This window comes from Sporolactobacillus shoreicorticis, assembly GCF_024125445.1.
Lineage (GTDB): Bacteria > Bacillota > Bacilli > Bacillales > Sporolactobacillaceae > Sporolactobacillus > Sporolactobacillus shoreicorticis.
In genome coordinates, this window is record NZ_JAMXWM010000030.1 from 1 (window position 1) to 57671 (window position 57671).

At 45.6% G+C, this 57671-nt stretch carries 57 protein-coding genes and 1 pseudogene; 56 read left to right on the forward strand and 2 right to left on the reverse strand.

Features of this window, described 5'->3' with window-relative positions; genetic code table 11:
* Positions 1-115 precede the first annotated feature (115 nt).
* Positions 116-647 (reverse strand): annotated as a pseudogene (locus tag NIE88_RS23005) (transposase); the annotation flags it as partial.
* A gap of 355 nt (positions 648-1002) precedes the next feature.
* Between NIE88_RS23005 and NIE88_RS18290 the strand changes: the two are divergent.
* The 3 genes from NIE88_RS18290 (at position 1003) to murG (ending at position 5799) form a co-directional block, all read left to right on the forward strand.
* Positions 1003-2736 (forward strand): ABC transporter ATP-binding protein, encoded by a 1734-nt coding sequence (locus NIE88_RS18290; RefSeq protein WP_253064393.1) that lies wholly within the window; start codon positions 1003-1005, stop codon positions 2734-2736.
* Complete coding sequence (locus tag NIE88_RS18295; RefSeq protein ID WP_253064400.1) at positions 2733-4598, forward strand: ABC transporter ATP-binding protein; 1866 nt, start codon at positions 2733-2735, stop codon at positions 4596-4598. The genes NIE88_RS18290 and NIE88_RS18295 overlap by 4 nt, the downstream gene beginning before the upstream one ends.
* A 139-nt stretch (positions 4599-4737) precedes the next feature.
* Entirely contained in the window at positions 4738-5799 is a 1062-nt protein-coding gene (gene murG / locus NIE88_RS18300) for an undecaprenyldiphospho-muramoylpentapeptide beta-N-acetylglucosaminyltransferase (RefSeq protein WP_253064401.1), read from the forward strand.
* 64 nt (positions 5800-5863) lie between these two features.
* Here the strand turns inward: murG and NIE88_RS18305 are convergent, their stop codons facing one another.
* Positions 5864-6259, reverse strand: a complete 396-nt coding sequence (locus NIE88_RS18305) for an SDR family NAD(P)-dependent oxidoreductase (RefSeq protein WP_253064402.1) — start codon at positions 6257-6259, stop codon at positions 5864-5866.
* Positions 6260-6396: 137 nt separating this feature from the next.
* Here NIE88_RS18305 and NIE88_RS18310 point away from each other — a divergent pair, with 137 nt between their 5' ends.
* The 53 genes from NIE88_RS18310 (at position 6397) to dusB (ending at position 57619) form a co-directional block, all read left to right on the forward strand.
* A complete protein-coding gene (locus NIE88_RS18310; RefSeq protein ID WP_253064403.1) occupies positions 6397-6651 on the forward strand; it encodes a sigma factor G inhibitor Gin in 255 nt (84 codons plus the stop codon).
* A 280-nt stretch (positions 6652-6931) separates the two neighbouring features.
* Positions 6932-8998, forward strand: a complete 2067-nt coding sequence (locus NIE88_RS18315) for a sensor histidine kinase (protein ID WP_253064404.1) — start codon at positions 6932-6934, stop codon at positions 8996-8998.
* A gap of 15 nt (positions 8999-9013) precedes the next feature.
* A complete protein-coding gene (locus NIE88_RS18320; RefSeq protein ID WP_253064405.1) occupies positions 9014-11335 on the forward strand; it encodes an ATP-binding protein in 2322 nt (773 codons plus the stop codon).
* Positions 11336-11349: 14 nt separating this feature from the next.
* The gene (locus NIE88_RS18325) at positions 11350-12039 is read left to right on the forward strand and encodes a response regulator transcription factor (RefSeq protein ID WP_253064406.1); all 690 of its coding nucleotides are present in this window, start codon (positions 11350-11352) and stop codon (positions 12037-12039) included.
* Positions 12040-12188: 149 nt separating this feature from the next.
* Positions 12189-12764: a VanZ family protein gene (locus tag NIE88_RS18330; protein ID WP_253064408.1), complete on the forward strand. Its 576-nt coding sequence runs from the start codon at positions 12189-12191 to the stop codon at positions 12762-12764.
* 110 nt (positions 12765-12874) lie between these two features.
* A complete protein-coding gene (locus NIE88_RS18335; RefSeq protein WP_253064410.1) occupies positions 12875-13042 on the forward strand; it encodes a hypothetical protein in 168 nt (55 codons plus the stop codon).
* Positions 13043-13164: 122 nt separating this feature from the next.
* Positions 13165-14622, forward strand: a complete 1458-nt coding sequence (locus NIE88_RS18340) for an aminotransferase class I/II-fold pyridoxal phosphate-dependent enzyme (RefSeq protein WP_253064412.1) — start codon at positions 13165-13167, stop codon at positions 14620-14622.
* Positions 14612-15283 carry a dTMP kinase gene (tmk, locus tag NIE88_RS18345; protein ID WP_253064413.1) on the forward strand — a complete coding sequence of 224 codons (672 nt, stop codon included), beginning with the start codon at positions 14612-14614 and terminating at the stop codon, positions 15281-15283. Before NIE88_RS18340 ends, tmk begins: the two co-directional genes overlap by 11 nt.
* Positions 15284-15323: 40 nt before the next feature.
* The gene (darA, locus tag NIE88_RS18350; RefSeq protein ID WP_253064415.1) at positions 15324-15653 is read left to right on the forward strand and encodes a cyclic di-AMP receptor DarA; all 330 of its coding nucleotides are present in this window, start codon (positions 15324-15326) and stop codon (positions 15651-15653) included.
* Positions 15654-15683: 30 nt separating this feature from the next.
* Positions 15684-16121 carry a YaaR family protein gene (locus NIE88_RS18355; protein ID WP_253064417.1) on the forward strand — a complete coding sequence of 146 codons (438 nt, stop codon included), beginning with the start codon at positions 15684-15686 and terminating at the stop codon, positions 16119-16121.
* A 30-nt stretch (positions 16122-16151) separates the two neighbouring features.
* A complete protein-coding gene (gene holB / locus NIE88_RS18360) occupies positions 16152-17156 on the forward strand; it encodes a DNA polymerase III subunit delta' (protein WP_253064419.1) in 1005 nt (334 codons plus the stop codon).
* The gene (locus NIE88_RS18365; RefSeq protein WP_253064420.1) at positions 17146-17976 is read left to right on the forward strand and encodes a PSP1 domain-containing protein; all 831 of its coding nucleotides are present in this window, start codon (positions 17146-17148) and stop codon (positions 17974-17976) included. Before holB ends, NIE88_RS18365 begins: the two co-directional genes overlap by 11 nt.
* A gap of 13 nt (positions 17977-17989) precedes the next feature.
* The gene (yabA, locus tag NIE88_RS18370; RefSeq protein ID WP_253064422.1) at positions 17990-18349 is read left to right on the forward strand and encodes a DNA replication initiation control protein YabA; all 360 of its coding nucleotides are present in this window, start codon (positions 17990-17992) and stop codon (positions 18347-18349) included.
* Between the two features lie 48 nt (positions 18350-18397).
* Positions 18398-19135, forward strand: a complete 738-nt coding sequence (locus NIE88_RS18375) for a tRNA1(Val) (adenine(37)-N6)-methyltransferase (RefSeq protein WP_253064424.1) — start codon at positions 18398-18400, stop codon at positions 19133-19135.
* Positions 19132-19419, forward strand: a complete 288-nt coding sequence (locus NIE88_RS18380; RefSeq protein WP_253064426.1) for a GIY-YIG nuclease family protein — start codon at positions 19132-19134, stop codon at positions 19417-19419. The genes NIE88_RS18375 and NIE88_RS18380 overlap by 4 nt, the downstream gene beginning before the upstream one ends.
* On the forward strand, positions 19385-20272 hold the full coding sequence (gene rsmI, locus NIE88_RS18385) for a 16S rRNA (cytidine(1402)-2'-O)-methyltransferase (protein ID WP_253064428.1): 888 nt from the start codon (positions 19385-19387) through the stop codon (positions 20270-20272). The genes NIE88_RS18380 and rsmI overlap by 35 nt, the downstream gene beginning before the upstream one ends.
* 523 nt (positions 20273-20795) lie before the next feature.
* Complete coding sequence (locus NIE88_RS18390; RefSeq protein ID WP_253064429.1) at positions 20796-21050, forward strand: hypothetical protein; 255 nt, start codon at positions 20796-20798, stop codon at positions 21048-21050.
* A 177-nt stretch (positions 21051-21227) separates the two neighbouring features.
* The gene (metG, locus tag NIE88_RS18395) at positions 21228-23273 is read left to right on the forward strand and encodes a methionine--tRNA ligase (RefSeq protein WP_309247056.1); all 2046 of its coding nucleotides are present in this window, start codon (positions 21228-21230) and stop codon (positions 23271-23273) included.
* 100 nt (positions 23274-23373) lie between these two features.
* A complete protein-coding gene (locus NIE88_RS18400; RefSeq protein WP_253064432.1) occupies positions 23374-24150 on the forward strand; it encodes a TatD family hydrolase in 777 nt (258 codons plus the stop codon).
* Positions 24151-24165: 15 nt separating this feature from the next.
* Positions 24166-24717, forward strand: a complete 552-nt coding sequence (gene rnmV / locus NIE88_RS18405) for a ribonuclease M5 (protein WP_253064434.1) — start codon at positions 24166-24168, stop codon at positions 24715-24717.
* Between the two features lie 5 nt (positions 24718-24722).
* Positions 24723-25592, forward strand: coding sequence for a 16S rRNA (adenine(1518)-N(6)/adenine(1519)-N(6))-dimethyltransferase RsmA (rsmA, locus tag NIE88_RS18410; RefSeq protein WP_253064436.1), 870 nt, complete (start codon positions 24723-24725; stop codon positions 25590-25592).
* 417 nt (positions 25593-26009) lie between these two features.
* Entirely contained in the window at positions 26010-26873 is an 864-nt protein-coding gene (yabG, locus tag NIE88_RS18415; RefSeq protein ID WP_253064438.1) for a sporulation peptidase YabG, read from the forward strand.
* A gap of 164 nt (positions 26874-27037) precedes the next feature.
* On the forward strand, positions 27038-27292 hold the full coding sequence (locus NIE88_RS18420) for a Veg family protein (protein WP_253064440.1): 255 nt from the start codon (positions 27038-27040) through the stop codon (positions 27290-27292).
* Between the two features lie 219 nt (positions 27293-27511).
* Positions 27512-27703, forward strand: coding sequence for a small, acid-soluble spore protein, alpha/beta type (locus NIE88_RS18425; RefSeq protein WP_253064441.1), 192 nt, complete (start codon positions 27512-27514; stop codon positions 27701-27703).
* Positions 27704-27948: 245 nt separating this feature from the next.
* Entirely contained in the window at positions 27949-28827 is an 879-nt protein-coding gene (ispE, locus tag NIE88_RS18430) for a 4-(cytidine 5'-diphospho)-2-C-methyl-D-erythritol kinase (protein ID WP_253064504.1), read from the forward strand.
* 43 nt (positions 28828-28870) lie between these two features.
* A complete protein-coding gene (gene purR, locus NIE88_RS18435) occupies positions 28871-29767 on the forward strand; it encodes a pur operon repressor (protein ID WP_253064443.1) in 897 nt (298 codons plus the stop codon).
* A gap of 111 nt (positions 29768-29878) precedes the next feature.
* A complete protein-coding gene (spoVG, locus tag NIE88_RS18440; RefSeq protein WP_253064450.1) occupies positions 29879-30169 on the forward strand; it encodes a septation regulator SpoVG in 291 nt (96 codons plus the stop codon).
* A gap of 447 nt (positions 30170-30616) precedes the next feature.
* Complete coding sequence (gene glmU / locus NIE88_RS18445; RefSeq protein WP_253064451.1) at positions 30617-31708, forward strand: bifunctional UDP-N-acetylglucosamine diphosphorylase/glucosamine-1-phosphate N-acetyltransferase GlmU; 1092 nt, start codon at positions 30617-30619, stop codon at positions 31706-31708.
* Between the two features lie 87 nt (positions 31709-31795).
* Complete coding sequence (locus NIE88_RS18450; protein ID WP_253064452.1) at positions 31796-32746, forward strand: ribose-phosphate diphosphokinase; 951 nt, start codon at positions 31796-31798, stop codon at positions 32744-32746.
* A gap of 94 nt (positions 32747-32840) precedes the next feature.
* Complete coding sequence (locus NIE88_RS18455) at positions 32841-33464, forward strand: 50S ribosomal protein L25/general stress protein Ctc (RefSeq protein WP_253064453.1); 624 nt, start codon at positions 32841-32843, stop codon at positions 33462-33464.
* Between the two features lie 155 nt (positions 33465-33619).
* On the forward strand, positions 33620-34189 hold the full coding sequence (gene pth / locus NIE88_RS18460) for an aminoacyl-tRNA hydrolase (RefSeq protein WP_253064454.1): 570 nt from the start codon (positions 33620-33622) through the stop codon (positions 34187-34189).
* 119 nt (positions 34190-34308) lie between these two features.
* Complete coding sequence (mfd, locus tag NIE88_RS18465; RefSeq protein WP_253064457.1) at positions 34309-37860, forward strand: transcription-repair coupling factor; 3552 nt, start codon at positions 34309-34311, stop codon at positions 37858-37860.
* Between the two features lie 94 nt (positions 37861-37954).
* Positions 37955-38491 carry a stage V sporulation protein T gene (gene spoVT, locus NIE88_RS18470; protein WP_253064459.1) on the forward strand — a complete coding sequence of 179 codons (537 nt, stop codon included), beginning with the start codon at positions 37955-37957 and terminating at the stop codon, positions 38489-38491.
* Between the two features lie 127 nt (positions 38492-38618).
* Complete coding sequence (locus NIE88_RS18475) at positions 38619-40226, forward strand: putative polysaccharide biosynthesis protein (RefSeq protein WP_253064461.1); 1608 nt, start codon at positions 38619-38621, stop codon at positions 40224-40226.
* Positions 40227-40322: 96 nt separating this feature from the next.
* Positions 40323-40598, forward strand: a complete 276-nt coding sequence (gene hbs / locus NIE88_RS18480) for a non-specific DNA-binding protein Hbs (RefSeq protein ID WP_253064463.1) — start codon at positions 40323-40325, stop codon at positions 40596-40598.
* Entirely contained in the window at positions 40595-40855 is a 261-nt protein-coding gene (locus tag NIE88_RS18485) for an RNA-binding S4 domain-containing protein (RefSeq protein WP_253064465.1), read from the forward strand. The genes hbs and NIE88_RS18485 overlap by 4 nt, the downstream gene beginning before the upstream one ends.
* A 92-nt stretch (positions 40856-40947) precedes the next feature.
* On the forward strand, positions 40948-41256 hold the full coding sequence (yabP, locus tag NIE88_RS18490; RefSeq protein WP_253064467.1) for a sporulation protein YabP: 309 nt from the start codon (positions 40948-40950) through the stop codon (positions 41254-41256).
* Positions 41253-41831 carry a spore cortex biosynthesis protein YabQ gene (gene yabQ, locus NIE88_RS18495; RefSeq protein WP_253064469.1) on the forward strand — a complete coding sequence of 193 codons (579 nt, stop codon included), beginning with the start codon at positions 41253-41255 and terminating at the stop codon, positions 41829-41831. Before yabP ends, yabQ begins: the two co-directional genes overlap by 4 nt.
* A 14-nt stretch (positions 41832-41845) precedes the next feature.
* A complete protein-coding gene (locus NIE88_RS18500; RefSeq protein WP_253064471.1) occupies positions 41846-42226 on the forward strand; it encodes an FtsB family cell division protein in 381 nt (126 codons plus the stop codon).
* A 67-nt stretch (positions 42227-42293) separates the two neighbouring features.
* Positions 42294-42719 (forward strand): S1 domain-containing RNA-binding protein, encoded by a 426-nt coding sequence (locus NIE88_RS18505; protein ID WP_253064473.1) that lies wholly within the window; start codon positions 42294-42296, stop codon positions 42717-42719.
* Between the two features lie 358 nt (positions 42720-43077).
* Entirely contained in the window at positions 43078-45552 is a 2475-nt protein-coding gene (gene spoIIE, locus NIE88_RS18510) for a stage II sporulation protein E (RefSeq protein ID WP_253064475.1), read from the forward strand.
* Between the two features lie 164 nt (positions 45553-45716).
* Positions 45717-46454: a vWA domain-containing protein gene (locus NIE88_RS18515; protein ID WP_253064477.1), complete on the forward strand. Its 738-nt coding sequence runs from the start codon at positions 45717-45719 to the stop codon at positions 46452-46454.
* On the forward strand, positions 46438-47382 hold the full coding sequence (prkT, locus tag NIE88_RS18520; RefSeq protein WP_253064479.1) for a serine/threonine protein kinase PrkT: 945 nt from the start codon (positions 46438-46440) through the stop codon (positions 47380-47382). The genes NIE88_RS18515 and prkT overlap by 17 nt, the downstream gene beginning before the upstream one ends.
* A 59-nt stretch (positions 47383-47441) precedes the next feature.
* Entirely contained in the window at positions 47442-48878 is a 1437-nt protein-coding gene (gene tilS / locus NIE88_RS18525; RefSeq protein WP_253064481.1) for a tRNA lysidine(34) synthetase TilS, read from the forward strand.
* On the forward strand, positions 48875-49414 hold the full coding sequence (hpt, locus tag NIE88_RS18530; RefSeq protein WP_253064483.1) for a hypoxanthine phosphoribosyltransferase: 540 nt from the start codon (positions 48875-48877) through the stop codon (positions 49412-49414). The genes tilS and hpt overlap by 4 nt, the downstream gene beginning before the upstream one ends.
* A 130-nt stretch (positions 49415-49544) precedes the next feature.
* Positions 49545-51566, forward strand: coding sequence for an ATP-dependent zinc metalloprotease FtsH (gene ftsH / locus NIE88_RS18535; RefSeq protein ID WP_253064484.1), 2022 nt, complete (start codon positions 49545-49547; stop codon positions 51564-51566).
* 121 nt (positions 51567-51687) lie between these two features.
* The gene (locus NIE88_RS18540; RefSeq protein WP_253064485.1) at positions 51688-52452 is read left to right on the forward strand and encodes a type III pantothenate kinase; all 765 of its coding nucleotides are present in this window, start codon (positions 51688-51690) and stop codon (positions 52450-52452) included.
* A gap of 19 nt (positions 52453-52471) precedes the next feature.
* Entirely contained in the window at positions 52472-53347 is an 876-nt protein-coding gene (gene hslO, locus NIE88_RS18545) for an Hsp33 family molecular chaperone HslO (protein ID WP_290446592.1), read from the forward strand.
* A 293-nt stretch (positions 53348-53640) separates the two neighbouring features.
* Entirely contained in the window at positions 53641-54564 is a 924-nt protein-coding gene (gene cysK / locus NIE88_RS18550) for a cysteine synthase A (RefSeq protein WP_253064486.1), read from the forward strand.
* Positions 54565-54800: 236 nt separating this feature from the next.
* Complete coding sequence (gene folP / locus NIE88_RS18555) at positions 54801-55577, forward strand: dihydropteroate synthase (RefSeq protein ID WP_253064518.1); 777 nt, start codon at positions 54801-54803, stop codon at positions 55575-55577.
* The gene (gene folK / locus NIE88_RS18560; RefSeq protein ID WP_253064487.1) at positions 55570-56451 is read left to right on the forward strand and encodes a 2-amino-4-hydroxy-6-hydroxymethyldihydropteridine diphosphokinase; all 882 of its coding nucleotides are present in this window, start codon (positions 55570-55572) and stop codon (positions 56449-56451) included. Before folP ends, folK begins: the two co-directional genes overlap by 8 nt.
* Entirely contained in the window at positions 56403-56606 is a 204-nt protein-coding gene (locus tag NIE88_RS18565) for a helix-turn-helix transcriptional regulator (RefSeq protein ID WP_253064488.1), read from the forward strand. Before folK ends, NIE88_RS18565 begins: the two co-directional genes overlap by 49 nt.
* A 20-nt stretch (positions 56607-56626) precedes the next feature.
* Positions 56627-57619: a tRNA dihydrouridine synthase DusB gene (gene dusB, locus NIE88_RS18570; protein ID WP_253064489.1), complete on the forward strand. Its 993-nt coding sequence runs from the start codon at positions 56627-56629 to the stop codon at positions 57617-57619.
* Positions 57620-57671: the final 52 nt, after the last annotated feature.

Genomic DNA, 57671 nt, shown 5'->3' on the forward strand with positions numbered 1-57671 from the left:
ACGTCCAAAAATAAAACAAACGAAACCTGATTCAGAATAACATCCCGTAACGTATTGACAACAAATCTTTAGAATCTCTCAAAAGCGGTATCACTTGGTTTGTTCCTGCCGCCTAAGCGGCGTACGGATACGTGTAGTAGAAGTGTGTCGCTTGATTCTTCGGCTGTTCGTCAAGCCTGAAAATTCACTGCCATTGTCCGCAAAAGTACATCGTTTCCACCGGATTTTTTACCGATCACGGTATCGATTTCCCAGTGCCCAAACTGCTCTCGCTTCTGGACCTCCGCAGGCCGGAGTTTTTGGAATGGTGGCGGTATAACGTCCGTGTGCAGATCCTGACCTTGTTTTTGCCACTTCGGATCCCAGACTTCATCAGGAAACCATTTGTCTGGGAACAGGATTTTATTCTCGGCATAGGCGATGAAATCTGAAGTGGCTGCCAGTTTGCACCTGCGCCCACAATGACTGCGATTGCGTTCATAGAGGGCTTGTCCGGTCTTCAATACCGTCTGATAGGAACAGCCGATCTTACAGCGATCTCACATGAAGAGCGCTGCTCCTGATGAAGGATCTGAATTTGTCCACCCTGGTTAGGCATTCAAGTGTGTAAAGATTCGATATTTTGTGCTAGGCTTGGAGTAAGCCATTATAAAATCCGCTTCTTTCATTATGGTTTCGTCGCTTTAATGATAACATCGGATTTTATGATGGTGTTTTACTACTCCAATCTATCTGGCTAATTTGATTTTACAACTTGCCAAATAAGTTATTTTTAAAATCAATTGATCTTTAAAGCCGATTAATAAGATGTTTCAAAAAGTAGAACCGCCTTTGTATCCCCAGACTTTTATGGTATAAGGCGAAAGATTCAAAGGAATTAAAAGAGATTTTGCGCATGGATTCATAATTGGTTCACAGAGACTAGCTACACTGAGAAAGTCATCATAGTATGATTCAATGAAGTATTAGAAATTATGTTTTATGAAGAATGGAGATGAGTATATGATTCGTTTGGCTAGATATATGCGGCCCTATCTGTGGCCGACATTTTTTTCCGTACTCTTTGTATTCCTGCAATCATTAGCGAATTTGTATTTACCGACGCTGATGGCGGACATTGTTGATACGGGAATTGTTAAAGGTGATCTGCCTTATATCTATAAGATGGGCACATATATGCTGTTTGTAACGCTTGCTGCCGGAGTCCTGACGGTTCTCGCCAACTATTTGGCGTCCAAGGTGGCTGCTGGATTCGGACGTGATGTGCGAAATAAAATGTTCGCGCATGTTGAGACCTTTTCGTTAAATGAGTTTGATCAAGTAGGGACGAGTTCATTGATCACGCGAACAACAAATGATATTACGCAGATTGAGCAGGTGTATATGATGATCCTCAAGATGATGACAATGGCGCCGCTGATGTGCGTCGGGGGAATCATCATGGCCGTGTACCAGGACGCAAAGCTTTCACTTGTGTTAGTGGTGGCGCTGCCACTCTTGATTGTATCGATTCTTGTACTTGCGCAGAAAGGCCTGCCTTATTTTAAGAAAATCCAGAAGAAAATGGATCGGCTTAATCTAATTTTGCGTGAAGAATTGACTGGTATTCGTGTCATTCGATCGTTTAATCGAGAAAAACATGAAATTGATCGTTTTGATGATGCAAATAAGGATATAACTCATACATCGATTCGTATCAATCAAATTATGGCAGCTGCGATGCCGCTGATGATGCTGATCATGAATTTATCGATGGTGGCTATTGTCTGGTTTGGCGGACTGCGAATTAATAGCGGATCAATGCAGGTCGGGGATTTAATGGCGTTTATTCAGTATGCCATGCAGATTATGTTCTCTGTTCTCATGGGTGCGATGATGTTCATCATGATCCCTCGCGCTCAGATTTCCGCGACTCGTGTGAATGAAGTGCTCGATATTCAACCGGATATTCAGGATACTAAATCTGTGGGCTCCTCGGTCAATGCTGAGAGCGGACTGGGTGTAGCGTTTAAAAGTGTAACATTCAGTTATCCGGGGGCAGAAAAGCCGGCATTAAACGATATCTCATTTACGGCTCGCTCGGGAGAAACGACCGCTATTATCGGCGGAACCGGTGCCGGAAAATCAACGTTGCTGAATCTTATTCCGAGATATTTTGATGCATTGAGCGGAAGCGTGCAGGTGAATGGGGTTGATGTTAAGGCCATTTCCGTTGATAAACTTCGTCGAATGATCGGCTATGTACCGCAAAAATCAGTGCTCTTTACCGGAACCGTGGCAGAAAACATTCGTTACGGAAACGAACGGGCAACAGATGAAGAAATTAAGGAAGCAGCACGTATTGCTCAGGCGAACGAATTTATTCAAGAGATGAGTGAAGGCTACGATTCGATCATTGCTCAAGGGGGGAAAAATGTCTCGGGAGGTCAGAAGCAGCGGCTGGCAATCGCTCGGGCGTTAGCGCGCCAAGCAGATATCTACCTTTTGGATGACAGCTTCTCCGCACTCGATTATCGTACCGACGCGCGGCTCAGAGCGGAGCTTGGACGAATTACGCAGACGGCAGCGTTAATTATCGTCGCGCAGCGGGTAAGTACCGTATTCCATGCAGACAAAATTATTGTACTTGATGACGGCAAAATTGTGGGTCAAGGCACGCACGCCGAACTGATGGAAACTTGTACTGTATATCGGGAAATTGTTGCATCACAGCTGGAGAAGGAGGAACTGGCATGAGTGATAAAAGAAATAAAAGGCGTGCCGGCGGATTCGGTCCTGGACATATGCGGATGCCTGTGCAGAAGCCGAAAAACTTTCGGAAAACATTTCGCCGTCTGATGGGTTATTTGAGACCGCATTATGCGGTATTGGTTGCGGTGTTGATCACTGCAGTACTCAGCACAATTTTTACCATTATTGCTCCTAAATTAATGGGGAATGCGACGACAAAGCTTTTTGAAGGCATGATGATGAAAATGAAAGGTGTACCGGGCGCCCATATTGATTTTAATTATATATGGGGAATTGTGATCGCGCTTGTTCTACTCTATGTACTCAGTTCATTATTTACATTCATCATGCAATATTTGATGAGCGGCGTTTCGCAAAAAATGGTTTATAAGCTGCGCAAGCAGGTCAATGAGAAGCTTGCCCGGCTGCCGGTTAAATATTATGATGCGCATCCATACGGAGATGTGCTCAGCCGTGCGGTTAACGATTCGGAAAACATCAGCAATACCTTGCAGCAAAGCCTGACGGCGTCGATCACGTCGATCATTACGCTGATCGGCGTTGTCGTTATGATGCTGACAATCAGCCCGCTTTTGACCTTGGTGCTGCTTGTGACGATTCCACTCAGCTTTATTGGGATCGCGCAAATCACGAAGCATTCGCAAGGTTATTTCAAGCAGCAGCAGGAGCAGATTGGAATGCTTAACGGCCACGTTGAAGAAATGTTCACCGGTCATCAAGTGATTAAGGCATTTGGAAAAGAACGTGAATCGGTAGGTAAATTTGAATCGATTAACGGTAAGCTCTATAATTCTGCATGGAAGGCGCAATTTTTGTCCGGAATTATGATGCCGATGATGATGTTTGTCGGCAACATTGGTTATGTTCTGATATCAGTTGTCGGTGGTATTTTAGTAATCCATCGATCCATACAGATTGGCGATATTCAGGCATTTATTCAATACGCCCGTCAATTTGGTCAGCCGCTCAACCAGATTGCCAATATATCGAACATTATTCAATCGACCATTGCATCCGCTGAACGCATCTTTGAAATTCTGGATGAGGAAGAAGTTGCGGCGGATGCTGAGGCATCGGAACCGTTGCAGTTACCGAAGGGGCGTGTCACCTTTGATCATGTAGGTTTCCGCTACAAGGAAGATCAGCCACTGATTGAGGACATGACGATTGATGTGAAGGCGGGCCAATCGGTAGCCATTGTCGGGCCGACCGGAGCGGGCAAGACAACGCTTGTCAATTTGCTGATGCGCTTCTATGAGGTGCGCGAAGGAAAAATTACCGTTGACGGCACAGATATCCGATCAATCAAACGTGAACGGCTGCATCAGCTTTTTGGTATGGTGCTGCAGGATACATGGCTGTTTAAGGGAACGATTCGCGAGAATATCGCTTATGGACGTATCGGGGCGACGGATGAAGAAATCGTGTGTGCTGCCGAGGCGGCTCATGCCGACCATTTCATCCGAACCCTTCCGGAAGGCTACGACACCATTTTGAATGAAGAAGGAAGCAATATTTCTCAAGGTCAAAAGCAGCTTCTAACGATTGCGCGGGCGATTCTTGCCGATCCGGTGATTCTTATTCTTGATGAGGCAACCAGCAGTGTCGATACGCGCACCGAAGTTCATATTCAGAAAGCCATGAACGCGCTCATGAAGAATCGCACTAGCTTTGTCATTGCCCATCGTTTGTCGACCATTCGAGAAGCTGATCTGATTCTCGTGATGAATCACGGCCGTGTGATCGAACAAGGAACGCATCACGAACTGCTTGAGAAAAAAGGATTTTATGCTGATCTGTACAATAGTCAATTCGACGATGAAGAGAAGCATCTGGAAATCGGATAATTTAAAACATAGGGCATTCGGACAATTTTCCGGGTGCTTTTTTACTTGGCAATAAATCTTTTTTTGATTTTTTGTTTTACTTTGCGGGCAAGTATATTAAACTCTTTACAGTGGAGTAAAGAAGAAGCGAGGCAGAGTAATGACGAAAAAAATTGTGTTTACCGGCGGCGGTTCGGCGGGACATGTAACTCCGAATTTGGCGCTTATTGATGAACTGAAGGACTGTAAAGTTACGTATATCGGCTCAAAAACCGGGATTGAGAAAAATTTGGTGCAGGCGCATGGAATTGACTATCGCGCCATTTCCAGCGGCAAGCTTCGCCGATATTTTGATCTGAAAAATTTCAAGGATCCGTTCAAGGTGCTTGCGGGTGTCATGCAGGCTTATCTGATTTTGAAAAAGATCAAGCCTGATGTCATCTTTTCTAAGGGTGGCTTCGTATCGGTGCCGGTCGTTATCGGCGGCTGGATGAACCGGATTCCTGTCTATATTCATGAATCGGATATTACGCCGGGTCTGGCCAATCGAATCGCGATTAAGTTCGCAACCAAGCTTTTTGTGACGTTTGAGGAAGCCGGGGCGCATCTGCCAAAGGGAAAAGTTGTCTATACCGGTGCGCCGATCCGCGATGTGCTGCGCACGGGGGACAGAAGCAAAGGTTTGAAGTTTCTTGGCTTTCAAGGAGAAAAACCGGTACTGCTTATCATGGGCGGCAGTCTCGGGGCAAAAAAAATCAATGATGTGGTCCGTGAGCTGCTGCCTGAATTGCTAAAAACGTATCAGATTGTGCATCTGTGTGGTAAAGGGTATATCATTCCCGAACTTGAATCAACGGCCGGGTACAGGCAGTTTGAATTTATCGATAAAGAACTGCCGGATGTCATGGCGGCGGCCTCAATTATTTTATCAAGATCCGGTTCCAATGCGATCTTCGAGTTTCTAGCATTGAAAAAACCGATGATCTTAATACCGCTGCCGTTGCGTGTCAGCCGCGGCGATCAGGTGCTTAATGCAAAGTCCTTTAAAGAAAAAGGATTCTGTGAAGTGCTCGACAATGATTCGCTGACGCCCGATGAATTGAAACAGGCTCTTGCCAAGGTTTATAAAAATCGATATGACTACATTGATCGGATGGCAAAGGCACAAAACGCAACACATGGGATTAAAAGTATATTAAGTGAGTTGAATAAGATAAACTAAAAATGGCCGAGCTTATACTTGGCCATTTTTAGTTTTTGATAAAGATTGTGTAATACTTCTTTAGTTATATTTTATATTTTGATACTCTCATGGCAATTACTTTTTTCAGTACGGCTCTTGGTATTTTTGATATCAGTTTCATACTTCCTGGAAAAATAGTTGTTTTTTTATTATAGAGACCGTCAACAGCGGCTTTAGCAACACGTTCTGCCGACATCAATGATTTCTTTTTATTCGTATTTCCGGCATTATAAAAGAAATTTGTATTGGTATCTCCCGGGCACAGACAGCTTACGCTAATCGCTGAATGCCTTAGTTCATAGTTCAGTGCCTCTGAAAATGATAAGACGAATGCTTTTGAGGCACCATAGACACTATAGTAGGGCAATGGGTACAGGGCAGCTAAGCTTGCTACATTTACAATGTGAATGAACGATTGTGGGTTTTTTAATTGATACACAGGTCAAGCCCGGAAATCATACATTAGAAAAAGCAGATGACGCACATCATTTTTTAATAGGGTGAAAACTAGTTTGCTAACTGGTTGATGAATAGTTTCTATCTGAATGGAGAAACTGAGCATGGAGGTGACGAAAGATGGCGATGCACAAATTGAATCAAGCGAAGGAAGCATGCTTGATTTGCGGACAGGAAAATGTTGAAGGCATCCATATCTGTAATCAATTAATCTGTGATTCTTGTCAGAAAAGAATTGTGGAAACTGATGTGACGGATTGGAAATACAAATTTTATATGAATAAATTAGCAAAGCTTCGGATCGGCCAAAAGGGGCGAGTGATGGAGACAGCGGTTATTCACGCAGGATCGGGAGGAGAAGCAGGCAAATCATGATGCTTCTTTTTTGTACAGAACGGAATATATCGGTATGAGAAAAGCTAAGGCTTCGTCAGCGTCAGGGACTTGGCCTTGCCAAGCTTTTTATTTATCTTGAAAATGAACAGTCGCATTTTCTGAGACCGATTTCCTCGATAAGGTTGTTTTAGTGACTTCTTTTCTTTTTCCTGCATGATTGCTATTTTATGAACGGCTCGTTTTTGCTACACTAAATGCAAAGCAAGTTCCCTTCTACATGGCAAAGGGTTCTTGGGTTAGTGATGCGGAGGTGCGGGCAGTGGTTGTCAACTTAAAAATAAGGAAACAAATGATGCCTCTGGCAAGTCTGGCTGTCGCCCTGCTCGCTGCGATGACTTTATTAACGATCAGGAATTCAGCCAGCAATCCGATCCTAGACAGCGTCCTGCCTTTCTTCTTTTTTCTTTTTTGTTTTAGTCTGGGACTCTATTTATGGGTTATGAATAAACGAGCGAAAGGAGAACGTACGCTGATCTTTTGCTTGGCAGATATCAGTCTGTTATGGCTTGCCTGGGGTGCCGGCCGTACGGAACACGAACGATTCCTTTGTCTTGTTCTCTATCTATTTGTCTTTTATTCTGCACTTATCTTGTTAATGCAGGTGCTGCAGAACTATTTTTCATACTGGGGCCTTACATGGATGTCTGGGAAAACCAAAATCACTTTGATCGGCAGTACCGCATCAATGTTTGTGGTTTTTTTATTAGCCAGCGTTACAAACCGTGCAGGCGTACGTTCAGTATCTATGCTGTATGTGGCGGTCGTGATGATTTCTGCAATGGTCATGGCCGTCCGTGCTTCCAGACGCTATAGCGATCCCGCGTACAGGCCGATGTTGCAGACACTGACACTGGGGCTGATCCTTTCCTTTCTTCCCGATCTTGTTCTGTCGCTCATTCCTTCAATCATTCAAGACACATTTATCTTTCGTCCGCTCGCAGGTATTTTTTTATTCATTCTGCCTGCTTTCCTGTTTTATTTGGTTGTCTCAGAGCGCTTTTTGGACCCCGATTTTGTAACCATCAGCTTTGTCTACTGTGCAATGATTGCGGCGCCGTCATCTGCAGTACTTGGGGCAGCCTTTTATGCACTGAACCGATGGAATTTGATCGCCTATGATGGTGTTACTGATTATCGCTTTCTCGTTGTTTCTTTTTTAGCTATTTTTACAATTCTTTACATAAAGCAATACTTGGATTATTCACTCAGAAAAAGGCTTTATCCCAAACAACAGGACGCACAAACAAGTATAAACAGATTTCTGCAATGGATGAAAAAAGATTATGGTTTGGGGGACGTCGGCCGGATTATCAAGCGGGAGATGGAGGCAACTCTGCCTGTTGAAGATGTCCGGATGTCTCGGACCGACCCCAAAGAATCAATCGCGGAGACATCCGATTCAGAAAGCGAATCGAAAATTAATCAGGAAAAGGAAGGGCTGGGCAAACTCTTTGCAACTCAGAATGGGTTCCGCATTTTGCTCTACGAGAATGTGCGAAGGAAAATTATACTTACGGGTAAATGGAGCTTGCCGAGAAGGCGGCTGAATCCCGATGAGCGCGTCTGGTTGGAGACGTTGATCAATTATATACAGATCGTCATTGAAAATTTAGCAAATACAAAGGATATGCTGAAAAATTTAGAAGGATCATCCGACCTGAGTACATCCGTGCCGCTTACAGTAAAAAAAATGATGCTGCGCATTTCAGAACGCGAGCGCTGGAAGCTGTCGCGCAGTCTTCATGATCAGAACATGCAGGACCAGCTTGATATTGCTCGTCAGCTTGACGCATGGGGGGCAGACGCCGATAATCCGGAGTCGAAGGCGCTGATGGTGAAGTTTCGTGAACAGATTCTGGACAGCGTCTATGTACTCCGCCAGGTGATCAATGATCTTCATCCAGAGTTTATCTATCGAACGGGTCTTAGAACAGCACTTGTTGAACTCTTTAATAAAGTAAATCTGAGCGCTAATTTCACATTGCATTGGGCGGTTGACGAACACTTGGACGGATTTCAGCGTGAATGGGAAATGGCTGTTTACCGGGTGGTTCAGGAGCTTTTGAATAATGCACAGAAGCATTCGCGTGCCCATCTTGTGATGCTGAAACTGCGAAAAGAAAACGACCTTTTTACACTTAATTATTCGGACGACGGCATTGGGCTTGATGTCTCAAAAATCGGCAATTCATTTGGGACAATGGGGTTTCCGGGTATGATCGGCAGAGTCGAAGGTCTCGGCGGACGCATCACTATTCGATCGGAAAAAGGAAAGGGTTTAGCGATTACCATGCAATGGACAAGCAAAGAGATCTATACTGGATGATTGGAGGTGGAACGGATGATTAAAAACATTTGGCAGCAATGGAGACGCTCAATTCTGTTTCTAGCTGCGCTAACTTATTCCTTGGTCCTTGCCGGTCATTTTATGGCGGTTATTCTTGATCGACCGTATGTCGGCATTTATACCGTGCAGGAAAATAATCAGATCAAGGTAAGATCCGTTGCTCCGTTCAGCTGGGCCGAGTCCGCAGATATACGGGCGGGTGATCGCATCGTCAGTGTTGATGGTCGGCGCGCGGGGGATAACAGAAACATTTCAAACTTCGGTATGGTGGGGCAGGCGAAGCAGATCACTGTCGCAAGAGAAAACTCTGTGTATTCTCTTCAAATTGACAACGGCACTTCGGAGTGGGCACTGCTTTTCTATTTAATTATTCCGCTCGCCTTTTTTACCGCCTGTTTTGTGGCAGTTTTGTTCCTTTATTTGCGCAAAGAAAGCAGCCCTGTAGTGCGGATTCTGATTGCGCTGCTGATTACGGTCAGTCCGGTACTCTTTGAGATGTCGGCCAATGCCAGGCATGATAGCTGGAGCCTGCGGCTGACTAGTGTGGCAATCGTGTTCACGTTGATTTTTCTCGTACATTTTCTTCGTAATTATTTTTCAGTGTGCGGATGTCTTCTCGTGTCCAACTGGCTGCTTGTCTGTCTCTATCTGTGCGGTTCCTTGATTGTCATAAACAGCTGTTTCTTTACATCAAGAGAAGTCAGCGCCTATTATCAGCAAGAATTAGTCTTTTCTGTTTTCGTGTTTGGACTGCTGTGTATTCAGCTGACACGGCTCTATTACCAGATCCGGGCGTCTGAGTACGGCCGCATCATCCATTTGCTCATGGCCGGATTTTTTCTTGCATTATTTCCTTTTATTGCGCTTTACGCACTCCCAAATATGTTTGTTGGAACATCGCTAGTCCCTGTGGAGTGGACGACACCGTGGATGATTATGCTGCCGGTGACCCTATGCTATATCGTGTTGTCCTCAGCACTGATTGATATGTCTTTTTATATTGGACAATTTGGCTATTACTGCGCACTGAGCTTCGCCATTACCTTGCTGATTCTGATCAGCTTTCTCGGGCTGGTTCAGCGCCATATAACAGAAAGCCCTGCCGATGTAGCCAGACTCGGAGCCTTGTGTTTTATCCTCGGACTGATCATTTTCTATATCAAGGAGTACACCGATTATTATTTCAGCAAATATCTTCATCCAAAGAAAAAGGAGCGACAGGCAACGTTAAACCAGTTTCTGCAAAAATCCAAAACCGAATACACGCTGCGCCATGTCGATTTGATGCTGCGGCGTGCTGTTCTGTCACAGCTTCCGGTCGAAGAAGCCGTTTTGTTTCTTGTAAGTCCGAAGGGCAGGCTGCGTCAAGTGAACAAAAATGCGCCGTTGTTGATGCGCCACATGTCGGTTATCGCAGAAAACGACTTTGATTTAAAGAAAAGCAATAGTGGATTCACTGCTCTGCTTAAGGATGATAGAAGCAATAAAGTTGTGCTTGTCGGTAAGTGGATGAAACCGGGCAGGAGTCTCACTCTCGATGAAAATATGTGGCTTGAGACATTGGTAAGCTACGCACGTGTTGTCATCGATAATTTGTATAAAACGGAAGGACTCATGCAAGCCTTTCATCATCTTGAGAACAATCGCAAAAGAATTCCACATGCTATGAATCGATGGCTGTTCTCCATTTCAGAACAGGAAAGGGCGCATTTATCCCGAGACATGCATGATACAAATATTCAGGATCAATTGGCGATTGCCCGTGAAATTGATGCAGCAGTTAAGAAAATCCGTCATCCCGAGACCGTCAGGCGGCTCAGTTATATTCGCGAACGTATGCTTGATAATGCTGAAGAAATGCGCAAGATGATTCGAGAATGGTATCCGGCGGATATTTTCAATGGAAGATGGGGAAGTGCACTTGATGTGTTATTCCAACGGGTCAATTTATTGGCAGACTTTCATCTGGAAACGCATGTTGCCGATATACCTCGAAGCCTCTCCAAAGAAGTCATACTCTGTCTTTATCGAGCCATTCAGGAATTGCTGAGCAATGCCGTGAAGCATGCGCAAGCGTCCCGAGTCCGATTACACCTTGTTTTTGAAGGGGGCAGCTGTCTGCTCCATTATCAGGATGACGGGAAGGGACTGGGCAAAACAGCCATCGATCCTTTTTTCAGCACAACAGGGCTGACAGGGCTGATCAGCAGGGTCGAGGGATTGGGCGGGAACGTCACATTTGGAACTATGGAAAAGACAGCCGAAGGATTATCTGTGCAGATTCATCTGCCTGTTAACGATAAAATGAACGATTAAAGGAGTTGGGCCTTATGACATCAGTATTAGTGATTGACGATCACGCAGTAGTTGCAAGCGGAACAAAGACGGTGCTGGAAAATGCAGGATTCAAAGTCGAGACCGAGCAGTCGGCAAAAATGATACAGGCTATTCTACAGGAAAGGAACTATGACCTCTTCTTAGTGGATCTCAATATGCCGGATATGGATGGCATGGCAACAGCCGACTTAATTTTAGATTTGGATCCCGATGCCAAGGTTATTATTTATACAGGCTATGAAACAGAAATCGAGCCTCTTTTTGCATCGATGATTCAAAGGGGCATCGCTGGAGTTGTCAGCAAGTCTGCATCCATTGATTCGCTGATTGCCGCCTTGCATGCGGCGCTTCGTGATGAGGTTCTGCTTCCAATTTGGCTTTTTCAGCGCCTTCAAATAGCAGATGCAGCACGGGCGGATGCGGCACGTATGGAGAGGGCGAAAGTGCATTTGAATCAAAATGAGCGAGCTATTCTGGCTGCGGTGATGCGCGGCGAGACCAATCGCGAAATTGCTCAAAATTTATTGATCGGTCAGAGGACCGTCGAAAAACATCTGACTGGAATCTTTCGAAAACTAGGCGTTCACTCACGAATTGAAGCCGTTGAAAAAGTCAACGAGCTGGGTATTGGGAGTGGGCTGCATGGGGCAAAGTCTATCCGACAGGAGAAAACAAACAGCTAAAAACAAAACTGGGTCACAGCCACCTATTACCTCAGAGTGCGCGATCACGCATTAAAAGTGCGTGGTCACGCATCAGAAATGCGCGTTTATGCGGTCTGATCTATATTATGATAGGTATAAGGAAAATGCAGGTGAAAGGTGGCGACTAGATGGATCATTTACTTAATCCGACGATCTTTGACTTTTTTGTAACCTACAGCCTTTTGCTCGCTACATGTTTGTTATTTGAGAAATATGTACGACGAACCCTGACCTATAATCGCGGTGTTTTCTTGTCTTTATTCATTGGTTACGTTATGTTAACCGTGCTGCTTACCATTCAGCCGATGAACGTCATGGAGCGGTCGATCGTGGGTGTCAACGGTGCTTTGTTTAATTTGGAACCATTTCGAATGATCATTTTGCAGATGCAGAGTGCTCAAGGACATTGGCTTCTTATGTGGGGTGTTTGTCTGCCGATTCCTTTTATGTTTTTTGTTGGTTTTATAACGCGAGGCCGATTCACATGGTTAGGACTCGTTGTAATTGGTATGTTTGCTTCTTTAGCAGTGGAACTGATTCTCTATCTCATGAATGGAATTCCTCAATTCCCGAAACACCTTTTTGATGTCGATGCTCTGATTCTCAACGGAATCGGTGTTTTCTTCGGCGCGTTGCTCTTCCGATGGATGGAAGCCAAACAATGGATGAAAGATTGCATATCGGAAACCATGTCTACTCGATGAAACCTCTCTGTCTCTATAAACTTAAGCTGTTCCTATTTTGCAGCGGCGTTCATTTGCCTCACAGACCTTCCTCATTAGCGACCAAGCTGCGCCTCATGGAGTTGATTTGTATGAAACAATCAGCCGGATTCATTATTGGCATTCTTCTCTTATTGCTTAGTCTCGTGATTTTTAATTCCGGAGCGTCCAATAATAATGCTGCTCTTTCTCTTTTTGTTGCTGCTTTACTGATTATTGGCGTCACCGAGCTGACGATTAAGATCGGGAAAAAAAGATGAACGGACACAGCTACGTTCTTAGTCAGATGATCTTATTAGAATAAAAACCCTTCGGCTAATAATGGTTGAAAAATCCTTGACTATGCTAAAATGAAGATATAAAACGTCAGGGAAGTTTACTAATGAATCAACAAAAGACACCCGTCTATGACGGATTAATTGAATATCGCAGAAAACAAGCCTATTCCTTTCACGTTCCCGGACACAAAGATGGTCAGGTTTTTCCTGAAAAAGCGGAGTCTGTTTTTAAATCAATCCTGACCATCGATGCGACAGAGGTGGCAGATCTAGATGATTTATATCATCCGGAGGGGATCCTTCGCGAGGCGCAGCAGCTTCTTGCAGCATATTACGGCGCGCGCGCCAGCTATTTTCTTGTCAATGGATCAACGGTTGGAAACTTGACGATGGTTCTTGCTACATGCGATCCTGGCGATATTGTTTTTGTTCAGCGTGACAGCCACAAGTCTGTTTTCAATGCATTGAAAATGGCGCAGGTCCGTCCTGTATTTATCGCTCCGTCTGTTGATTCAGGGTCCGGACTTGCCACGGGGATCGAACTCCAGACGTTTGTCGAATGCATGAATCGTTACCCACAGGCAAAAGCGCTTATCTTGACGTATCCAAGTTATTACGGAATTGCATCAAAATCAGTGGGTCAGTTAATTGCCTGTGCCCATGAACAGGGGCTGCATGTCTTGGTGGACGAAGCTCATGGACCGCATTTCAAAATCGGCGCACCCGTTCCTCCGTCAGCTCTGGATCTGGGTGCCGATCTTGTTGTTCATTCGGCGCATAAGATGCTTCCGGCAATGACGATGGGTGCTTATCTTCATGTTAACTCAACACGCGTTTCACTGGATAAAATTGAGCGTGTTCGAGCGATGCTGCAGAGCTCAAGTCCGTCTTACCCGATCATGGCCTCGCTCGATTTGGCGCGTTATTACATGGCGGCTCTTGACAGCGTACGAATCGGCCGGATGCTTGCACGTCGCGATGCCTTTGTTCAGTCCCTGTGTTCGATTGGCCGGTTAAGCATTCTGCATGCGGATTCGGATCAATTTATGCTTGATCCGTTTAAGGTGGTCATACAGCCGAATACTCGAGAGAATGGTTTTGAAATTCAGCGGAGGCTGATCGCTTCTGGCTTATATCCTGAAATGGCTGATCCGCGTCACATCCTTCTGGTTCTCGGCTTATCCGAGGACATCAATTATGAAGAGACATTTCGCTGCATCAATCAGGTCATTTCTAAATGTGCGCCAGGTTTTTCGGCTGATCAGGAACAGGTGCCTTCGTTCCCCAAATTCAGTTCACTTGTCGATTCGTATCGGAATTTGGCGACCATGGGCAGCGAACATAGAGAGCTGAATCAGGCAGTCGACCGGACTGCAGCAGAATCGGTGATCCCATATCCACCGGGAATTCCCATTGTTGTTGAAGGCGAGCGTGTGACGGAGCGTGGTCTGGAGCTGATTCGGTATTGGCAAAATGCCGGGGCAGTCTTTCAAAATGAATGCATGGATCAAGGGAAAATCAAGGTTTATCACTCGAGGGAGCAGCATAAGAATGACACATAAGGGATTTTTTATTACATTTGAGGGGCCGGATGGTTCGGGAAAAACAACACAAATTCATCGATTAGCGGAAGAGCTGGAACGTTGCAGTCTCCCTTACCTGCTTACAAGAGAACCTGGAGGAACAGAGATCGGCGATAAAATTCGAACAATCATTCTGAATCCTGACCACCCTGAGCTGGCTGAGAAGACAGAGATTCTTCTTTATGCGGCCTCAAGAAGTCAGCATGTGATTGAAAAAATCGTACCGGCTGTTAACTCCGGAAAAATTGTTCTGTGCGACCGTTTTGTCGATGCATCGATTGCATATCAAGGTTATGGTCTGGGCCAATCCATTGATCTTGTTAAAATGATTAATGAATTTGCAACCGGAGGCATTTCGCCGGACAGAACATATCTGATTGATGTTTCACCGGAGACCGGCCGAAACAGAATGAAGAAGAGAAGCGGGGCTCCGGAAACGGGGGTCACGAAATCTGCAGATGATCTGGATCGGATTGAAATGCGTGCGCTGACTTATCATAAACGTGTTCGAGAAGGATTTCTCTCAATCTATGAAGAAAATAAATCACGTATTCGTCTGATTGACGGTGAGAAGAATCATGATCAAGTTTTTCAAGAGATTATTGCTGATTTTTCCCAGTTTATCAGCCGTGGTGTTTAATTTTTATTTATAAAATGTTTGTGCGAAAGGAATGATTGCGATGAAATTGGTTGTTGCTGTTGTTCAAGATAAGGATAGTAATTTTCTGCAGCAGGCACTTGTGGATGAAAATTATCATGCAACGAAATTGGCAAGCACAGGCGGATTTCTGCGTTCGGGCAATACGACCTTCATTATCGGTACTGAAGATCACCAAGTAGACGCATTGCTTGAACTAATCAAGGAACATTGTCATAGCCGCAATCAAGTGATTTCACCGATATCCTCACTTGATGCGAATGCAGACGGCTATATGATGCACCCGGTGGAAGTTGAAGTCGGTGGCGCGACGGTATTTGTTCTTGATGTTGATCAATTCAAGCATTTTTAATACCTGTCTGATAAGAGGAGGCTTTATTTAATGGCGATTAAGATTGATCGGCATACAAATCTGGGCGAGTCCGTGTCCAAACGTGAAGGAGCGACCGTACAACCGCGCACATCGTTTGAGCACACGTTAAGTAATCAGAAGAACGCGATGAAGGGCAACGCGTTGAAAGAACTGCTCAATAAGGTAGACGAACAGGCAAAGCGGGTATCCGGTTCACGTACAATCCGTGATTTGCAAATTTATAAAAAATATGTGCGTTCTTTTCTTCAGGAAGCGGTACAAACCGGACTAGGGACATCTCAATCTCGTTCGTGGCAGCAAGGTGGGGCCCAGCAGACATTGGTTAAGACTGTGGATCAGAAACTAGTGACGCTGACGAATGATTTATTGGATAAAAATAAAGAGGAACTAAAATTGCTTGATCAGCTTGATGAAATTCGCGGTATGCTGATTAATCTTTATATATAAATGTTGAAAAATCAGGAAAGTGAGCGAAGTATGAATTGGCAGGAGTTAAGCAAGCAGCAGCAGACCGTGGCGAAAGTGCTTCGCCACGCCATTAAAAGAGATGAATTGGTACACGCCTATTTGCTTGAAGGCCCGAGGGGGACCGGAAAGCGCAACGTTGCCCTGCTTGTCACGCAAACTTTGTTTTGTGAAGCACCTACCGACCAGGGTCCTTGCATGACGTGTAGAAATTGCCGTAGAATTGCTTCTGGAAATCATCCGGATGTTATTTGGATTGCGCCTGAAGAAGGGGCAGCATCGATTAAAAAAGAACAAATTGCCTATTTAATGAAAGAGTTCGCTTATCGTGGCGTCGAATCTGGGCGAAAGGTGTTTATCATTGAACAGGCAGAGAAAATGACTGCCCAAGCAGAAAACAGTTTGCTCAAGTTCATTGAAGAACCGCATCCGGGAACACTGGCTCTGCTTGTGACCGATCAGATTCATCAGCTTTTGGACACAATTATTTCCAGATGTCAGGTACTTTCATTTGTGCCGCTCTCGGATCATAGCCTGTTTCGGCGTATGACCGCGGAAGGATTGCCGGTATCCTTGCTGAAGTCGGCGATCGCTTTGACACATGATTATGAAGAGGCCTCGCGTTTATGCAAAGAGGAATGGTTTGCCGAGGCGCGTTCGCAAGTGTTACAATTAATGCAAAGACTATTCAAATCTATAGAGTCAGTACTGCCTTATATTTATGAAAAATTCTCTCCCAACTTTGATGATAATCAGAAAATGGCTGTCGGCTTAGATCTAATGCTTCTTTGGTACAGAGATCTTCTGTCGCTTCATTTGAATCGTCAGGAGGAAATTGTCTTTGAAGATCAGATGGACAAGCTCAAAGAGCAGATGCTTTCGCTTTCATCTGATCGAACGATCCGGGCGATGTCACTTATTTTGGATGCTCGAAGACAGCTGGATGCTCATGTTAATGGTGTAAGTGTGATGGAGCGGCTGGTGATCAGGTTAGGAGGTAACTTAAATGAATTATGATATTGTCGGCATTCGTTTTAAGAAAGCCGGTAAGGTCTATTACTTTGACCCGGATCAATTGGCTATTCCGGAGAACGCGCAAGTGGTTGTTGAGACAACGCGCGGGATCGAGTGCGGGACAGTGGTCATTGGGAAAAAGACGGTAGACGAAGAGGACGTTGTCCTGCCGCTAAAGAAAGTTGTGCGGATTGCAACAGAATCCGACGAATTGCAAGTGCGCAAGAACAAGGAAGACGCGCAGGCAGCAATGGATATTTGCCTTCAGAAAATATACAAACACCACTTGGAAATGAAGTTGGTGGATGTTGAATATACATTTGACCGCAATAAAATTATTTTTTACTTTACCGCTGATGGGCGCGTTGATTTTCGCGAGCTGGTTAAGGATCTCGCAGCAGTATTCAAGACAAGAATCGAACTGCGGCAAATTGGTGTCCGCGACGAAGCAAAGATGCTTGGCGGCATCGGCCCTTGTGGACGAATGCTCTGCTGCTCAACATTTCTCGGCGATTTTGAACCGGTATCGATCAAGATGGCCAAAGATCAGAATCTCTCCTTGAATCCTGCAAAAATCTCAGGTGTTTGCGGGCGGTTAATGTGTTGTTTGAAATATGAAAACGATCAGTATGAATCGGCGAAGAAGGCGTTGCCGGATATTGGCGCGCCGATTAATGTAAGCTATGGCGCGGGTCGCGTTGTCGGATTGAACATATTGGAACGGTTGGTCCAGATCGAGCTTAAGGAACAAAATAAAGTCGTTGAGTATACATTGGATGAGCTTATTGAAGAAGGGGTTATTTCTTCGCAAGCCACTAAATAAGAGGTGGATGAACTTGGAGAAGAAGGACATTTTCTCACAAGTCAGTCATTTAGAGGAGAAACTGGGACAAATTTATGTGGATTTCGGCAATTTGAAAGCGCAGCTTGCGGCATTGATCGAAGAAAATCAGAATCTCACTCTAGAAAATGAGAATCTGAGAAAACGCATTGATGATGCCGGAAAGCGTACTCACGGTTTGGAAAGCAAAACTGCTCCGAAATCGGGGGTCGTCTCCGAGCCGGATGTCGGCGAGGGCTATGACAACTTGGCGAGACTCTATAAAGAGGGCTTTCATATATGCAATCTGCATTACGGTAGTGTCCGCAAAGACGGCGACTGCTTATTTTGTCTTTCGTTTTTGAATAAAAAATGATTGCTGATTTAGGTGGGCAATCGGAACGCATTGTTTGGGTGAAGGTAAATGAGTGAGCAGAAAATAAATAGTAACGAGCGAATCGATTATCTTTTCGATACCGATCTGAAAATTATTCAATCCAGTGATCTTTTCCCATTTTCATTGGATTCTGTTCTATTGGCTCGATTTGTCTATGTGCCGATTCAAAAGGGCAGGCTGGTTGATTTATGCGCCGGTAATGGCGTTATTGCTTTCTTGTTATCCAGGCGAACAAAGGGGCGACTCACCGGTGTCGAAATTCAGCCTGAAGTATGTGCGCTGGCAAAACGAGGCGCCGTGCTGAACCATTTGGAGCAACGCGTTGATTTTTTATGCGCAGACGCTAAACGCATCGATGAAAAAATCGGTCGGGGCACCTGTGATGTCGTGACCTGCAACCCACCTTATTTTACAATCGATGAAGCGCGCGACATGAAGCGGAACAGGCATTTGGCCATTGCCCGACATGAGCTGTTGATTACACTTGCAGATGTGCTGTCAGTGAGTGCACGTTTGTTGAAACCGGGCGGAAAGCTCGCACTCGTGCATCGTCCGGAGCGATTGGCCGATATTTTGGCAGGGATGCGTGCTGAAGGCATAGAACCGAAAAGAATGCGCTTCGTACATCCCCATCGGCATAAACCGGCAAATATGGTGCTGGTTGAAGGAACGAAAGGCGGGAAGCCGGGACTTTCTGTACTTGCACCGATTGTTGTGTGTCATTCGGACGGCAGCTACACGGAGGATGTGTGGCCGCACTCATGAGTCACTACAGTGTCTACATTTTAGAATGCGCGGATGGCAGTCTTTATACGGGTTACGCGGCTGACGTTGCGAAACGGTTCGCGCTTCATCGCAGTGGAAAAGGCGCGAAATACACACGCAGCCATAAGCCAATGCGTGTCGTTTATCAAGAAGAACTTAAAGACAAGTCTGCGGCGATGCGGCGCGAATGGGCGATTAAGCGTTTGACAAGACAGGAAAAACAGGCATTAATTCAAAGGAGCGGAACAGATGTGGGAGCAGCGCAGTTTTCAAGGCGATCATGAAGGAAAGGGGAGTCTGTTTCTCGTTCCGACGCCAATCGGCAATCTGGATGATATTACGTATCGGGCACTTAATGTGCTGAAAAACGTTGATGTTCTCGCAGCAGAGGATACCCGGCACACGATGAAGCTGTGCTCGCATTTCGATATTCACGCGCCGCTCTTCAGTTATCATGAGCATAACAAGAAAACAAGCGGTGCAAAGCTCATCGCCGAACTGGAAGGCGGGAAAAATGTAGCGCTGGTTACTGATGCCGGAACGCCCGGTATTTCCGATCCGGGAGCAGATCTTGCAGCAGCCTGCATTGCACATGAAATTCCGGTCGTGCCTCTTCCCGGAGCGAATGCGGCAATTAGCGGATTAATCGCGTCGGGCCTGTCAACTGATCATTTTCTGTTCTATGGTTTTCTTTCGAGGGTAAAAAAAGAGCGCAGTCAAGCACTTCAAGCACTGGGCACGTTTCCATACACGATCATTTTTTATGAGTCGCCCTTTCGTGTCAAGGACACCTTGAAGGATCTTCTTGGAACTCTTGGCAATCGCCACATTGCGCTGTCTCGTGAATTGACGAAACGCTATGAAACGATTGTACGTGGGACAATCAGCGATGTGCTCGATTTTTTGAGTAATGGGGAAGTGCCAAGGGGTGAGTTTTGCCTGATCGTTGAGGGGAGCAGCGAATCAGAAGCGCATGAACAAACTTTATGGTGGTCAAGCCTCGCTGTACAAGAACATGTCGATCATTATATTTGCGAGAAACAGTTGAGCGTCAAAGAGGCAATTAAGCAGGTAGCGTTGGATCGTGCACAACCGAAACGCGACATTTATCGGATCTATCATCAAATTGAAAAATAGGTAAAAAAGCAAGCATTTACTAGTTTTATAAAACGAGAATTCAAAATATTTTGATCTCTGAATTTAAATTTAACCAAACATACTTGTACCAGTTGAGGAACGATTAAATGAAATCTGCACAAAAAATTATTGAGGCGCTGCATTCTTTAAAAGAATTAAGAAGACGCTTAGCAATGAATGCGGCTATCTCAAAAAATTGACTCTTTATTATGACTACTTTATACGTGAGAAGGATAGCTTTGGAAAGTATGAGGAGTCCCACTGGGGATGACGGGGGCGGCCAGAGCTATAGGTGTTTTTAACGGAAGAAGACGAAGCCTTGCTGCTCATTTTTGATCATGAATATGGTTTGAATTTTTATGTGGACGAAAACGATCATGTTAAAAATTAAATGCGCTTATTTAACGGGATGCAAAAAAAACTGATCAAAAGATTTGTTATCAACAGGCATGAAAATTATTGGAACCTGAACATTAACGTTTCGAGTATACCCGGAGTGCAACCCGTTTCCTGTGCGTCAGGAGTGGCTTGGTTTGCAGGTGGAATTTGGAAGCTCACGCCTGAGTTTCAAGCAATGGTCGAACATGATTCGTTTGCCTCTAGTGATGGAGGCTTTGCTTATTGCCTGCAGCACTTGTTTTCCGAGTCGACAGTGATTACGAAAAAGCAAGTGATCGACTTGTTTGAGATTAGCGATTGGGAGCGAGAAGATAATGAAGAACTGTTTACGTGTATTTCCAATGCGTTCGACAAGTACTATGCCGCTAAACAGCTTTGAATGAGAAGGAAAATTGAGTTTTTCACACCTTCACAAAGGTAATTTTTGAATAAGCAGATTTATTCATGGAAATGATTGGTTTTAAAAGGAGCAATCATGCGTTTTCATTCGGCGGTTTCGCGCTTTTTGCTTTCTTGACATTCAATCCGGCGAAACGTATAGTTTTTAAAGACAGGGATCTTTTGGAAACAGCAAGAAACAAGGAGGCTGCACGGATTTATGACTGAAGAACGCAAATCTTTTTATCTGACAACGCCTATATACTATCCAAGTGGTAGACTACATATTGGCCATGCCTATACGACAGTGGCCGGAGACGCGATGTGCCGTTACAAACGGCTGCGCGGTTATGATGTCATGTTCCTGACAGGAACGGATGAACATGGACAGAAAATTGAGGAAAAAGCGAAAGCCAAAGGTGTTTCGCCAATTGACTATGTTGACGGCATGGTCGCTCAGATTAAACAGCTATGGAAAAAGCTGGATATTTCTTATAATGATTTCATTCGTACGACACAGGGACGTCATACAAAGGTTGTTCAGAAAATTTTTGCTCAACTGGAACGCCAGGGCGATATTTATCTTGGTGAATACGAAGGCTGGTACAGTATTCCGGATGAAACGTATTATACGGAATCGCAGCTCGTTGACATTGAAAAGAACGAAAAGGGCGAAGTGATCGGAGGAAAAAGTCCGGACAGCGGTCACCCCGTTGAAAAAGTTAAAGAGGAATGCTATTTCTTCAAGATGAGCAAATATGCGGATCGCCTGCTAAAATACTATGAAGAGCATCCGGATTTTATTCAGCCGGAATCACGTAAAAATGAAATGATCAACAACTTTATTAAGCCGGGGCTGGAGGATCTTGCAGTGTCAAGAACTTCTTTCTCATGGGGGATTCAAGTACCGAATAATCCGAAGCATGTGGTTTATGTATGGCTCGATGCACTGACCAACTATATTACGGCTCTCGGATATAGCACGGAGGATAACACGAATTACAAGAAATTCTGGCCGGCAGATGTACATCTGGTGGGTAAGGAGATTGTTCGTTTCCATACCATTTATTGGCCGATCATGCTGATGGCACTTGGACTTCCACTGCCGAAAAAAGTGTTCGGCCACGGCTGGCTGCTGATGAAGGACGGCAAAATGTCCAAATCAAAAGGTAATGTTGTCGATCCGGAACCATTGATTGACAGGTATGGTCTGGATGCGCTGCGTTATTATCTGTTGCGCGAAGTGCCGTTTGGATCAGACGGTTTGTTTACCCCTGAAGCGTTTGTGGAACGGATTAACTTTGACTTGGCAAATGATTTAGGCAATTTGCTGAATCGCACAGTCGCAATGTGCCAGCAATATTTTGATGGCAAAGTGCCGGCGTATGCGGGTCAGGCGACCGCTTTTGACGGAGGACTTGAAACGGCGCTTAAAGAAGCTGTAACTGTCGTTGAAGAGCAGATGGAGAATCTACAGTTTTCCGTAGCGTTGTCGGCTATTTGGAAGCTCGTCGGGCAGAGCAACAAATATATTGATGATACGCAGCCATGGGTGCTGGCAAGGGATGAAGCGAAGAAGGACGAGCTTGCTTCAGTCATGGCTCATTTAGTCAATACAATTCGCAGTGTGGCAATCATGATTCAGCCGTTCTTCACATCCACTCCGTCAAAGATGTTCCGTCAGCTTGGCATAGGCGAGCAACCGGATCAGGCTTGGGATTCAATTAGTGATTGGGGCGTCAATAGGGGGCAATGGACGGTGCATAAAGAGCAACCGATTTTCCCGCGCCTTGAGATTAAGGAAGAGATCGCCTATATAAAGTCACAAATGCGCGGCGCATCGGGCACGAAGCCGAACGGCAATAAAGAAAAGAAATCGAAAGCAGTTGTCGAAGCACCGGTGCAAGTTCATTTGGATGATTTCCAGAAAATCGATTTGCGTGTTGCCGAAGTGCTGCAGGTTGATAAAGTTAAAGGCGCTGATAAGCTGCTTAAGCTCCAGCTTGATCTCGGCTATGAGAAGCGGCAGGTCGTTTCTGGCATCGCTGAATTCTATAAGCCTGAAGAATTGGTCGGTATGAAAATCATTGTGATTGCTAACCTGAAGCCGGTAAAACTGAGAGGTGAGCTTTCACAAGGCATGCTTTTAGCGGGTGATGCAAACGGCACGTTAAAGGTAGCAACGGTTTCAGGACCACTGCCGAACGGCACAAAAATTCGCTGATTTAGCGATACGTGAAATAGGAAGGCGGGAGATGAGCGGGTTTGCGCGCAAATCCCGCCTTTTTGCTTCACGACGATGGTGAAAAGTTGGGGGGAGCACGATGCTTTTTGATACACATACCCATATTAATGACGAGGCATTTGATACAGATTTTTCTGAGGTACTCAGCCGTGCTGAAGAAACGGACGTCAGGCGGATGGTTGTAGTCGGCGTTGATCGTGTGAGCATCGCACGCGTCTTTCCGATCATTGATCAGCATAAATATATTTATGGCGCGATCGGTTGGAATCCTGAAGATGCGATTGATATGACTGAAGACGATTTTCAACTGATCAAACGCGAACTGTCTCATCCCGGAATAGTTGCGCTTGGCGAAATCGGGTTGGACTATCACTGGGATAAATCGCCGAAGCCGGTGCAGCATGAGGTATTTCGCAGGCAGATCCGCTTGGCGAAAGAGGCAGATCTTCCTCTGGTTATTCACAATCGCGAAGCAACCGAGGACACATGGCGTATTCTTAAAGAAGAGCATGCGGAATCAATCGGCGGCGTCATGCATTGCTACAGTGACAATTGGAAATGGGCACAGAAATTCATTGATTTGAATTTTTATATTAGCTTTGGCGGTCCGATCACTTTTAAAAACGCACAGCTTCAGCGTGACACGGCTGCCCAAGTGCCGCTTGACCGTTTGCTGGTTGAAACGGATTGTCCGTTTCTCAGTCCGCATCCGTTCCGAGGCAAACGTAATGAACCGGCGCGTGTGCGTCTAGTTGCCGAAAAAATCGCAGAACTTAAAGGACTGTCTCTTGAAGAGGCAGCAAGGGTAACAACGGAAAATGCACGGCGTTGTTTCCGAATTCATGAAAATGGCTGAGCAGGGAGAAATCTTATGATTGTTAAAGAAATAATTGTCGTTGAAGGCAGGAGCGATACGGAAGCGATTCATCGTGCGCTCGATGCTGATACGATTGAAACCAACGGATCACGTGTCAGTAAGCGGACCCTCCGTGCCATACAAAATGCACAGGCCCGCCGTGGCGTGATAATATTTACCGATCCCGATTACCCCGGCGAACGAATTCGAAAGATCGTCAGCCGCGCCGTCCCCGGGTGCAAGCATGCGTTTATCACGCGTGCCGAAGGGCAGGGGGGCGTCAATGAAAGCCTTGGAATTGAGCATGCCTCACCACGCACCATTCTGCGGTCGCTCGAAAAGGTCTACACGCAATTTGAGGAACCGGAGGAGAGGATCAGCGTGCAGACGTTAAGAAATCTGGGACTGCTTGGCAGCAAAACGTCACGGTCACTTCGGGAACAGCTTTGCGATTTGCTTAATATCGGCTACGCCAATGGGAAACAATTATATAAACGACTGCGTATGTTTCAAATTGCTGAAAGCGATCTGAGGCAGGCGCTTGATGTTATCCGATCGAAGGAGTGAACGTCATGAACAAAAGAGTATCGTCACCGAAGACCATGCAGGATGTCATTCGCAGACACCAATTCACGTTAAAAAAGAGTCTTGGACAGAACTTCCTTATTGACGAAAACATCCTGAATAACATCGCTTCGGCAGCCGATATTGAGGAAGAAAGCTATGTCCTAGAGATCGGACCCGGAGCGGGTGCACTGACTCAAGTGCTCGCAAGTCGGGCAAAGAAAGTGCTCGCTGTGGAAATCGATCACAGACTGGAAGTGGTGTTGAAGGATACACTGCATCATTTTGAAAATGTGTCCGTTCGTTTTGGTGACGTGCTGAAATTGGATCTTCATCAACTAATTAGTGAGGAATTTCCTCCTGATGTTGCGGTGACGGTGGTTGCTAACCTGCCGTATTACGTGACCACTCCGATTTTGATGAAATTGCTGACCGACGTTCTTCCAATCAATACAATTGTTGTGATGATTCAAAAGGAAGTCGCGAGCCGGCTGCAAGCTGTACCAGGCGAGAAAAGTTACGGATCACTGTCCATCGCCGTTCAGTATATTGCCGAGGCGAAGATTGTGATGACGGTTCCGAAGACGGTATTTGTCCCGCAGCCGAATGTGGATTCTGCTGTGATCCGTCTCGATGTGCGTCCTGAAAAAAAAGTGCAAGTTGCCGACGAAGCGTTCTTTTTCAAACTTGTTCGCGCAAGTTTTGCCCAGCGGCGGAAGACCTTAATGAACAACCTCATCAACAATTTGTATGACAAGGACCAAAAGGAATACTTGCTAACGGTGTTGGAAAAAGTAGGGATTGATCCCAGCCGTCGTGGCGAGACGTTGTCCATCGAAGAATTCGCTCGATTGAGCGACGCACTTGGTAGTAAGTAAAAACAATCATTTATTAGAAAAGATGGCTTCGCCAAGTCCTTGCATAAGGAATGCGAGGCGCTGTCACAATGGTTATGGATGGCCAAATGTCCGATGAGTCTCAAATGGGTCATGTTTCTTATTGTATAAAATGGGCGCTCTCTTTCACGAGGAATGCCCATTTTTCATGCCCTAAAAAGCTAAATCCGGCTGCCTGAAAAAGGAACGATGTGTCTACTCAATGATTGTGTTGTTTCCCATGAATATTCATTTCGGTACGATCATAGATTGGAAAGGATGACTCTGATTTTTTGTACAAAAGGAAAGTATGAAGAATAGGGGATTAGCGGATGCCTAGTATAAGAAAAGCTAAGGCTTGGTCTTGCCAAGTTTTTCTTTACGGATCAGGATGTGCTGGCTGGAAAGAGGGAATGGAACATGACGGTTCAAGTAGGAGATCTCGTGGCGCGAACTTCATACCATTGCGATCTTCCGTTTCGTGTGGTGGCCATTCATGAAGAGACAAAAAGCGCCGAGCTCAACGGCCATGACTTGCGTTTGTATGCAGACGCGCCGCTTGATGATTTGGTTCTGGTGACTAAAGATGAACGGGAAGAGTATGAAAAAGCGACGAGTTCGAAGGAAGCGGAATCCTACAAACTTTTCAGACAGGACTATAAGCAAATGAAATTAAAAAGAGGCTACACGGCAACAAATGGCTATCGGGAAGGTGCTTCGTATTTTGAAATGCCCGGACGTGTGCTTCACATCGACGGAGATCCATATTATTTAAAAAAATGCCTTACTTTTTATGAAAAACTGCATGTACCTGTAATCGGAAAATATATGCAGGAATCAGAAATGCCTGATCTTGCTCCAAAGCTGGTGGCACAGATCCGCCCGGATATTCTTGTGCTGACCGGGCATGATGCATTTATGAAAAATAAAGGAATGCCGGATGAGATTAAGGCTTATCGCAATTCGGGGTATTTTATCCGAACGGTCAAAGAGGTCCGCTATCACTGGCCCAGCCTGGATCAAATGATTATTTTTTCCGGGGCCTGCCAATCTAATTTTGAATATTTGATTCGAGCCGGATCGAATTTTGCCAGTTCGCCGGATCGCGTAAATATTCATGCGCTTGACCCGGTCTATCTTGCCGCAAGGATCAGTTTTACCTCCTTTATGGATAGCGTCAATGTGTGGGAAGTGCTTAGAAACACGCTGACCGGCGCAGGCGGCTTAGGCGGGGTGGAGAGTCGAGGGATGCTTCGCACGGGTCTGCCTTATCCTTCAGAATAAATGGAATGCATTCGGAGATTCAGTCGAATTTTAAGAGAAAATAACGCCTGTTCTTTGTGAGAAATTTATTGACAGTCACAATGGTTTCTTGATATAATTCATACTATTTGATTTTTTGACGTCCATTGTGGTATACTTATAATTAAGCGAGGTGGATTGTCGAGATGGGAAAAACCATTGATGATATCAGAGGCGCTCTAGACGAACGCGTTGGCGAACGTTTGACATTGAAGGCAAACGGCGGCAGACGCAAAACGATTCAACGCATTGGTGTTTTGGAAGGTACCTATCCGTCGGTTTTTATCGTGAGACTGGATAAAGATTCGAACGCGTATGACCGCGTATCGTACAGCTACACGGACGTGTTGACGGACTCGGTGGAACTCACCTTTTTGGAGGAAATGGCGAGCGGCCAGTAATGAATTGCTCGTTCGATTTCCATAATGACAGACCATTTATAGTTATAGCGGATACGCGCACCCTTTTTGTTTGAAATTTACAGACAAAACTGGAGATGCGCGTTTATGCTTTTCATAAGCCTTTCGTCAAAATTCATTTTAGCACGTTTGGCGAATAGAAGAAAGTAAATTAGTGCAACCTAATTTTTGCTCGACCAATGGAAAGGAGTTGTGCCGATCATGTCCAGACGCAGAGGCATTATGTCTGAATCATTTAAAGAGGAACTTGCCAAAGAGCTGGGGTTTTATGATACGGTCAAAAATGAAGGATGGGGCGGCATCAAGGCCCGCGATGCGGGCAATATGGTACGTCTCGCGATTCAAAAAGCTGAAGCGTCACTTGAAGACGTTGATAAACAGCACCATGATTGAGCACGAAAGAAGGGGGTTCTGTCCGAAACGGATGGGACCCCCTTTTTCTTCGTGCTCGTTTCCTTTACACTATAAAGGGTAAAAAATGAGCAGCTTGTAGTCGGGATCGGGAAAGAAACCTGCGTTTCGTGCCAGTCCGGACACAAGGTCATCCATGACCGTTGCAGATAAGGGTTATTCGGTGGGGATTGATGAAATGGAATTGTATACGAATGCAGCTTGTTAATTGGAAGTGGGGGAATCGTTTGAAAATACTTGAGAAGGCGCCGGCGAAAATTAATCTTTCCCTTGATGTACTTGGGAATCGAAACGATGGTTATCATGAGGTCAAAATGGTCATGACCTCAATTGATTTGGCCGATCGGGTGGAATGCGGCGATCTGCATGAGAATCGAATTACAGTCCGTACATCAGCACCCTATGTGCCTGAGGATGAACGGAATTTTGCCTATCAGGCTGCCAAATATATTAAAGAATGTTATGATATTCACCGCGGTGTAGAGATAATGATTAAAAAAAATATACCGGTTGCTGCAGGACTCGCTGGCGGAAGCACGGATGCTGCGGCAACGATCCGTGCCCTGGATAAACTGTGGCATATTGGTATGTCCTATAAAGAAATGCAGCAAATCTCGGCAAAAATCGGATCAGATGTTGCTTTCTGCATTAAGGGAGGAACAGCGCTCGCTACTGGAAGAGGTGAACGCATTATGCCTTTGATGTCCTTGCCTCCTTGCTGGGTTGTTCTTGTAAAGCCGAATGTATCCGTATCAACAGCACAGATCTATAAAGATTTGGACAGTCAGCCGATCATTCACCCAGATGTTGATGCAATGATTCGAGCGATCGAAAAGGAAGATTTTCAGACAATCTGCGGGCTGCTCGGTAATTCTCTGGAACCTGTAACCATGAGAAGAGTCGCGGATATTGCAAAAATAAAAGATCATATGAAAGCGATTGGTGCGGAAGGTATATTAATGAGCGGAAGTGGACCGACCGTGTTTGCGCTCACGCAGCATGAATCACGAATGCTGCGCTTAATGAATGGAATGAGAGGTTATTGTTCGCAGGTATTTGCTGTGAGACTCTGCAAACCGTTTACCCTCTTGTCTGAATACGAATAATGGTGTAGAATTGCTTTAAAATATTCGGATTTGGAGGATTATCATGAAACTTAAGCGAAGCAGCAGACTTGTCGATATGACAGAATATTTGCTGCGGCATCCTCATCAGGTGATTTCGCTTTCCTATTTTTCGGAACGGTATGAATCTGCCAAATCATCAATAAGCGAAGATCTGACAATTATCAAGGAGAACTTTGAATCTCAAGAGATCGGACGGCTGCAGACGCAGGCGGGGGCTACGGGCGGAGTATGTTATATGCCATCCATGGGCTGCGAGGAAGCCGAACAATTGCTTGAACGATTGCAGGAACAGATGACGCGGAAGGAGCGGATTCTGCCCGGTGGTTATCTCTATATGACCGATATTCTCGGCAAGCCGGATTATGTCAATGCGATCGGACGGCTGATCGCTTCTGTTTTTATTAACGAAAAGTTGGACGCAATCATGACGATGGAAACAAAAGGCATTCCACTTGCATACGCAGTAGCTACGCAGCGCAGCGTACCTGTTGTTGTCGTCCGACGAAGCAGTAAAGTAACCGAGGGATCAACGGTAAGCATTAATTATATTTCCGGGTCCTCAAAAAGGATACAGACAATGGTTTTGCCGAGGAGAAGTCTGAAAGAACATGCACGTGTTTTAATTGTCGATGATTTCATGAAGGCCGGAGGAACGATGAAAGGCATGATCAATTTAGTGGAGGAGTTCGGTGCAAGAGTTGCCGGCATGGCTGTTCTTGTCGAAAAAAAAGAGGAACGTCCCAAATTGGTTGATCATTATGTATCGTTGCTTAAACTGTCGATACTTGAGCAACAGGATACGTTGACAATTGAAAACGGTAACGTGTACGAATGGCTGTCAGAAAGTGCTTCCCTTGCGGTAAAGGAACAGCCGATTTCCACAAAAACTGCTGCTGTCAAGCAGTATATGAGCAAATAATAAAAATATTTTTGTTTCTTTTTGCCACTTGCAGGATTTCCCACTTTTTATGTTGAAACAAGTATTTAGTATTACGAGTTACGCATTAGGGAAAAGGGTGGTGTCTTATCAATGGAAATAACAGATGTCAGGTTGCGACTTGTGCATACTGACGGGCGCATGAGGGCGATCGCCTCAATAACTCTTGATCAAGAGTTCGTTGTTCACGATATTCGTGTGATTGATGGAAACAACGGTACATTCGTCGCGATGCCCAGCAAACGGACACCCGACGGGGAGTTTAGGGATATTGCCCACCCCATCACATCAGGGACGAGAGAGAAAATACAGTCTGCAATACTTAGTGAATATGAACATGCATGTGAGGGAGATCCTTCATTCGAACAGGCAGGCGCTTCTTAATTGACTTGTTAAAAGGCTCATGTTGTTCGTTGCTTTGTGAAACAGCAGTGAATTTTGCTTTCAATCGAAGTTCAAGAAAAGACACAATGTAAAAATGCGGCTTTGCAAAAACAGAATCAAGGTTTTGGTGCCTTTCACAGGTCAAAGATTTAATCGCCAAAGGTCTTTTTTACCATCATCGTTAAGATGATATGCATTTAAATCTGTGAAATGATGCGAAAAGCGCAGCGAATGTACGCAAATTACTTGTTCATTAATAGGATCGATTTGAAGGGAAGAGCGATTAGAAAAAAAGAACCAGTTGGTTCTTTTTTTTATCGGAATATTCAAGGCACATGTTCTGGCGAAGTGGTGTAAATTTCGCCTTCGTTATCTTGAAAAAGGGTTGTTTTTAAGCTATAGTCTAAAATGGACGCTAAGGATCAGCGAAAGCTATGGGGGTTCGTCATGTCAAATCGATTTGCGATCATTCTTGCTGCCGGAAAAGGTACAAGAATGCGATCGAAACTATATAAAGTGCTGCATCAGGTTTGCGGCAAACCGATGATCCGACATGTCATTGATGAGGCTGAGAAGGCCGATTTTGCGAAAATTTATGTAATCGTCGGACATGGGGCGAATGAAGTGAAAGCGGCGGTCGGTAATGAAGCTGAATGTTTGTTGCAGAAAGAGCAGCTTGGGACGGGACATGCTGTACTTCAAGCGTTGGATCCTTTAGCTGAACGGGCAGGGACAACGGTTGTCCTTTGCGGAGACACTCCGCTGATCACCCATCAGACAATTGAGAAGCTAATTCGGATTCAAGAAGAGAATCAGGCAGCGGCGGCTGTGCTGACCGCTGAATTGGAAGATCCGACGGGTTATGGTCGCGTGATTCGCGATTCATCTGGAAATGTTGCGAAAATTGTCGAACACAAAGATGCGAATCCTGAAGAAAAAAGGGTAAAAGAAATTAATACGGGTATTTACAGTTTTGATAACCGTAAATTATTTGCTCTTTTAAAGCAAGTGACAAACAATAACGCTCAGGGTGAATATTATCTGCCTGATGTTATCGGTTTGCTTGTCCGCAACTCTGAGAAAGTCATTGCACATGCAACAGAACAGTTTGAGGAAACAGTCGGTGTTAATGACCGCATTCAATTAGCGGTTGCAGAGAACTATATGCGCATACGCATCAATCGAGCAATGATGCAGGACGGTGTGACGCTGATTGATCCGGATACAACCTATCTGTCGGCGGAATGCAAAATCGGTATGGATACGGTCATTTATCCGGGAACAGTTATTGCCGGAAAGACACGAATCGGAAGCGGCTGCACGATCGGCGCTTATTCGCAAATCCGCGATTGCGTAATTGGCGACGGGGCACAGATTGATCAGTCGGTGCTCGAGAACAGTACGATTGGAAGGAACGTGCAGATTGGACCTTTTGCGCATATTCGTCCGCTGTCCAAGATCCATGATCAGACAAAAGTGGGCAGTTTTGTCGACGTAAAGAACACGGACATTGGAGAACGGAGCGGGCCAAGTATGTAAAAACAGGCGAGGCATCGCAAGATTCGGTGAAACAAAATCATCGTCATTAAAGCACAGGTTAAACCATTAACTGGAGGGAACCATTCGATGGTCAGCTATTTAGATCCAAATTTGAAAGTATTCAGCCTCAATTCCAATCCTGATCTTGCAAAGCAGATTGCAGAGCATATCGGTATTAAACTCGGAAAATGTATTGTGTCTTCATTCAGTGACGGCGAGATCCAAATCAGTATTGAAGAAAGCATTCGAGGCAGTGAAGTTTATGTCATTCAATCAACGAGTGATCCGGTAAATCAGCACATAATGGAATTGCTGATCTTGATTGATGCGCTGAAACGTGCCTCTGCAAAAACAATCAATCTGGTTATCCCTTATTACGGCTATGCAAGACAGGATCGAAAAGCCCGCGCTCGCGAACCGATCACAGCGAAGCTTGTCGCTAATCTTTTGGAGACGGCCGGTGCCACGCGTGTGTTGACACTCGATTTGCATGCACCGCAAATCCAAGGATTCTTTGATATTCCTGTCGACCAGCTTCTCGGTGTACCGACTTTGTCGGAATATTTCATGAGCAAGCAGCTTGAGGATATTGTTATTGTCTCTCCGGATCATGGCGGCGTGACACGTGCACGCAAAATGGCTGATCGATTGAAAGCACCGATTGCAATCATTGATAAGCGCCGCCCGCGTCCGAATGTTGCGGAAGTGATGAACATCATCGGAGATATTCAGGACAAGACATGTATTATTGTCGATGATATTATTGATACGGCGGGTACGATTACGCTCGCGGCTAACGCTTTGGTTGAGCGCGGCGCTAAAAAGGTGTATGCTTGCTGTACACACCCTGTTTTGTCGGGTCCCGCAATCGAACGTATTCAAGCGTCTGCAATCAGCGAACTCGTTGTAACCAACACGATTCCGTTGCCTGAAGAGAAGAAAATTGACAAAATTGTGCAGTTGTCTGTCGCACCGCTGATCGGTGAAGCCATTATTCGTATTCACGAAAAATTGTCGGTCAGTCGGCTGTTTAATTAACGATTGATCGGAATTTAGTACCTTACAGGGTTAGATTATACGTGATTCGTCAAAAATTTAATAAGGATTTATTTGAAAGGGAGTGCAATGACGCATGGCAACATTAAGTGCGGCTGTTCGCAGCGAATTTAAGAAATCGTATGCAAAGAAACTGAGAAAAGAAGGAAAGATTCCTTCTGTTGTTTATGGAAAGACAGTAGGCAACGAATCTGTTGCAGTTGATGCCGGAGCAGTAAGCAAGCTCTTCCGCAGCGAAGGAAGAAATGCAATTATTAATTTGGACATTGAAGGAAAGAAAAAATATACGGTGATGGCTCATGAATTGCAATTCGATCCGTTGAAAGGCAACGTTCGCCATATTGATTTTCTTGAAATCAATATAAATGAGGAAATTGATGCTGTTGTACCCGTAGTGCTTAAGGGTGCAGAAGCTGTTGAAACCGGCGGTGTTGTCTTGAACAACCAGCTGTCGGAACTGACGGTACGCGCACTTCCTAATGATCTGCCGAGCGCGATCGAAATCGATGTGTCAGAACTGGCCGTCGGTGATGCAATCCGTGTGAGCGACCTTGCAGATTCGAAAAAATATACCGTTCTTGGCGAACCTGAAGACGTTGTTGTGACGCTGTCCTATGGTGCTCAAGAAGCAGAAGCACCAGAATCAGCTTCTGAAACGGCGAATGCGCCTGAAGCTGTTGATGAAGATGCAGCTGAATAAAAGGCTCGTTTAAATGAATGTATAGGCGTAACCAATGCGTTACGCCTTTTTTCATACAGATTAGAAAGTAAAAAGATTTACAGGGATTTAGTGTAAATGGTTCGGCAAGGAGCTTCGCTTGAACACTTATCTCGGATCGAAAGTGAGGAAGCACTGTGAAAATCATTGTCGGACTGGGCAATCCCGGTTCTGAATATGCCCATACGCGGCATAACATAGGTTTTGAAGTGATTGACCTGATTGCTCAGCAGCATGGGATCCGCTTAAATAAAAACAAGTTTCATGCTTTGTTTGGAAAAGGATCGATCGATGGGGAAGAACTTTTATTAGTGAAGCCGCTTACCTATATGAATGCTTCAGGTGAAGCGGTGGGACCGTTGCTTCATTTTTTTAAACTGCCGGTCGATGATTTACTGGTTATTCACGACGATATGGATCTCCCGGTAGGTAAGATTCGCGTGAGACAAAAGGGAAGTGCAGGCGGCCATAATGGGATTAAGTCAATTATTCAGCATGTGAACTCGCAGGAATTTGCTCGAATAAAAGTAGGTGTCGGGCATCCCCAGCACTCACGTGAGGCAGTGATACGTTATGTGCTTCAAGGGTTTTCAGGAGATGAACAGATACAGATCTCATCGGCGATTGAACGAGCTGCATTGGCAGCGGAGGCTTGGCTCACGTTGCCTTTTTCACAGGTCATGAATACGTATAATGCGAATAAGTAGAAAACCATGCGGGTATAATCATAAAAGTTTATTTCGGATGATTGGGGTTCTGAAGAATCACTGCAGAGCTTTGGCTTAAGCCAAAGCGTTTTTCGGTTTTCAGAAAGTGAGGGTAGCCAATGCTTGGCCTGAGCCACTATTATCAACAGAACATAGATGAAATTCAAACAGTCCTTGAAGGCTATGAGCAAGGCATGAAGCAGCAGCTGGTGTCCGGACTTTCCGGCGGAGCAAAAGCGCTATGGATTGCAGCGGTTTATCAGCAGAGGAATCAGACGTCCGTTGTTGTGACGCACAACCTTTATCAAGGACAGAAACTTTATAATGATCTTGAAGGTTTGATCGATTCGGAGGAGCTGTTTCTTTATCCTGCCAACGATTTGATTGCGTCTGAACTCGCTGTGGCCAGTCCGGAACTGCTGGCTCAACGTATTGATGTGCTGAACCGGCTTGCACAAAACCGCAAAGCACTCATCATTATACCAGTTGCCGGACTGAAGAAACTGCTCGCTCCGCTCTATTTGTGGAAAGCGAGCTTATTGCAGTTTGAGATCGGAAAGACGATTGATTTGGACGCGCTTCCGCGAAAATTAACAGCCATTGGCTATGAGCGTGAATCCATGGTTTCCGGTCCCGGTCAATTCAGTATACGCGGCGGAATTATTGATCTTTTTCCGTTGACGGAAGTGCATCCGATTCGAATTGAGCTCTTTGATGATGAAATCGACTCTGTTCGCTATTTTGACAGCGATTCTCAGCGTTCACTGGAAATGATTCAAGACAGCGTGATGATTGGTCCGGCGCGGGAACTGCTGCTTTATGAGGAAAACTATAGGGCGGCAGCGCAAGGACTTGAACATGAATTAGCTGTTTCTCTGGCAAAAATGAAGGATCAGAGAGCTCAAGAGCTGCTCAGCGAACATAGCTCCGCTGACATTGAATCTTTAAAACAAGGTGTACCTTTTAACGGAATGATCAAGTATGCATCTTTATATTACAGCAAAATGACAACTATTGATGATTATTTGCCTAAAGATGCTTTGGTCATCTTTGATGAAATCAGCCGAATCCAAGAAATGTCTGAACAGCTGGATCGTGAAGAAGCCGAATGGCGGGTTGATATGCTGCAAAAAGGCGATATGGTCGGCGAACTGCCGCTGACTATGGATTGGCCGCAACTGACCGAGCGACTGTCTCATCCGCTGCTTTTATTGTCTCTTTTTCTTAGGTATCACGGCCAGTTTCAGCCGCAGAATGTCGTCAGCATCACATGCCGTGCGATGCAGAACTTTCATGGTCAGATTCAGTTGCTGAAGACTGAGGTTGAACGTTGGAAGAAAGGCGATTTTTCCGTTACCTTTCTTGCTTCAGACAAAGATCGGGCAAAGCGGTTGGATCAAGTATTATCGGATTACGGCATTCAGGCGGAAATGGTAGCACCTGAAACACCGCCTGTCCACGGAGTTAATCAGATTACAATCGGCCAGTTTGAAACCGGTTTTGAATTGCCGCTTAAGAAAATTGCGGTGATTACTGAGCGTGAAGTCTTTACAAAAAAGACAGCGAAAGCGAATCATCGCGGGAAGAAACTGTCAAATGCTGAACGCTTGAAAAATTATAGTGAACTTAAAGTTGGCGATTATGTTGTTCACGTGGATCACGGAATCGGAAGGTACGCCGGCATTGAAACGCTGGAAGTAAACGGTACTCATAAAGATTATTTGCAGATTATTTATAAAGGCAACGATAAGCTCTATGTCCCGGTGGAACATATTGATCAAGTACAGAAATATGTGAGTTCCGAAGGCAAGGAACCGAAAATCTATGCGCTTGGCGGCGGCGAATGGAAAAAGGTCAAAAGCAAGGCACGTTCGTCGATTCAAGATATCGCTGACGACCTGATCAAGCTCTACGCAAAGCGGGAAGCGAGCAAGGGCTACGCCTTTGCGAAGGACAGCGATGCGCAGCAGGAGTTTGAAGCCGCGTTTCCATATGAGGAAACCGCGGATCAGCTTCAAGCCATTGAGGAAATCAAGAAAGATATGGAAAACGAGAAGCCGATGGATCGTTTGCTGTGCGGCGATGTGGGCTACGGCAAAACTGAGGTGGCTTTGCGTGCTGCTTTTAAAGCTATTGCCGATGGAAAACAAGTGGCGTTCCTCGTTCCGACTACGATTCTTGCTCAGCAGCATTTCGAGACGGCGAGTGAGCGGTTTGAGGATTTTCCGGTCACGATCGGACTGCTTAGCCGCTTTCGTTCGAGGAAGGAACAAATGGAAACGCTTAAAGGCCTTAAGGCGGGCACGGTTGATCTTGTCATTGGGACGCATCGTTTGCTGTCAAAGGATGTTCAGTATAAGGATCTTGGTTTGCTGATTGTTGATGAGGAACAGCGATTTGGGGTGACCCACAAGGAAAAAATCAAACGGCTCAAAGCGAATGTTGATGTGCTGACGCTGACCGCGACACCGATTCCGCGTACGCTGCATATGTCGATGCTCGGGGTACGCGATCTTTCAATTATTGAAACGCCGCCCGAGAACCGCTTCCCTGTACAAACTTTTGTCATGGAGTATAACGCTTCATTAATTCGCGAAGCGATTGAACGAGAGATGGCGCGAGGCGGGCAGGTGTATTTCCTGTATAATCGTGTGGAAACGATTCAGCGAATGGCTGAAATGATCTCCGGACTTGTTCCTGATGCGGCGGTCACATATGCACATGGACAGATGAAAGAATCAGAACTTGAATCCGCGATGATTGACTTTCTTGATGGAAATGCGGATGTACTGGTGAGTACGACAATCATTGAAACCGGTGTTGATATTCCAAATGTCAATACACTGATTGTCTACGATGCCGATCGAATGGGGCTTGCTCAACTGTATCAGCTTCGCGGGCGGGTCGGGCGTTCCAACCGCGTCGCCTATGCCTATTTCACGTATCAACGCGATAAGGTCATGAACGAGGTCGCAGAGAAAAGACTGCAGGCAATAAAGGAGTTTACCGAGCTTGGTTCCGGGTTTAAAATCGCGATGCGCGACTTGTCCATTCGAGGTGCCGGAAATCTGCTCGGTGCCCAGCAGCATGGGTTTATTGACTCTGTCGGATTTGATCTCTATTCGCAAATGCTTCAGGACGCCATTGCTGAGCGCAACACGAAGGATCATACGGAAACGGCAGCAAAACCGCCTAAAGTCACCATTGAAATGGACACGGATGCATACATTCCGGATCTGTATATAGAAGATTCTTTGCAAAAAATTGATATGTATAAACGCTTCAAAGCTGCTGCTTCCGTTCAAGATGTCGAAGAACTGAAAGATGAGATGATCGACCGGTTCGGCGATTACCCAAGAGAAGTAGCTGATTTGTTTAAAGTAGCTGAAGTGCGTGTGACAGCCAATCAATTAATGATTGAGGAAATTAAGCAGCAAAGTTCGGAAGTCAGAATTATTTTCTCGGAAATGGGATGGAAATCATTAGATCGAGAGTCTCTGTTTAAAGCAATCAGCAAAATGGGTCCCGGTGTCGGTCTTGGTGCAGAAGGATCGAAAATGAGAGTGACCATTAAACAGAATAAGCATCATGCAGGTTCGATGCTTGAGGAGGTCGCTAAACTGCTTGGCGGAATTGAGCAGCTTCAGAAGCCGTCTGAGAAGGTAGGATAAATTTGGCGAAAAATGCATACTTTGACCAAGAGCGCAGATAATAATGCAAGGAATAGATGATTTTTGCGGAAGCGGAAAGAGAGGACGTCCTTGTATGAAAGCAACTGGTATTGTCCGCCGAATCGATGATCTTGGGCGGGTGGTTATTCCTAAAGAAATACGGCGCACTTTACGTATTCGTGAGGGAGATCCACTAGAAATTTTTGTTGATCATGACGGCGAAGTGATCTTGAAAAAATACTCGCCACTGAGCGAACTCGGCGATTTTGCAAAAGAATATGCGGAGTCTCTGGCGGAAAATTCAGGCAGGCTGACTCTTGTCAGTGATCGTGATGCGGTGATTGCAGTCGCAGGAGGGTCTAAAAAAGACTACTTGGAAAAGCGGTTGCTTGCGGTACCCGAAAAATCAATGGAGCAGCGGCAAACGATTCTTGAACAGGATCGCGGCGAGCCGCTCATAGAAGGACATGAGAACCTGTCCGGATCGTATGTTGTTGCACCAATTATTGCCGGCGGAGACCCGATCGGTACCATTATTCTCATTGGCAAGGATAAGAAACCGATGAGTGAAGTTGAGGTAAAGCTTGCTGAGACTGCTGCAGGTTTTCTCGGCAGGCAGATGGAACACTAAAATGCACACAAAAAAGAGGCGATTGTAGCGCCTCTTTTTTGTAGGCACAATTTTGGGCCCTGCGGAACGCAAACCGGCAAATTATGATATAATCCAACATAGCATTCTTGGAAAAGTGAGAGAGATCATGAGCGACGAGAAGAGGGCGAGTCACCTGGTATGGCGCGGTGCGGCGATACTTACAGGTGCGGCTCTGCTGGTGAAGATTATGAGCGCGCTTTATCGGCTGCCCTACCAAAATTTTGCCGGCGATGTCGGATTTTATGTTTATCAGCAAGTCTATCCTTTTTACGCATTGGCAGTAGCACTTGGCGGCACGGGATTTCCGATTGTGATTTCCAAATATATGGCCGAGGCAGGCGAGCGGCACAGTGTGAAAGTGGAGGTACAAAGACATGCACTGATCGCGCTGATGCTGATCTGCGGGCTCTTTTTTACGGTGCTTTTTTTCTTTGCACAGCCTTTGTCGGCAATGATTGGGGATCAGCATCTTCCTCAGTTGATTCGCATTGCCGCATCAGTCTATCTTTTCGTTCCGATTGTGGCGCTTTTGCGCGGAACTTTTCAAGGCGACAAAGAAAATATGCTGCCTACGGCTCTGTCTCAAATCGGAGAACAGGTGACGCGTGTTTGTTTTATTTTAGGATTGTCCTGGTATTTATTTCTGAATCACGGAGATGCCTATACGTTCGGGCTTGCAGCAACATCGGGATCGGCATTTGCGCCGCTCGTCACAATGATCATCCTTATTCTGTTCCTGCCCCGAAAAAAACAGTTCGCGCGCGAACTGTTTTCGAGGCCGGCTGCAGCGATCAATTGGCGTTTAGTAAAAAACCTTATCATTGCCGGCTGTCTTTTTTCCATACTTGCTGTTCCCCTGCTCTTGTTTCAGCTTATCGATTCACTGACTGTGCTTCGTCTTTTGGGGAAAGTGAATCTTGCTGATCCGCGAGCTGAAAAGGGTATTTATGATCGTGCCTATATGCTGACCCAGTTTGGGATAATTGCATCTGCTTCGCTGACAGCGGCAATGGTGCCGCGTCTTGCGCAGCTCACAGCATTGCGGAAGACGCGTGACTTTCAAATGGAAGCAACGCTTTCGATTAAGGTAAGCTTGGCATTTGGTGCGGCAGCTGCCGCAGGGCTTATGACGATCAGCCGTGAGGTCAATATTATGCTGTTCCGCAATGCCGACGGAACAGCAGCTTTCGCGATTGCCTCGTTCACGATGCTGACGCTTTCGATTATTTTGACAGCCTCAGGAATTTTAGAGGCAAACGAAAAACCTTGGGTACCCTTTTATTTTCTTGCCATTGGTGCATGTGTAAAAGGTGCGGCGAATTATTTTCTTGTTCCGCACTTTGCCATTGTCGGTGCTGCCCTAGGCACATGCATGGGAACGGCTGTTGCCGCCGAATTGTGCCTTGTCTACTTGCATCGCCATACGTTGGCAATGCGTTTGTCCTGGCGCGCAGTTGCGAAATTAGGCATCGCTGTATCCGTGATGGCGGCGAGCGTATTTCTATGGAAAAAAATGATCCACCGCTTCACCGATATGCTGTCGGCACGCCCTTCAGCAACAGTGCTCGCTCTATCCGGTGCCGTTGTCGGCGGCTGGGTCTTTATCATGATTCTCTACATGATCCGCTTTCTGAACAAACATGATCTGAAACGGCTTCCGATACGAAGGAGAAAAAGGCAAGGCGAGGCAGCGGCACGGTCTCGGAAACTGTGATCTGACGGTGACTTATGGTAGAATGAAAAAAATGATGGTTATCGCGTGAAAAATAATTGAAATGAATGATTAATACAATGTGGAGGAATGGTTTGAATGAATAAAAATGAACTCATCCATAAAGTGGCAGAGAAAACAGGTATTGCGAAGAAAGATACGGAGACAGTTGTTAACGAAGCGCTGGAACAAATCATTCAAACGCTTAGTGCCAATGATAAGGTTCAATTTGTCGGATTCGGCACCTTCGAAGTTCGTCAGCGTGCAAGCAGGACAGGACGCAATCCGCAGACCGGTGAAACGATCACAATTCCGGCGACACGTGTGCCAGGATTTAGAGCCGGCAATAAATTTAAGGATGCCGTGAAAAAATGAGATTGGATAAATATTTGAAAATATCTCGGTTGATTAAACGGCGAACGGTGGCAAAGGAACTTGCCGATCAGGGACGTGTTTCTGTTAACGGACAACCGGGAAAAGCGAGTTCGAGTGTTGCGGTCGGTGATCTGCTGACCCTGCACTTCGGTCAAAAACCGATGACGGTTCGCATCCTACTGCTAAAAGAAGTCGTCAAAAAAGAAGAAGCCGACTCGCTCTATGAAGTTATTTATGAGCAACAGGAAAATGAATAATTGCATGCAAAACAACTGATTCATTGTTGATCATGCCTGGTTCTAAATGGGACAGCTCCCTCATAATGTAGGAAACAGAGGAGGGGAGTTCAATGAGTCAATTCTATTCGTCTCAGATCCCTAATAAAGACAAGCCGGCGCAAAATCAGAATATAATTGTTAAGGATCGGAAATCAATCGAGATTACCGGTGTCAAACATGTGGAAAGCTTTGATCATGAAGAATTCTTGCTTGAGACGGTATTGGGCTATCTTGCCGTTCGAGGTTCAGGTCTGAAAATGCAAAATCTGAATGTTGAGCAGGGACAGGTATTGATTGAGGGGCATATTATTGAAATCAGCTATCTGGATGATCAAGGCGGAGAAGCTCATAAAGGCTTCTTCGGCAAGCTGTTTCGATGACGCTTGAACAGCAATATGTCTCGCTTGTTCTGATGCTTGCCATGGGCATTTGGTTCGGCGCTTCTTTTTCGGTCTACCAGCATTTTGTGCATCCGAAAAAAGGCCGCCGCTGGATTTTGCTGATTTCAGACCCTCTCTTTTGGATTGTACAGGCTGTATTGCTTTTTTTACTTATGCTGCCCGTTAATGAAGGACAGCTGCGTCTTTATTTTTTCTTGAGCATTGCACTCGGTTTTGCTTTTTATAAAGCCCTTTTAGAAAAACCATTCATGCGTTTATTCGGCAAAATCGTTGCGGCGGCTGTCCGAACAGGGCGCTTTACTGCAAAAATTGTCTATCAATTATTGATTTATCCGCTCTTTTTCCTATTGATGCTTGTCTTTAGATTGTGTAAAATGACAGTAACCACCTTACTGAAAATTGTGCGCTTTCTGCTTTTGATCCCGTTGAAAATTTTAAGAGGAATCGTTCGGCTGGTTCTTCCGGATCGGGCGATGATCTATTTGGCAAAGAAAAGAATTTGGTTGCAGCAGAAATTCAGATGGTGGATATCACTAGTTACCAAACGTAAATGATCGGGGGGAACGATATGGAGAGTGCCGGCGCAGAGCGAGTCACGCGGTTGCAGACAAATTATCTGCAGTCGCAGGAAGTGAATGAAAAGAGAAGAAGAAAACGGCGCAAGGGGTTAATTCGGCGTTTGACTGCTTTCTTTATTGTGTTCGCATTAGCCTGCGCCTTCATGATCTCCTCTCTGGTTTCGCAATCCCATAAGTTAAATGCTGCATCGCAGGAAAAGGCAAGCCTGCAAAAACAGTTGAATCAGTCTAAATCACAAGCAGTTGAGTTGAAGAAACGTATTTCTCTTCTGCATAATAAAAAATATATTGGCGAAATTGCAAGACGCGATTATCTGTTATCGAAAAAAGGGGAAATTATTTTTTCGAAACCCAATCAGAACAAGGATTGACAGGCACTTTTTTTGCTATGTATAATAATATAATTAGTGATACCAATTTAGGAGGAAGCTTTTTTTTATGTCAATTGAAGCAGGCAGCAAGCTGAAGGGTAAAGTATCAGGAATTACGAACTTCGGAGCCTTCGTTGATTTACCGGATGGTAAAACAGGGCTGGTTCATATCAGTGAAGTTGCGGATCGGTATGTGAAAGACATCCATGACGTTCTGTCGGTTGGTGATGAAGTAACGGTAAAGGTGTTGCAAGTCGCTCCTGATGGGAAAATCGGTCTATCGATCCGCAAAGCTGTCGATAAGCCTAAGGTCACATCTTCGTCTTCACGTGGAGGTTCACAAAGGCATGGCGGCGGGAAACGGTTTACCTCACGTGCGCCAAGTTTTGAGGACAAAATTTCTCAGTATTTAAAGGATAGTGAAGATCGCCTTTCGACAATCAAGCGCCAGACAGAATCCAAACGCGGGGGACGCGGTGCAAGAAGAGGCTGAGTGCGACCTTCGGAAGTTTCTAAATAGATAAACGCAACACTCAAGTTCATATAGAGCTTGAGTGTTTTTTATTGTCTTTTTAATTGGTGAGTGATCTTAAATTATCCGATGAGAAGACAGATTATAGCGAGATGCAGAAAATTTAGCGGAAAAAGGCGCTATTTCAAAATCTTCGCCTTCTATAGACGATAAATTCATGCTATTCATCGACAGATCGCACGATCAGATGTTGTTTATGGCTGAACATCAAGAATACCGTCGAAGTTTTTTTGGCCTTGAGCTTGTGATTCTGACAAATTATGAACGTCTACTATGCTTTAATGGATCATACAATCATAAGTTAAAGGCGGCGAGCGATATGATTCAAAAATTTGGCAGTGCGGCTGCGGGTACCATCGACCCTTACTTGCAAAAAAATCGAACGATTCAAGAGCGGTCAAAATCGCGGCACTCTTTTCAAACCTTTTTGCTAGGCGCCTTATTCCGTAGCGATTTGTTTTTTCTAACAGCCGGATTTTTGCTTGGACGAGCGGTAATTATTACAAGCCTGACACCATTTATTCTTCCTTTTTTTGCAACGGTATTCTGGATGAAACGCAAACGGAGATGGGCGGATTCAATGGCTGTTCTGGCCGGAGGACTGACGCTGTCTGTGGGACAAGCCTTTTATGCACTTCTTGGATTGATCGTTTTCTTAGCAGGGTGGAGAATCATGACTTCGTTTCAGCGTATGCATAGGGAACGCTGGCTGCCCGCACTTGTGCTTTTTACCGGATTTCTCGTGCGGCTGCTCTGTCAGGCAGCATTTTCACTGACACTTGTGTGGACAGATGTGCTTACGGCCGGAGCTGAAGCTTCATTATCCGCTCTTGTAACTCTCATCTTCATGCAGAGCGTGCCGCTCATGTCCACACGTGTTAACCATAAATTGTTTCGAAATGAGGAGATCATTTGTTTTGTGATCTTAATTTCGTCGGTAATTGCCGGTACAATCGGGCTTCATGTCTATGATTTATCCGTAGATCACGTACTTGCTCGTTATGCCGTGCTTTTATTCGCCTACGCCGGCGGTGCGGCAATCGGTTCAACTGTAGGTGTCGTCATCGGCCTGATTTTGGGCATGGCAAGTGTATCGAGTCTTTACCAGATGAGTCTGCTTGCTTTCTCAGGTGTACTTGGCGGCCTGTTGAAGGAAGCCGGAAAAGCAGGCGTTTCCGCAGGATTGCTGATTTCAACATTATTAATTGGGGTCTACGGCGGCGGATATGCAGGGCTTGGCAGCGAGGTCATTGATTCGATTGCGGCCATTATGCTTTTTCTAATCACGCCGAAGAGCCTTATTCAGCAAATGGCTTCTTTTATTCCCGGAACGCGCGAGTATCAGGCGGAACAGCAGCAATATGTGCGCAAACTGCGTGATGTAACTGTCGGCCGTGTCGAGCAGTTCTCAGGACTTTTTCAGACGCTTGCGAAAAGCTTTTATCCGCCGTCGGAGGTTGAGACGGCGGATGACAGTGATTTTCTGAGCAGTGTCACGGCTAAAACATGCCAGAATTGCTTTAAAAAGGAGTTCTGCTGGATCAATAATTTTGAACGAACGCAGCAGTTGATGCTTGAGTTGCGTGACGAATCGCGGCGAGGGAACCGTGAAGAGAATGCGCGGCTTCATCATAAGTGGCGGAGCCATTGCTCTAAGGCTGAACGCACGCTGGAGGTGATCCGCAGAGAACAGAGCCTGTCTGAATTACATGAAAAAATGAAACGAAATGTTAAGGAAAGCAGGCGGCTTGTTGCAGATCAGCTTAAAGGTGTCGCTCAAGTTATGGGCGATTTTGCCAATGAAATGAAGCGAGAACGCGGCCTTCATGAATGGCAGGAGGAAATGATTTTGGCTAAATTGAATGGGATCGGTATCCGTGTGGAGAGCGTTGAGATTTACAATTTAGAATCGGGGGCCATTGATATTGAAGCACTGATGCCGACCGATAATTATGGTGCATGTGAAAAAGTCATTGCCCCATTGCTGTCCGATATTCTCGGCGAGAGTATTGTCGTTGAAAAAAAGCAGGCTTCTGATTATCCGGGCGGGCCGAGCCGTGTTGTGTTTATCTCTGCTCGAGCCTACGATCTGGAAACCGGTGTTGCAACAGCCGCCCGAGGAGGGGGCAGTATTTCCGGAGATAACTATTCACTTTTTGAAATCGATTCCAAAAAATATGTTATGGCAATCAGCGATGGGATGGGTCATGGCGAACGCGCGGATATGGAGAGTAAAGACACCTTACAGCTGTTGGATAAAGTATTAAAATCCGGTATTCATGAAACATTGGCTATAAAATCAATTAATTCGATCTTGTCGCTTCGCTCGACTGAGGAAATTTATGCGACGCTGGATTTAGCTTTGATCGACTTGCAGAATGCAACGTCTAAATTTCTGAAAATAGGGTCAAATCCGAGCTTTATCAAGCGCGGCGGCCGTGTTTTTATGCTGGATGCCGGTAATTTGCCGATTGGCATTATTCGTGATGTTGATGTGGATATGAAGACCGAACAGTTAAAATCCGGCGATCTGCTGATTATGATGAGTGACGGAATTTTTGATGTGCCGAAGCATATCGAAAATAAAGAGGCATGGGTTAAGCGGAAAATTAAAGAACTGCAGACAAATGACCCGCAAGAAATTGCCGACCTACTGCTTGAGGAAGTAATCCGCGTTGGAGACGGCAGTATTGACGATGATATGACAGTTATTGCTGCACGAATCAGCCATCATATTCCTGAGTGGTCTGCCTTTTCAACAGATCGAAGCGATGAACGTGTCAATCGAGCCTAATTTGATCTAATGAATCTTTCAACTTGTTTTTACCGCAGTCTGTAAATCTGCGAGGCAGATAGATTCCATTTGGCATGCGCAGGATACGTTTTGCACGATCGCGGTATAGAAACTACTTTTCCTGTCTATCATAATGCTAGATTCAAGGAGGAGTGAAAGGTTCAATGAAGAAAGGTACGTTAAAACAAATTCTGTTAATTACTGACGGGTGCTCCAATGAAGGAGAAGATCCGGTAGCGATGGCGGCACTGGCCCGGGAACAAGGGATTACGGTCAACGTCATCGGTGTTCTTGATCAATATGACACGGAAGACAGCCACGGTCTGCAAGAAGTAGAGGGAATTGCGCAGGCGGGCGGTGGAATCAGCCAAATCGTCCAGACAAAGCAGCTCGCACAGACGGTACAAATGGTGACGAAGCAGGCGATGACTCAGACGATTAAAGGCGTGATTAATCAACAGCTTCAGGATATTCTGGGCGACGGAGAAACGGTAGAGGATCTGCCTCCTGAAAAACGCGGAAAAGTAATGGAAGTCGTTGATGAGGTTGGTGAAACCGCTGATCTTCATGTATGCATTCTTGTCGACACAAGCGCCAGCATGAAAAATAAATTACCAACCGTGCGCGAGGCACTGACCGACTTGTCGCTGAGCTTATCCGCACGCATGGGTGAAAACCAATTTTGTCTCTTTTTATTTCCCGGGAAAAGAAAGTCGGTACAGAAAGTTATTTCATGGACTCCGCAACTGGACAGTATTAAACGCATCTTTGAAAAAATAAGCTCACATGGCATCACACCAACAGGTCCGGCAATTAAAGAAGCTGTGAAAAGCTTTTCTTCGCTGTCGAGAAAACAGTCGCTTGTTGATGACGATGAGGCGTATGATGACGGCCCAAGATAATCTGCATTTTGCCCCTGGAACCTTGATTATTGGAAAATGGCACCAAAATCACTACCAGCTTGTCAAGTGGCTGGGAAGCGGTGCACAAGGTACGGTGTACTTGGGAAGAGATGGAAGACGTTCGGTCGCGATCAAGCTAGCAAAAGATCGGGCATCGCTGATCTCAGAAGTTAATGTATTGAAACAGTTTGAAAAGCTCCGAGGTGATCCTTTGGGGCCTTCTTTATATGACAGCGATGACTGGTTGACACGAGGCGGAACAATTGGATTCTGCGTTATGGAATATTTGGATGGCGTTTCTTTGTCCGAGGCGCTTAAGCGGAAGCCTTTTGATTGGACGCTTGTATATATGCTGCAGTTGTTAAAGCAATTGCAACAGCTGCACAACTCGGGGTATATATTTGGTGATCTCAAGCCAGAAAATTTGATCCTAATGCATCCGGGGCACGCCATTCGCTGTCTCGATTTCGGCGGTGCAACACGTATCGGGAGATCTGTGAGGGAATATACTGAATTTTATGATCGGGGATACTGGGGTTTTGGCAGCCGACGTGCGGAGCCAAGCTATGATTTGTTTGCTTGCGTGATGATTATGATCTATGCCGCCGCCGGAAAAAGAATAGCACGGACAAATGAACCTCAAGTTCAGCTTATACACTTTGTGAAAAATCATCCGAAATTGGCGCCATACCGAAAAACAGTAATGAATGCGATGAGAGGTAATTACTCAACCGCGGATATCATGCGGCGAGATCTGCTTCAAGAAGTAATGACGAGTCGGCAAAGTAATCCGCAGATGCCGCAATCAAGGCGGAATGTTCGGAAAACAAATGCCGTCTCAAACAGAAGCGGCTGGAAATCGGCATGGCTTGCTGCTTCGGTTTTATTAACTGCCTACATTGTGTTTGTCATTGTTTACGTCATGTAAAAATTGGAGTATTGTGGACATACATTATTTAGTAAGTATTTCGTCTGGGGAGAAAAACGATGACATTTTCTGAACGTGTGACGCGTTTTATCGGCACGCATCATCTGGTCCGCTCAAACGAGAGGCTTGTTCTTGGTGTCAGCGGCGGGGCGGATTCGATGGCGCTTCTGCACTTTTTTTATATGAAAAAGAAAGACTGGGAGCTTGAGCTTGCGGTCTGTTCTGTCGATCATACACTCAGAGGAGTCCAAAGTAACGAAGATCAAAATTATGTCGCATCATTTTGTAAAAAACGGGAGATCCTTTTTATAGGGAAAACGGTCGATGCCCGTTCATGGAGTGCAAAACGAAAGATCAGCATTGAAACAGGTGCGCGCGAACTGAGATACAAGGCCTTTGCGGAGGCGATGGCGGTATTTAAAGCTGACGCGCTTGTTCTGGCACATCACGGAGATGATCAAATAGAAACAATGCTGATGCGGCAGGTCCGCGGAACGATCGGGGTGGGAAGGGCTGGAATTCCCGTTCGTCGTCCTTTTGAAGGAAAGGAGATCATTCGGCCATTCCTTTCGCAAACAAAAGCCGATTTAGAACGTTATTGTTCTGAAAACGGAATTGTTCCGCGGCATGATGAATCAAATGAATCCGATGCGCATACAAGAAATCGTTTTCGGAAAAATGTACTTCCCTTTTTGAAAAAAGAGAATCCCCAGGTTCATCTAAAATTCCAATATGAAAGCGAGCGGATTGCAGAGGATGAATCCCTGCTTTTACAGATGGCTGAGAATCGGCTTGAGCGGGCGGTTCTGGATAAAAAGAAATGTGAATATGCGCTTTCAGTTCCCGAGTTTCTTGACATTCACCCGGCTTTACAAAGGCGTACAATTCATCTACTATTATGTTATCTCTATACAAATCGACAGCTGCAGCCGCCACACCAATCGATACATATTGAACAACTATTGCAGCTGCTGCATTCCAGTCATTCCTCAGGGAGCGTCATTCTTCCCAAGGGGCTTACAGCTAGAAGATCTTATGATCGCTGCCGGATCGGATTCGTAATGGAAAGCGGTGACATAGGTGAGCAGACGGCGATTCCTATTCCCGGGAGAACAGATTTTCTTTCAGGATCCATTGAAGCTGCTTATCTGAAAGGAGAGGAACTGTCGTCTGCTGCATATACTCGCGACTGCTTCATCCTTGATGGGGACCATATTGCTCTTCCACTTTATGTGCGGACATGGCGAGTCGGAGACCGGATAAGCCCGAATGGGATGACAGGATCGCAGAAAATTCAGCGTATCTTTATCAACGAAAAAATCGATCGCAATGAAAGAACGAAGTGGCCTTTAATTACCGATGCGAACGGCCGTATACTTTGGCTGCCGCTGTTGAGGCGGGGGATGCCTTTTCCGTCATCGCCCGATTTAGAGAAAAAAAATTATATAAAGCTTCAATTTATACCGTTTACTGATTTTGGGAGGACGCAGGAATGAAGGAAGACGTCAAGGAAATATTAATAACAGAAGAGGAAATCCAGAATAAGGTACATGAATTCGGCGCAGTGCTCTCAAGCGAATACGCCAATTCCTTTCCTCTTGTGATCGGTGTGCTGAAAGGGGCACTTCCCTTTATGGCTGACCTGATCAAGACCATCACGGTTCCGATTGAAATTGATTTCATGGATGTGTCCAGCTATGGCAATTCGACTGTGTCGTCAGGAGAAGTAAAAATTCTCAAGGACTTGGATACTTCAGTTGAAAACAGAGATATTCTGATAATTGAGGATATTATTGACAGCGGACTGACCCTGAGTTATTTAGTCGAATTATTTAAGACCAGAAGAGCGAAATCCATAAAAATTGTGACGTTGCTTGATAAGCCGTCAGGAAGAAAATCGGATGTTACTCCGGATTTATCAGGGTTTACTGTTCCCGATGCTTTTCTGGTCGGCTATGGTCTTGATTATGCGGAAAAATACCGAAACCTTCCTTTTATTGGCATCCTCAAACCAGAAATATACGAGGGTTGAGCTGCTGATTTTCAAGAATTTTTGCTATTAGTAAGCCAAGGCATGAGTGAAAATGCAATTGCTTGGGCAGCACCATGTGTATGTGGTACTATAAAATATGATTTGTTTTTAGAGCGGGAGGAGGTAAGGCATGAATCGACTTTTTAAGAATATTATCATATATTTATTTATTGCGTTAGTGATCATCGGTATCGTCAGCTGGCTGACGGAAACGAATCGTACCGTAAAACCGATGACGTACAGCGCTCTACGAACGAACTTAAGCAAAGGCAATGTAGAGCAGGTAACCTTACAACCGGAAGGCAGTGTCTTTGCAGCGACAGGACGTCTGAAGGATGCTGATAAGAATACAACATTCAAAGCGTATCTGCCGCCAAGTGATAAGGCGGTAAATCAGGTCATTGATTTAGCAAGCAAATATGATGTAAAACCTGCGGAACGGACAAGCGGATGGATCACTTTCGTTACATCGCTGATCCCGTTCGCAATTATCTTCTTCCTTATCTTTTTCCTTTTGAACCAAGCTCAGGGCGGCGGCGGCCGAGTGATGAATTTTGGCAAAAGCAAAGCAAAGCTGTACTCGGAAGATAAGAAAAAGGTTACATTTAAAGATGTGGCCGGGGCTGACGAAGAAAAGCAGGAACTGGTAGAAATTGTTGACTTCCTCAAAGATCCGAGAAAATTCGTTGCTCTTGGTGCGCGAATTCCTAAAGGTGTATTGCTTGAGGGACCTCCGGGTACCGGTAAAACATTGCTTGCGCGTGCGGTTGCAGGTGAGGCAGGCGTACCGTTTTTCTCCATAAGCGGTTCAGATTTTGTTGAAATGTTTGTTGGTGTCGGCGCGTCTCGTGTCCGCGATTTGTTTGATCAAGCCAAAAAGAATTCACCATGTATCATTTTCATCGACGAAATTGATGCTGTAGGGCGTCAACGTGGTGCCGGACTAGGCGGCGGTCATGATGAACGTGAACAGACACTGAACCAATTGCTTGTTGAAATGGACGGCTTTGGAGCCAATGAAGGGATTATTATCATTGCCGCAACCAACCGCCCGGATATACTTGATCCGGCACTTCTCCGTCCCGGACGTTTTGACCGTCAGATTCCTGTGAACCGTCCCGACCTCATCGGACGAGAAGCCGTGCTTCGTGTTCACGCACGCAACAAGCCGCTAGCTAAAGAAATTGACTTAAAGACTGTGGCTAAGCTGACTCCGGGATTTTCAGGAGCGGATTTGGAAAACCTGCTTAATGAAGCGGCCCTTGTCGCTGCTCGGGCAAATAAAAAAGTAATTAACATGGAAGATATCGATGAGGCGGTTGAACGTGTGATCGCCGGTGTTGCTAAGAAATCACGTGTGATTTCGAAGAAGGAACAGAACATTGTCGCCTACCATGAATCGGGGCACACGATTATCGGTCTCGCTCTTGAAGGTGCGGATGAAGTGCATAAAGTTACGGTTATACCGCGTGGTCAGGCCGGCGGATACACGGTCTCGCTACCAAAAGAGGATCGCTATTTTATGACCAAACCGGAGTTGCTTGAGAAAATATGCGGACTGCTAGGTGGCAGAGTTGCTGAAGAGATCATCTTTGGCGAAATTTCAACCGGCGCCAGCAATGATTTGCAGCGCGTCACGGGATTGGCACGTCGTATGGTTACCGAATTTGGTATGAGCGATAAGCTTGGTCCAATGCAATTCGGCAATAATGACAGCGGCCAGGTCTTCTTGGGACGCGACATTCAGAACGAACAGAATTACAGTGATGCGATCGCTTTTGAGATTGATCAAGAAGTACAGCGCATTGTTAAGACGGAGTATGAACGGTGCAAAAAGTTGCTTCTTGAACATCGGGATAAGCTTGAGTTGATTGCTCAGACGCTGCTTAAGGTGGAGACACTGGAAGAAGAGCAGATCAAATCGCTGTATGAAACCGGCAAGTATATCGAACCAAGCAAGACCCGATACGCTTCTTCTAAGGATGATGATAAAGAAGAAGCCACTGCAATTGACCCGGCTGAGCAGAAGGATGATTCAGAAAGTGATGTCAAAGTGACGATTCATTCCAAGGATGAGGATTCGATGCAAAAGCCGGTAGACACAAAAGAACCATCAGACACTGAAAAAAAAGACGACGAGCATAAAATATAACCACTGTCTTGAGTGCACATACAAAGAAAAGGGAGGCTTCTCCGAATGGGAGTGCCTCTCTTTTTCGCTTTTGCCCTGATTTAATTCGAGAAACCGGCTGAATGAACGGGAGGATAATTTGATGATTTTTGTTTGTGATGTAGGGAATACTCACATTGTTCTGGGCGCTTACGATGATGGAAAGTTAACGAATCATTGGCGTATTTCAACAGATCGCGAGAAAACAGAAGACGAATTCGGTATGCTGATTAATGATCTCTTTTCATACACCGGACTTTCATTTGACAAGTTCAGCGGTGTGGTCATTTCATCGGTTGTACCGTCAATTATGTTTGCTTTGGAGCGTTTGTGCGAAAAATATTTTCATTTGAAACCAATAATCGTCGGTCCTGGTATTAAGACAGGATTAAACTTGAAGTACGATAATCCAAAGGAGCTTGGTGCAGATTTAATTGTGAATGCGGTAGCAGCAGTTAACGATTATCAGGCGCCCATCATTGTGATCGATTTTGGAACGGCGACAACCTATTCGTATATTGATGAGCACCGGGCGTATATTGGCGGTGCGATCGCTCCCGGCATTGATATTGCGACCGAGGCGCTTTATGAGCGAGCCTCGAAGCTTCCGAGAATTGAAATCGCAAAGCCACCGCATATTGTCGGACGTAATACGGTTCACGCCATGCAGTCCGGAGTGCTTTTCGGTTATGTCGGGCAGGTAGAGGGCATCGTCTCGCGGATGAAAAAGCAGGCCTCCGCAAATCCGGTCGTTGTTGCGACCGGAGGATTGTGCTCGCTTATTTCTCATGAGACCAGCAGTATTGACCATGTAGACCCTTTATTAACACTTAAAGGGCTCTTTCTCATTTATCAGCGTAATGCATAAAAAGAAAGGAATGATCGGATTGGGCGATTATTTTATTAAGGCACTCGCGTGCAGTGGCAGTCTCAGGGTAATTACATCGGTAACGACCGAAACGATCAGAGAGGCTCAGGCGCGTCACAAGACATGGCCGACTGCAACAGCAGCACTCGGACGAACGCTGACTGCTGCGATGATGATGGCTGCACAAGAAAAAGGTGATGAAAAAATAACTGTGACCGTTCAGGGCGGCGGCCCGATCGGGGCCATCGTTGCTGATGCGAATACCCGGGGACAAGTGCGCGGCTATGTGACGAATCCTAAAGTGCATTTTGAATTAAATGAACAAGGCAAATTGGATGTGGCGCGTGCAGTCGGTAAAAGCGGTTTTCTCAGCGTCGTTAAAGATCTGGGTCTCAGAGAAAACTTCACCGGACGTGTGCCGATTATTTCGGGTGAGCTGGGCGATGATTTTACCTATTATTTTGCACGTTCTGAACAAGTACCCTCTGCTGTCGGTGTCGGTGTGCTTGTCCATCCCAATCAGACGGTGAAGGCTGCAGGCGGCTTTATTATTCAGGTGCTCCCCGGTGCGGATGACGCAGCGATTGGAAAACTTGAAGAACGTCTGAAGACGATTCCGCCAATTTCTAAATTAATTGATGCGGGACATTCCCCTGACGAATTGCTTGCCGACCTTTTTCCGGATGGTAATTATAAGGTATTGCAGAAGCATCCGGCGGCCTTTTATTGTGATTGCTCAAAAGAAAAATTTGCGTCATCCATTACCGGCTTAGGTGCAAAGGAAATTCAGGCTATGATTGATGAAGACGGTGGGGCGGAAGTGACCTGCCAATTTTGCGAAACACACTACGCATTCACAGCAAATGAATTAAAAGCGCTGATTCCGGATGAATAACTTGGAAACCTGTCTTTTGGTAAATTCCTTTTCTGAGTGAAATTTTTAAATCTTATCGGTGTAAGATTTTGGTGGAACTCAGTTCTTGAGCCCGCCGATCATTCATGATTATCGGAACTAAGGGTTTGGCTTGGCAAAGTCACGTTTTCCAGCGGCTGCGCATAAATGAAACACGTTTTTCGTATTGTAAACAGATGCATTGCGTACTGATCTAAATCATTGACGAACCGCCAATTGACTGATAGTATAGTTTATAAATCATACATGATTACTGCGGATTTAAAGGAGGATGAATGATGACTGTTGCAAATTCAGTTACAGAACTGATTGGAAATACGCCAATTGTTCGCTTGAATCATTTGACCGGTGAAAATGATGCGGAACTTTATGCGAAGCTCGAATATTTTAATCCGGGCAGCAGCGTGAAGGATCGAATTGCGCTGTCGATGATTGAAACCGCTGAAAAAGAAGGAAAATTGAAGCCAAACGACACGATTATTGAACCGACAAGCGGCAATACCGGGATTGGTTTAGCTTTGGTTGCTGCTGTAAAAGGATACAAAGCTATTTTGGTTATGCCGGAAACGATGAGTATTGAACGGCGTAAATTGTTTAAGGCATATGGTGCCGAGGTCATTTTAACTCCTGGGGCTCAGGCGATCAAGGGATCGATTGCCAAAGCTCAAGAACTTGCGAAGGAAAAAGGCTACTTTTTACCGCAGCAGTTCCAGAATCCGGCAAATCCGAAAGTACATTATGAAACGACCGGTCAAGAACTCGCCGCAGCTTTCGATTCGCTGGATGCATTTGTGGCCGGAGTCGGAACCGGCGGCACGTTAAGTGGAAGCGGCAAGGCTTTAAAAGAGAAATTTAAAGATATTCGTATTTATGCGGTTGAACCCAAAGATTCGCCAGTGTTGAACGGAGGGAAAGGCGGTCCGCATAAGATTCAAGGAATTGGAACGGGTTTTATTCCGGATACCTTGGACACGGAGATTTACGACGAAGTCATTGATGTCGCAAACGAGCAGGCATTTGAATACGCGCGTCTCGCAGGCAAAAAGGAAGGCGTGCTTGCCGGCATCTCCGGCGGCGCGGCAATATATGGCGGCGTTCAGGTTGCTAAGAAGCTAGGCAAGGGTAAGAAGGTTGTTGTCGTCGTGCCGGATAATGGTGAACGCTATTTGAGCACGCCATTGTATCAAGTTGAAGAATAATCAAATATGCAGAGCAAAAGCCCGGGAAACCGGGCTTTTTTCTTTAGATATAAATCATACATGCACCTGCACTTACCCGGTGGTTTCTAAAAGTAGACAGCTAATTGTGTTATACTGTTCTTATTAAGCTGTGAATGATTTTCGGGAGGATCAAACGTCTAGTGAGCAACTTTCAACTTTCCCCCTTGCATCTGTTGAACATAAGGGGCAGAACGCTGGATTATCAAAAAAAGACGATGATTATGGGTATTTTGAATGTCACTCCGGATTCGTTTTCCGACGGCGGCCGGTTCAATCAATTGGATTGGGCTGTCTCCCATGCACTGCAGATGGAACGCGACGGTGCGGACATCATTGATATTGGCGGCGAGTCAACACGTCCGGGGCATACGCCGGTTGCAATGGATGAAGAGATTGCTCGTGTCGTGCCGATGATTCAGGCAGTTCGCGAACATACGGATCTGCCCATTTCCATTGACACTTTTAAGGCAGAAACAGCTCGCTGCGCACTGGAGGCAGGAGCAGACATTATTAACGATATCTGGGGTGCCAAAGCGGATCCCGATATGGCGAAAATAGCCGCGGAATATGGCACACCGATCATCCTTATGCATAATCGCGACAATAATAACTATCAAGATATCATCACTGATATGAAAAACGATCTTCGTGAGAGTATTGACATCGCATTGAAGGCGGGTGTCGATCCGGAGCATATCATTCTTGATCCGGGTATTGGTTTTGCGAAAAACTATCAGCAGAATCTCTTCGTTATGAATCATCTTGAAGCGTTTCATGAACTCGGCTATCCAATCCTGCTCGGCACATCGCGAAAGGGCTTCATTGGAAAAACACTTAACGTAACCGTGGACAATCGAATCGAAGGCACCGGAGCGACTGTTTGTCTCGGCATCTCCAAAGGCTGCCAAATCATGCGTGTTCATGATGTGTTTGAGATCGCGCGTATGGCGAAAATGATGGATACGATGCTGCGGGAGGTTCGTCTTGACTGACACAATTAATTTAAACCGCATGCAGTTCTATGGGTATCATGGTGCGCTTCTGGAAGAACAACGGATGGGTCAGCGTTTTGATGTCGATTTAGTATTAAAATGTGATCTGTATCAAGCCGGAACCACCGACAGGCTGGATCAAACTGTTAATTATGCAGAAATATACACGCAAGTAAAGGAAATTGTGGAAGGCTGTTCCTATGCGCTGATTGAAACAGTAGCAGAAAAGATTGCTGAAGCGATCCTGCTTGGCTATTCAAAAGTTGAAAGCTGCAGGGTTAAAGTCATTAAGCCAAACCCGCCGATTGCCGGCCATTATGAATCGGTATCGGTGGAAATTGAACGGTTTCGAGCAACTGCCTACTTGGGGCTTGGATCGAATATAGGCGATCGGGCGGGTTATTTAAAACGCGCGCTCGAGGCGCTGCAAGCAGAACAAAAGATAAATGTCGTGCGCTGTTCGTCGATTTATGAAACGGATCCTTATGGTCGTGTTGAGCAGCCGGATTTTTTAAATATGATCGTGCAGATTGAAACACTTTTTCCCTCAATCGCTCTATTGCACAAGCTCCAAAAAATAGAAGCGAAATTGGAGCGAATGAGGGAGGTACACTGGGGACCGAGAACAATTGATCTCGACCTGCTGGTCTTTGACCAAATGATTTCCTACTCTGAAGAACTGTCCCTGCCCCATCCTGAAATCGCGCGTCGCGCTTTTGTCCTTAAACCGCTTGCCGAGATTGCGCCGCACCTGATTGTTCCTAGAATCAACCGTTCAGTTATGGAAATGTGGCAGAATCTCAATGGAGAAGAGGGAGTGCGACTATGGAAAAAGAACAATGGGGAAGGAAAATTCGGGCTTTTCGAAAACTGAAGGGCTATACGCAAGCTGAACTCGCCAAAGAATTAGGTGTTTCATTAACACTTTTAGGTGAAATTGAAAGAGAAAGCCGTGAGCCTGAAACGGAACTTGTTGCGAAGATCTGTGATACATTGTCCGTATCTCTTCAGGAAATGAAGGAATTATAGAATGAGGAAAGGATGATTTGATGCTGAAAATTGGTCCGATTGAGATGAAGAACCAAGTGGTTCTTGCACCGATGGCGGGCGTATGCAATTCAGCATTTCGTTTGATTGCCAAGCGCTTCGGAGCCAGTCTGGTCTGTGCCGAAATGGTTTCCGACCGCGGTATCATTCACCACAATCAAAGGACATTAGATATGTTATCTATTGATGATCGTGAAAAGCCGCTCAGTTTGCAGATCTTCGGCGGTTCAAGAGAAACCCTTGTTCAGGCAGCGAAATACGTGGATAAAAATACAAATGCGGATATTATTGACATAAACATGGGGTGTCCGGTACCGAAAGTGACCAAATGTGATGCCGGTTCAAGGTGGCTGCTCGACCCCGACAAGATCTATGAAATGGTGTCTTCCGTTGTCGATGCGGTGGACAAACCTGTAACCGTTAAAATGCGCAAGGGATGGGATGACGACCACATCTATGCTGTACGTAATGCTCAAGCGGTCGAACACGCCGGCGGCAGTGCGGTGGCGGTTCATGGGCGTACGCGCGTGCAGATGTATGAAGGAAACGCGGATTGGGACATTATCCGTCAGGTGAAAGAATCCGTCGGCATTCCTGTTATCGGCAACGGTGACGTTCGGACGCCGGTGGACGCGAAACGGATGCTTGAGGAAACCGGTGTCGATGGTGTCATGATCGGACGTGCGGCGCTTGGAAATCCTTGGATGCTGTACCGTACGGTTAACTATTTGGACAGCGGCACACTGCCGCCTGAACCAACTGCTAAAGAAAAAGTGGATGTCTGCCTGATCCACTTTGATCAATTAGTGAAATTGAAGGGTGAGCACATTGCGTCATTGGAGATGCGCAAGCATGCTGCATGGTACATGAAAGGGCTGCGTGGGGGCAACGATGTGCGTAAGGAAATCAACCAATGCGAGACCGGTACCGAGCTCCGCCAAGCACTTATCGAATTCCGTGATCGGCTGGAGCACGATTTAGCGCCGGCGCGCTAAGGTTGACAGTGTTTTTTTTATTCTCTATAATTCGATTAGATATTAAACTGCC

What these genes read in the sequence shown, in the direction of transcription:
- NIE88_RS18450 (WP_253064452.1), top strand. Translation starts at nt 31,796, where the DNA reads ATGGTCAGCTATTTAGATCCAAATTTGAAAGTATTCAGCCTCAATTCC.
- NIE88_RS18485 (WP_253064465.1), top strand. Translation starts at nt 40,595, where the DNA reads ATGAGATTGGATAAATATTTGAAAATATCTCGGTTGATTAAACGGCGA.
- mfd (WP_253064457.1), top strand. Translation starts at nt 34,309, where the DNA reads ATGCTTGGCCTGAGCCACTATTATCAACAGAACATAGATGAAATTCAA.
- NIE88_RS18475 (WP_253064461.1), top strand. Translation starts at nt 38,619, where the DNA reads ATGAGCGACGAGAAGAGGGCGAGTCACCTGGTATGGCGCGGTGCGGCG.
- NIE88_RS18295 (WP_253064400.1), top strand. Translation starts at nt 2,733, where the DNA reads ATGAGTGATAAAAGAAATAAAAGGCGTGCCGGCGGATTCGGTCCTGGA.
- holB (WP_253064419.1), top strand. Translation starts at nt 16,152, where the DNA reads ATGAATTGGCAGGAGTTAAGCAAGCAGCAGCAGACCGTGGCGAAAGTG.
- murG (WP_253064401.1), top strand. Translation starts at nt 4,738, where the DNA reads ATGACGAAAAAAATTGTGTTTACCGGCGGCGGTTCGGCGGGACATGTA.
- NIE88_RS18380 (WP_253064426.1), top strand. Translation starts at nt 19,132, where the DNA reads ATGAGTCACTACAGTGTCTACATTTTAGAATGCGCGGATGGCAGTCTT.
- tmk (WP_253064413.1), top strand. Translation starts at nt 14,612, where the DNA reads ATGACACATAAGGGATTTTTTATTACATTTGAGGGGCCGGATGGTTCG.
- yabQ (WP_253064469.1), top strand. Translation starts at nt 41,253, where the DNA reads ATGACGCTTGAACAGCAATATGTCTCGCTTGTTCTGATGCTTGCCATG.
- NIE88_RS18320 (WP_253064405.1), top strand. Translation starts at nt 9,014, where the DNA reads ATGATTAAAAACATTTGGCAGCAATGGAGACGCTCAATTCTGTTTCTA.
- NIE88_RS18365 (WP_253064420.1), top strand. Translation starts at nt 17,146, where the DNA reads ATGAATTATGATATTGTCGGCATTCGTTTTAAGAAAGCCGGTAAGGTC.
- NIE88_RS18335 (WP_253064410.1), top strand. Translation starts at nt 12,875, where the DNA reads ATGAAACAATCAGCCGGATTCATTATTGGCATTCTTCTCTTATTGCTT.
- folP (WP_253064518.1), top strand. Translation starts at nt 54,801, where the DNA reads ATGATTATGGGTATTTTGAATGTCACTCCGGATTCGTTTTCCGACGGC.
- spoVT (WP_253064459.1), top strand. Translation starts at nt 37,955, where the DNA reads ATGAAAGCAACTGGTATTGTCCGCCGAATCGATGATCTTGGGCGGGTG.
- prkT (WP_253064479.1), top strand. Translation starts at nt 46,438, where the DNA reads ATGACGGCCCAAGATAATCTGCATTTTGCCCCTGGAACCTTGATTATT.
- NIE88_RS18420 (WP_253064440.1), top strand. Translation starts at nt 27,038, where the DNA reads ATGGGAAAAACCATTGATGATATCAGAGGCGCTCTAGACGAACGCGTT.
- NIE88_RS18455 (WP_253064453.1), top strand. Translation starts at nt 32,841, where the DNA reads ATGGCAACATTAAGTGCGGCTGTTCGCAGCGAATTTAAGAAATCGTAT.
- NIE88_RS18355 (WP_253064417.1), top strand. Translation starts at nt 15,684, where the DNA reads ATGGCGATTAAGATTGATCGGCATACAAATCTGGGCGAGTCCGTGTCC.
- NIE88_RS18325 (WP_253064406.1), top strand. Translation starts at nt 11,350, where the DNA reads ATGACATCAGTATTAGTGATTGACGATCACGCAGTAGTTGCAAGCGGA.
- dusB (WP_253064489.1), top strand. Translation starts at nt 56,627, where the DNA reads ATGCTGAAAATTGGTCCGATTGAGATGAAGAACCAAGTGGTTCTTGCA.
- NIE88_RS18375 (WP_253064424.1), top strand. Translation starts at nt 18,398, where the DNA reads ATGAGTGAGCAGAAAATAAATAGTAACGAGCGAATCGATTATCTTTTC.
- spoVG (WP_253064450.1), top strand. Translation starts at nt 29,879, where the DNA reads ATGGAAATAACAGATGTCAGGTTGCGACTTGTGCATACTGACGGGCGC.
- NIE88_RS18500 (WP_253064471.1), top strand. Translation starts at nt 41,846, where the DNA reads ATGGAGAGTGCCGGCGCAGAGCGAGTCACGCGGTTGCAGACAAATTAT.
- rsmA (WP_253064436.1), top strand. Translation starts at nt 24,723, where the DNA reads ATGAACAAAAGAGTATCGTCACCGAAGACCATGCAGGATGTCATTCGC.
- rnmV (WP_253064434.1), top strand. Translation starts at nt 24,166, where the DNA reads ATGATTGTTAAAGAAATAATTGTCGTTGAAGGCAGGAGCGATACGGAA.
- ftsH (WP_253064484.1), top strand. Translation starts at nt 49,545, where the DNA reads ATGAATCGACTTTTTAAGAATATTATCATATATTTATTTATTGCGTTA.
- NIE88_RS18400 (WP_253064432.1), top strand. Translation starts at nt 23,374, where the DNA reads ATGCTTTTTGATACACATACCCATATTAATGACGAGGCATTTGATACA.
- NIE88_RS18425 (WP_253064441.1), top strand. Translation starts at nt 27,512, where the DNA reads ATGTCCAGACGCAGAGGCATTATGTCTGAATCATTTAAAGAGGAACTT.
- yabP (WP_253064467.1), top strand. Translation starts at nt 40,948, where the DNA reads ATGAGTCAATTCTATTCGTCTCAGATCCCTAATAAAGACAAGCCGGCG.
- hbs (WP_253064463.1), top strand. Translation starts at nt 40,323, where the DNA reads ATGAATAAAAATGAACTCATCCATAAAGTGGCAGAGAAAACAGGTATT.
- yabG (WP_253064438.1), top strand. Translation starts at nt 26,010, where the DNA reads ATGACGGTTCAAGTAGGAGATCTCGTGGCGCGAACTTCATACCATTGC.
- NIE88_RS18340 (WP_253064412.1), top strand. Translation starts at nt 13,165, where the DNA reads ATGAATCAACAAAAGACACCCGTCTATGACGGATTAATTGAATATCGC.
- purR (WP_253064443.1), top strand. Translation starts at nt 28,871, where the DNA reads ATGAAACTTAAGCGAAGCAGCAGACTTGTCGATATGACAGAATATTTG.
- NIE88_RS18540 (WP_253064485.1), top strand. Translation starts at nt 51,688, where the DNA reads ATGATTTTTGTTTGTGATGTAGGGAATACTCACATTGTTCTGGGCGCT.
- tilS (WP_253064481.1), top strand. Translation starts at nt 47,442, where the DNA reads ATGACATTTTCTGAACGTGTGACGCGTTTTATCGGCACGCATCATCTG.
- hpt (WP_253064483.1), top strand. Translation starts at nt 48,875, where the DNA reads ATGAAGGAAGACGTCAAGGAAATATTAATAACAGAAGAGGAAATCCAG.
- NIE88_RS18565 (WP_253064488.1), top strand. Translation starts at nt 56,403, where the DNA reads ATGGAAAAAGAACAATGGGGAAGGAAAATTCGGGCTTTTCGAAAACTG.
- glmU (WP_253064451.1), top strand. Translation starts at nt 30,617, where the DNA reads ATGTCAAATCGATTTGCGATCATTCTTGCTGCCGGAAAAGGTACAAGA.
- cysK (WP_253064486.1), top strand. Translation starts at nt 53,641, where the DNA reads ATGATGACTGTTGCAAATTCAGTTACAGAACTGATTGGAAATACGCCA.
- rsmI (WP_253064428.1), top strand. Translation starts at nt 19,385, where the DNA reads ATGTGGGAGCAGCGCAGTTTTCAAGGCGATCATGAAGGAAAGGGGAGT.
- spoIIE (WP_253064475.1), top strand. Translation starts at nt 43,078, where the DNA reads ATGATTCAAAAATTTGGCAGTGCGGCTGCGGGTACCATCGACCCTTAC.
- NIE88_RS18505 (WP_253064473.1), top strand. Translation starts at nt 42,294, where the DNA reads ATGTCAATTGAAGCAGGCAGCAAGCTGAAGGGTAAAGTATCAGGAATT.
- NIE88_RS18330 (WP_253064408.1), top strand. Translation starts at nt 12,189, where the DNA reads ATGGATCATTTACTTAATCCGACGATCTTTGACTTTTTTGTAACCTAC.
- NIE88_RS18515 (WP_253064477.1), top strand. Translation starts at nt 45,717, where the DNA reads ATGAAGAAAGGTACGTTAAAACAAATTCTGTTAATTACTGACGGGTGC.
- NIE88_RS18290 (WP_253064393.1), top strand. Translation starts at nt 1,003, where the DNA reads ATGATTCGTTTGGCTAGATATATGCGGCCCTATCTGTGGCCGACATTT.
- NIE88_RS18310 (WP_253064403.1), top strand. Translation starts at nt 6,397, where the DNA reads ATGGCGATGCACAAATTGAATCAAGCGAAGGAAGCATGCTTGATTTGC.
- darA (WP_253064415.1), top strand. Translation starts at nt 15,324, where the DNA reads ATGAAATTGGTTGTTGCTGTTGTTCAAGATAAGGATAGTAATTTTCTG.